Here is a 55409-nt window from a genome sequence, read left to right on the forward strand (position 1 = left end):
TGCGACGATGTCCGTGCTGTACTGCTCTCATCCAAAGACGTACCGTGCGGATGATTTTATGACACAGTAAGACTAAAACCGGGTCACGATCTCCGAAAGTGCCGGGCGAGGGCGGTCTTCGCTCGGCTTGGTCGGTCGGCCGATGTGGACGAGGCCGGCCAGCTTCTCGTCGGGCTTGAGCCCGAGCCCTTCCAGCACGTCGCGGTCGAAGGCAAACCAGCCGGTGAGCCAGCACGCGCCATAGCCGAGCGCAGTTGCGGCCGTGACGATGTTCATGACGCTGGCGCCGGCCGACAATTCCTGCTCCCAGGCCGGCACCTTGGGATGCGGCTTGGTGAAGCTGACGATCCCGATGACGAGCGGGGCGTCAGTCAGCCGCTTCCTTTCGACCTCGATCTCGGCCGCGGGTGCACCCGGATTCTTGCGCGCGAACACGCGCGCGATCACTTCGCCGGCGCGCATCCGGGCCTCGCCCTCGAAGACGATGAAGCGCCAAGGCGCAAGCTTGCCGTGATCCGGCACTCGCGCGCCGATGGTGAGGATCGTCTCGAGCTCGGACGGCGAGGGGCCAGGCCCCGCCATCTCGCGCGGCTTGACGGAGCGGCGGGTCTTCAGGAGGTCGATGGCGTCGGGCACGGAAGTTTCCTCTTCGGCTGGTCGTCGGGCATGCCTACCCGAGATAAGCATGCATGCCCGCAACCGAAAGCGAGTTTAGACCGATTTCAGCGATCAGGCCGCGCTGCGCGCCCGCTGGACGTCCGGTGGGGTTGCCTCATCGAGAAGCGCAGCCAGTGCCTCGGCCGTCGGCATCACCTTCTGGCCGTCGCTGCCGAGCCGACGGACGGAGACTGACTGCGTCTCGGCCTCCTTCTTGCCGACTACGAGCAGCGCCGGGATTTTCGCCAGGGAGTGCTCACGGACCTTGTAGTTGATCTTCTCGTTGCGCAGGTCGATCTCAACGCGCAAGCCGGCGCGGCGTGCCTGTTCCACCACCTGCTTGGCGTATTCGTCGGCTTCCGAGGTGATGGTGGTCACCACCACCTGCACCGGCGAGAGCCAGAGCGGGAAGTTGCCGGCATAGTGCTCGATCAGGATGCCGATGTACCGCTCCATCGAACCGCAGATCGCGCGGTGCACCATCACCGGCGGCTTCTTGCCGCCGTCATGATCGATATAGAACGCGCCGAACCGCTCCGGCAGGTTGAAGTCGACCTGCGTGGTGCCGCACTGCCAATCACGGCCGATGGCATCGCGCAGCACGTACTCGAACTTCGGCCCGTAGAACGCGCCTTCGCCCGGATTGATCTCGGTCTTGATGTGATTGTTCTGCGACTGGATCTCGCGCAGCACGGTCGCCATCACGCGCTCGGCATGATCCCACATCGCATCGGTGCCGACGCGCTTGTCGGGGCGGGTCGAAAGCTTCACGGTGAGGTCACCGGTGAAGCCGAAATCGGCATAGGTCGACAGGATCAGGTCGTTGATCTTGAGACACTCGTCGGCGAGCTGCTCCTCGGTGCAGAAGATGTGAGCATCGTCCTGGGTGAAGCCGCGCACGCGCATCAGGCCATGCATGGCGCCCGACGGCTCATAGCGATGCACCACGCCGAACTCGGCGAGCCGCATGGGCAGGTCGCGGTAGCTCTTCAGGCCATGCTTGAAGATCTGCACGTGGCCGGGGCAGTTCATCGGCTTCAGCGCAAACCAGCGCTTGTCCTCAGCCTCGTCGCCGGCGGACTGCGCCGCGAACATGTTTTCGCGATACCAGCCCCAATGGCCGGAGGTCTCCCACAGCACCTTGTCGAGGATCTGCGGGGCGTTGACCTCGCTATAGTCGCCGGTCAGGCGCCGGCGCATATAGGCGATGAGCTGCTGGAAGATAGTCCACCCCTTGGGGTGCCAGAACACGACGCCCGGACCTTCCTCCTGGAAGTGGAAGAGGTCGAGCTCGCGCCCGAGCTTGCGATGGTCGCGCTTCTCGGCTTCCTCGATCTGCTTGAGGTAAGCGTCGAGGTCCTCCTGCTTGGCAAAGGCGGTGCCGTAGATGCGGGTCAGCATCGGGTTGTTGGAATCGCCGCGCCAATAGGCGCCGGCCACCTTCATCAGTTTGAACGCGTTGCCGATCTTGCCGGTGGAGGTCATGTGCGGGCCGCGGCACAGATCGAACCAGTCGCCCTGGAAATAGATCTTGATCGGCTCATTGCCGGGAATGGCATCGACCAGCTCGACCTTGAAGGCCTCGCCCTTGTCGCGGAACACCTGTTTGGTCTTCTCGCGATCCCAGACTTCCTTCGTGAAGGGTTTGTCGCGCGCGATGATCTCGCGCATCTTTTTCTCGATCGCGGCAAAATCTTCCGGGGTGAACGGTTCGTTGCGGAAGAAGTCGTAATAGAAGCCGTTCTCGATCACCGGGCCGATGGTGACCTGAGTGCCCGGCCACAGAGCTTGCACGGCTTCCGCCAGCACGTGTGCGGCGTCATGCCGGATCAACTCCAGCGCGCGGGGATCGTCGCGACCCACGAACTCGATCTTGGCATCGGCCTCGATGGGATCGTTGAGATCGGCGAGCGCGCCGTCGAGCGCCATCGCCACCGTGCGCTTGGCGAGCGACGGCGAGATGTCCTTGGCGATGTCGAGGCCGGTAATGCTCTTGTCGAATTGGCGCTTGGCGCCGTCGGGGAAGGTGAGGGTAATCTTCGCGGCCGGGGTCACGGGCTTCAAATTGCTGAGGCTGTACTGGAAACCGGATTCGGACTTGTGGTCGTCGGACATGGTATTTCTCCTGAAGCTCACTCCTGCGAACGAGCGCAGGTAAGCGGGAACGAGCGGTATATCAGGCGATTCGGCCTGTGCAATCGGGCAAAACGAGGAAATTGCCTGCGAATATCCCGTTTCGATACCCGACGCCAGACGCGATCTTGACGTTGCATGCCTCCACAGGTTGTTATTTCATGGGGCGTATCGGAGATGCCCGTGGTTTTGGGGTTGAACACGGCCGGTGCGCGCGGCGACATCGTGGATCCGGCGAAATAGATGGTCGGCCCTTCCATGCCCGGCCGGTGTTGCCTACATGCAGCTGCATGAAAGTCGATTCCGCCGCCCGCCGCTTTGCACCAACCGCCCTGATGCTTGGAAATGTCGTCACCGGCTGCTCGGTGTTGGCGCCGGCCGGGATGCTCCCGGAATTGTCGTCGGAGCTCGACATCAGCATCCGCACCGCGGGCCTTCTGATCACCTTCGGCGCCATCACGCTCTGCATCGGCTCGCCGCTGACGGCATGGCTGACCAGCCGGATCGAGCGGCGCATGCTGCTCACCATAACGCTCGCGCTGCTTGCCGTCGGCAATGTCGGTTCGGCCCTCGCACCTGACTATATGAGTCTGCTCGCCATTCGCCTGGTGATGCTCGCGATTGGCGCGCTCTATACGCCGCAGGCCGCAGGCACTGCGGCGATCATCGTACCGGTCGAAAAGCGTGGCAGCACGATCGCCTATGTGTTTCTCGGATGGTCGATTGCCGCGGCCGTCGGACTGCCGCTGATCACCTTCATCGCCAGCCGCTATGGTTGGCGGGCATCCTACGGCGCGATTGGCGGGCTCGGCTGCCTCAGCTTCCTCCTGTTGCTATGGCGCCTGCCGGCGGGACTGAAGGGCACGCCGGTCGACTTGCAGACCTGGGGCGAAGTCGGACGCAATCGCACCATCGTGCTGCTGCTTGCGATCACCATGTTGCAGATGTCCGGGCAGTTCGTGATCTTCACCTTCATGGGGCCGCTCTTGAATAAACTGACGGATGCCAGTCCCGATGCGATCGGTCTGGCCTTCGGCGTCTACGGCGTCTGCGGCTTCTTGGGCCTCCTCTTTGCCACGCGCATCGTCGATAGCTGGGGGCCCTACAGGACCTCGGTTCTGTTCACGAGCCTGCTGCTCGCGGGCGTCGCCGGATGGGCGCTGGGCGCCGGCAATTTTGCACTGATGGTCCTCTCGGTCGCGGTCTGGGGGCTGGGCTTTGCCTCGACCAACTCGATGCAGCAGGTGCGCCTGGTGGCAGCGGCGCCGTCGCTGGCGCCGGCCACCGTCTCGCTCAATACGTCCGTGCTCTATATCGGGCAGGCCGTGGGATCGGCAGCAGGCGGGGCCTTGTTCGCGCGCGATCTCTTGCACACCATCGGCTTCGTGGCGGCCGGCTTCGTCGTTCTCGCGCTCGCCGTCGTCGGGCTGACCCGGCCCCGGCAGGCCGTGGCGACGGTCGCGGCATAGTGCAAAGTCCCTCACATCCGGCTTTTCCCCTCAGCGGACGCTTGGCAAACCGCGCAGGAGGGCGCTAGAAGGCGAGGGGTGGGGGACCAACGAGAGCTGACTAAGATGAGGATGATTCTGGCGCTTGTCGCGGTGCTTTATTCGGCCGCCGCTTTTGCGCAAACCGACACGCCGATGGTTGGCGACAAGCCGCTGGTGCAGGTCAAGCCCAAGGGTGCCAGCAAGGGCACCAAGGAGGCGGCGGCCAAGGGCAAAACCGAGGCGGCTGCGCCCAAGGGCAAGCCGCAGTCCACCGCGGTCAGGCTGCAGGCCTGTCTCGATCTCGACGACGGCACCAAGGACCGGCTCAACTGCTACGACGAGGTGATCCCGCCGGCGCCGAAGCCGAAGCCCGCAAAAGCGAAGGGCGTTGCCGACTGCCGCTTCTTCAAGGAAGAGGACGAGCGCCTGGCCTGCTTCAACGGCTTTGCGGAAAGCATTCCGAAGCTGCCCAAGAATTAATTGCGCCCGATTAGGAGAGCGTGCTGATCCACAGCTAGTCGCTGATCCGGGTCAGCACCGCGCGGAAGGCGACACCTGGAAGCTGCAGCGCGCTGCCCTCGAACTCCGCCATCTCGCCGTCTTCACGGCCGCTGAGCGTGAGCGTGATCCTGTCGGTTCCGAACAGCGGGCGGAAGGTCGGATCGTCGTTATAGCGCTCGGTCGAGATCTTGACCTTGATGCTCTCGCCCTCGCCGGTGTAGGTGCCGACGAAGGCGAAAGCCGAATTGCCGCCGCGCAGCTTGCCGCCGGTCACATAGAGCACCCCGCACCCGGTGCCGTGCACGGTGTGAAAGTTCGCCTTGTAGAGTCCCTCACGCAACCTCGGTCCCTCAGAGAATCCCCAGTCCACGTTATGGGCATCGTCAGGGGAAACAATCCCGGGCATTCCGGGAGGCTCCGGCCATCAACATCACATTTTGATCAGCAAGCGAGATTCTTGAAGTCCGGGCATCCGCATGTCGGTACGCGCGGAAAACGCTAGCGACTTGAAGCCGACGAAGTGCTCGCAGCGACGCGCGTGAGTGCCAGCGACGGTGTCGCCGACATCTTGACCAGCACGTCCTTGAGTGGATTTTGCGTCCAGGCGCGGGTCACGTAGTCGCGATGCCTGATGCCGTCGCCGGTCTCGACGAACACCACGCTGCCGGGACGCAAGGGGCCGTCCATGTCCTCCGAGACGCTGATGCCCTTTTGCCGGAGCATGCTCATCAGCTCGCGATCGCGCTGCGCGGTGTAATGGGTATAGGAGCTGACGAAAAAGCCGGAGCGGTGCCGCTCGATCCATGAGGCGAACTTGTCGAGTTCGCCATAGACCGCGTCGAGCAGCACGACGCCGCGAACACGGTCGCTGATGCCGCCCACCTCGAGGCTCCAGGCGGTCGGCAGGAAACCGCCGCTATAGCCGACGACGACGATCGGCATGTTGGCGAAGGCGCGCGCGCTATCGGGATCGCCATAGAGGCGGGCGAGATGCTGGCTCGATTCCTCCATGAAGCGCTTGAGCCCGCCGGGCTGCCAGAACTTGCCGGCGCTGGAATCGGCGGCATCGACCGCCATCTGCGGTGCGAGCAGCACGGCGTTGGCGCCGGAGTCGGAGATCTGCTGCGGCACCAATTGCCGGTCGCGCACGTCGCGCTCCAGCGTCGCGCCGTTGCCGTGGAAGAACACCACGATCACGCCGGGCTTACGCACGTCGAAATGCTCGGGCACGTGCACGAGCACGCGGCTGTCATTGTAGGTTTCGTCCTGCCAGAACACGCGTCCCGAATAGCTGCGGTGGCCGCGGCGATCGCCCTTGGAGATGTTGAGGAAGGGAGCGTCGGAGGCGGGATTGTTGCCGAAATAGGGGAAGGCGGACGATTTCATGCTGATGAGCGTCGTCAGGTCGTCGCGTTGCGGACGTCGATAGGGCACCTGCGGCTCGAGCGAGGCGATCTTGTAGGGAGCGGGAGCCGGCTCCTGCACCGCGCGCTTCGGCGAGAAGTCCGACATCTGCCGTTGCAGGAAGCTTTCGCTTGCCGAGGGGAAGCGCTCCTTGAACTGCGGGGCCGGAAAACGATCCTCGAACGTGTCGCCGCTTGCGACTTGCGTGCTGGTCTTGGCAACGATCTGGGTATTGGATTGGGAGGTTGCCTGGGAGTTCGCCGCCAGCATCGCCGGGTTGGGCGCCTTGCCGCATTGAACCAGTGTCAGCGAGAGCGGCACCAAGACGGCGGCGAGGCCGATCCGCCAGGCAAGTCGAAACGCGCGACGATGCATGCCGGTCGATCTCGCCCGGTCAGCATTCATGGCTGTCTCGACTCTCGGATCGGCCCCGACCATCCACCCACTAACCCCAAGGCAATCGGCAATTCTTGAGCTAATTGAGCCGACTGTTGTTTAGGCGACGTTAAGCTTCCGGAGAAAACTCCCCACATCCGGACGCTCAAAATGACCACGCAATCGTGTCGCGATTGTGGGGAGGGGGAGCCGACTTTCGGCGCGCGACAGCAGGTTTATTGCTCGGGAAGGTGCATGTGTGGTGCTAAAATACCGCTTGCGCTTGCCTCATTTAGCCCTTGTTAACCCTGCTTGAATTGACTGGACCAATCTGCACGATGCTCGGGAGAGGCGAGAGGCCTCAGCTAAGGACGGCGATGACGGCATCAGATGCTGGAAGCGCGGCGTGGACGGGCCGACGTTTCGGAAGCGGGTCCGGCGTTTCCGTCCTCGTGGCGACCGCGATCGTCGTTGCCGACATGGTTGGCGTCGGTGTGTTCACGAGCCTCGGCTTCCAGGTCAAGGACATTCCGTCCGGCTTCTCGATCCTGCTGTTGTGGACGGTCGGCGGCATCGTCGCGCTGTGCGGCGTGTTCTCCTATAGCGAGCTCGGGGCGATGTTCCCGCGCTCGAGCGGCGAGTACAATTTTCTCGGGCGTGCCTATCATCCAGCATTCGGTTTTCTCGCCGGCTGGGTCTCGGCGACCGTCGGCTTTGCCGCGCCGGTTGCGCTCGCGGCGATGGCGTTCGGCCAATATGCGAAGTCGGTCATTCCGACGTTGCCGCCGATCCCGCTTGCCATCGGCGTGGTGTGGCTGGTGTCGATCGTTCAACTCACCGGCGTCAAGCACTCCTCGACCTTCCAGCTCGTCTCGACGGTTCTGAAAGTCATTCTGATCGTGGCTTTCCTGGTTGCGGGCTTTGTGATCGGGATGCAGCAACCGGTGTCATTCATGCCTGCGTCGGGCGACTTCGGCCACATTACCAGTGCGCCTTTCGCGATCGGGCTCGTCTTCGTGATGTACTCGTTCTCCGGCTGGAACGCGGCGACCTACATCATCGGCGAGCTGCACATGCCGCAGCAGAGCCTGCCGCGCGCGCTGCTCGGGGGCACGCTGATCGTGATGGTGCTCTATGTGGCGCTGAACGCGGTCTTTCTCTACGCAACCCCGATCGACAAGCTCGCCGGCCAGCTCGAGGTCGCGAGCATTGCCGGCACCGCTATCTTCGGCGATATCGGCGGCCGCATCGTCGGCACCATGATCTGCGTCGGCCTGATCTCCTCCATCAGCGCGATGATGTGGATCGGTCCGCGCGTCATGATGACCATGGGCGAGGACATTCCGGCGCTGCGCGTGTTCTCCCGAAGATCGGCGAGCGGCGCGCCGGCCTATGCGATCCTGTTTCAGCTCGCAGTCGCCAACCTCCTGCTCTTCACGCGCAGCTTCGAGGCGGTGCTCGACTTCATCCAGTTCGCATTGTTGTTCTGCTCGTTCTTCACCGTGCTGGGGGTGATCAAGCTGCGCTTCACGGATCCCGCCCTGCCGCGGCCCTATCGCGCCTGGGGGTACCCGGTCACGCCAGTGGTTTTCCTGCTCGTGACCGCGTTCATGATGTACTATTTGTTGACCGAGCGGCCGGTTCAGTCGCTGTCGAGCATGCTGATCATGCTCGCGGGCCTGTTGATCTACGCCATTTTCCGCAGGCGGCCGGATGCCGCTGCATCCTCACACCATCGCGAATAGACATGTTTCGACCCATGAAGATTGCGGCCGTCGCCTTCACCTTGTTCGCGGTCGTGGCCCCCGCATGTGCGGCCGGCACCGTCACCGCCGACGACACGGCGCGCTTCCTCGCGGGCATGCAGCCATCCGCGGAGTCACCGCTCGTGGCGCTGACCAGGGATCCGTCCTGGCAGCGCCACGCCAAGTTCTTTGATGGCGCCTTCGCCCAGCTCGAGCAGCGGCAGCTTTCCAGGATACGCGCCTGGTCGGAGGTCAATCTGGCCGCGCCCCGGCCGACCATGTTCTACATGTTCTCCGGGCCGGATTTCCTCTACGCCGACGCGTTCTATTCCAAGGCAAGCACCTACGTGCTTGGCGCGCTCGAGCCGGTCGGCAACGTTCCCGACCTGACGCGCGTACCGCGTGGGGCGATCGCGCCCGCGCTCTACAATGTCGAGCGCTCGCTCGGCTCGATCCTCAGCTTCAGCTTCTTCATCACCAAGCACATGAAGGTCGACTTGCACGCCAATGAGGTCAACGGCACCCTGCCGATCCTCTACGTTTTCCTGGCGCGTTCGGGGAAGACCATCCGCAACGTCGAGATGGTCTCGATCGACGACAAGGGCGGTCTGCATGCCGCAGGCGACAACGCAGGCCCGAACGCCACCCACGGTGTGCGCATCACATTCGTCGGCAGCGATGGCGAGGCGCGGACGCTCTATTACTTCTCGACCGATCTCTCCAATTCCGGCGCGCGCGCGGCCGGCTTCCTGAAGTTCTGCGAGACGCTCGGACCTGGCAACAGCCTGCTCAAGAGCGCCTCGTATCTCCTGCATGCCGGTAACTTCACGACGGTGCGCGACTGGCTGCTCGCCAACAGCGCCACCATCATCCAGGACGATTCCGGCATTCCGCTTGCGAGCTACAATGCGCGGCAATGGCGGTTTTTCCCATTCGGGCGCTATCTCGGCCCGATTGCGGAATTTCCCGGCCGGTATCAGGAACGCTATGCCGAGCTCTTCTCGCGGGCCCAGCCGATCGATTTCGGCATCGGCTATCGCTGGCGCATGAACGAATCGAACCTGCTGCTGTCGGTGAAGGTGCCGGGAAGCGAGATCGTGCCGGTCGAGACCACCTCGTCGGCCGAACCGCCGCCAAAGCCGGTGCGTCCGAAGCGGCCGCGTCCGCCTGAGCCAATCCCGCCGCCGCCCGGACGCTTTTTCTGGTTTCGCTAAAGCGCGACGAGATCGCGTTTTAGGTTATGGTTTTGAGCATGATCTTTTCGGAAAACCGCTTCACACTTTTCCGGATCATGCTCTGACTACCAGTGCACGCTCTGGCTCGGAACGATGAAGGCCGTCGTGCTTGGCGGAGTTGCGAAACTTGTTGCCAGATACCAGCCGGAGCCGAGGACGAGGGTGAGCAGCGCGATGATGGCGAGCAGGTCGATGGTCCTGCTGTCGTGACCGTGGGGGCTGATTTTCCAGCGCATTGTTGTTTCCTCCCGATGGGAGCATCACAACAACGCGATCGTAGTATCCGCGGTTCCCTGCACGTCAGAGCTGCATGGTACGCTTGGAAGCGGCGCAGCGAAATCAGGGCGCATTGACGCCGCGCCAACGTCCATAGCGCCAGGGCAGATACCAGCGTGCGCCTTGCGGGGCAGTCAGCGGCACGTTGTCGATGCCTGACGTTCCGAATGGGTGGCAGCGCAACAGCCGTGCGAGTGTCATCCAGCCACCGGCCCAGAGTCCGAAACGCTCGATCGCCTCATCGCCATAGACCGAGCAGGTCGGCAGGTGACGGCAGTTGTAGCCGACCAGCGGAGACAGCATGTGTCGGTACAGCCAGATCAGCGCGCGTCCGACGACGCGAGGCAGCCGCAGCAGCGAGGCGACGATGGTGCGACCTGATTCTGACGCTGAATGCTTCATGTGCGCCTTGCTGCGAAGCTATGCGAGGTGTTGCGCGGTTCCAGCGCAGGGAACAGCAAGCCGTTGCGCTGATGCCATATTTTGCATGCTTTTAGGGGGCAGTGCAGCAAGTAGCTATGGACGATCTGTATTCCCCCGGATACATTTTTTGTGACGCCTGTGTGATACAGAGTCGAACGTTGCATGGGGCTTGCCTGATCGCTTTTGAGGCTTGGGGAAGGAACCACGTTGAGACTTCTGAAGTCGCTTGACCTTCGCGGCTGGTTACTTGTGGGAACCGCTGCATGTTGTGTTGCGCTGACGGGCGCAGTCGCGACTTTCAGCTCTTCCGCACACGCTGGCGGTACGCTCGAAGAGCGCAAGTTGCCGATGAAATTTAGCTGGGTCGCATGCGAGCAGAACTGCCGCGGCTGGGTCAGCGCCGTCGGCATCATCACAGCCGATACGCCGAAAGACTTTGAGGATTTTGCCCGCGGCCGTCAGCTTGGCGGGGCGACCGTGGTGCTCGACTCCAGCGGTGGTTCCGTCAACGACGCCATCACGCTCGGACGGCGCTTCCGTAACCTCGGCCTTTTGACCACCGTCGGCATCAGCTTGCAGAATCGCGGCGGGCAGGGCGCGCGTCCAGCTATCGCGCCCGAGGCGTATTGCGAGTCGATGTGCGTATTCCTGCTGTTGGCCGGCAAGACACGCTACGTGCCGGAAGCAGCCCATGTTCGGGTGCATCAGATCTGGATGGGCGATCGCGCCGACGACGCGCGGGCCGCAAGCTACAGCGCGCAGGACCTGATGATCGTCGAGCGCGACATCGGCCGGCTCGCCAAGTACACTTTCGATATGGGCGGCGCCGGCGACTTGCTGTCGCTCGCGCTGAATGTGCCGCCATGGGAAGACCTGCACGAATTGGACGCGGCCGAGCTCAAGCTCACCAATGTAGTGACGACGGACGCAGCTTCCGACGTGCTGCCGCACATCGATGTCTCGGCCCCCGCGATGGCTGATGCTGCGCCGAAGGCGCAGGACCGCTTTGCGGCGGAACCGGAGCAGCCGGCCAGGTCGACCAAGACGGCGGAAGCGTTGGTCGCGACCGGCGGTGCGTCGGCGCCTGGTCCGGCGTCGCAGAAGTAAAACCGGACAATCGATCTGGTTTAGTCCTGCGCCGCAGCCGGCTGTTTCGTCTTCGCTTCGATCTGGCCGATAGCGTCGACGACGGCATCGAAGGTCAGCAGAGTCGAAGCGTGGCGCGCCTTGTAGTCACGGACCGGTTCGAGGAACTTGATCTCGGCCCATTTTCCGTCCGGCGGGTCGCCGTTTTCCTTCAGCATCTTGCGAACGGTTTCGCGTAACTCACGGAGTTCGCTGGCGGTCGAGCCAACCACGTGACTTGCCATGATGGATGAAGACGCCTGTCCGAGCGCGCAGGCCTTCACGTCGTGGGCGAAGTCGGTGACAGTGTCGCCACTCATCTTGAGATCGACCTTCACGGTCGATCCGCAGAGCTTGGAATGGGCTGTGGCGCTGGCGTCGGGATCGGAGAGGCGGCCCAGACGGGGGATATTCCCGGCCAGTTCGATGATCCGCTTGTTATAGATGTCGTTCAGCATGTGATGGAGTCCGAGACCTTCCGGGCGGCTTCCGGCTGGATCGGCCTTGGCGGCCGCCGTCCTCGGTCTTATATAGGGTTGGAACTGGCGGAAAAACAGCCCGGTAGCCTTGTCGGCGGTGGTCGAGCACCTCGTATCCGACGTCGAGGCGGGGGGCGGTTGATCGCCAAACTTGGTTGTTCTCTCTCAGGCGTCCGGCGGCTCGACCGCCCCGTCTGCCGGTGACACTCCGGCCGCAAGGCCGTCGAACGGAGTTGACATGGACGCGTTGATCAAATCCATCCGCCCCAGCAAGCCTTCCGACAAGCAGGTCGATCGCCCTGCCGAGCTTGATCCTGCTGAATTTCTCGCGGCCGCCGTCCGCGCCGACCAGCCGCGCCCGGCGCGCGCCGAGGCCGAGCAGGCGGTGAAGACGCTGCTTGCCTATATCGGCGAGAACACGGATCGCGAGGGGCTGCTCGACACGCCGCGTCGCGTGGTCGAGGCCTTCGACGAGCTCTATCAGGGTTACCACCAGTGTCCGGCCGAGGTGCTGGACCGCACCTTTGGCGAGACCGCCGGCTACGACGACTTCGTGCTGGTGCGCGACATCGAGTTCACCTCGCAGTGCGAGCACCACATGATGCCGTTCTACGGCAAGGCACACATCGCCTATACGCCGGTCGAGCGCGTCGTTGGCCTCTCCAAGCTCGCGCGGCTGACCGACATTTTCGCCCGCAGGCTCCAGACCCAGGAGCATCTGACCGCGCAGATCGCGGCCGCGATCGACGAGATCCTAAAGCCCCGTGGCGTTGCGGTGCTGGTCGAGGCCGAGCATACCTGCATGTCGGTGCGCGGCGTCGCCAAGCATGGCGCGATGACGTTCACCAGCCGCTTCACTGGCATGTTCCGCGACAATCCGGCGGAGCAGGCCCGCTTCCTGTCCCTGGTGCGAGGCTCACCGCGCTGACCCTCGTTGAGCCAAAGCGCGATGATGTCAGACTGGCTGACATCATCGCGCTTTGATTTATTTTTTGAGCATGATCTTCTCGGAGAACCGCTGCACACTTTTCCAGATCATGCGCCAGCGAGGGGTCTCGTGTCCACGCACTCCCACGACATCGAGGAAGGGCTGAGCTTCCAGCCCAAATTCGACGCGGCCGGCCTCGTCACGTGCGTGGCGACGGATGCTGCGACCGGCGACGTGCTGATGGTCGCCCATATGAATGATGAGGCGTTGCGCAAAACGATTGCGACGGGTGAAGCCTGGTACTTCAGCCGCTCGCGCAATGCGTTATGGCGAAAGGGTGAGACGTCAGGTCAAACCCAGCACGTCGTCGAGATTCGCACGGATTGCGACCAGGACGCCGTCTGGATCCGGGTCGAGCAGGTCGGCGCAGCCTGCCACACCGGCCGCAGGTCCTGCTTCTACCGCAAGGTGGAAGCCGATGGTGGGAGCGCGAGGCTCGTCTTCGTCGAGGCTGAGCGGCTGTTCGATCCCGACGCGGTCTATAAGAAGTAATCTGATCGCGCCCCCCGGAAGCGCCGGGGGGCGTATTAACCCGGCATTAACCATACCTGTCCCACCGTGAGACGACATGGCGCCGAATTGCCGGCGTCACCAACGCCGCGCGGAGCGGGGCTGCCCAATATGTCGGTCGACAATTCTAGTGCCACGACGACGGCGGGGATCGACCCGTCGCGGGCGCGTGTGACCGGCGCGATCAAGCAGGCCTCCAATCTCACCGGCGTCAGCTTCGAATACATGCTGACCACCGCGAAGATGGAATCGGATTTCAATCCGACCGCGGGTGCATCGACCTCGTCTGCGCACGGGCTCTATCAGTTCATCGACCAGACCTGGCTCGGTACCGTGAAGGAGGCGGGCACACAGCTCGGCTACGGCAGTTATGCCGATGCCATCACCAAGACCTCCTCCGGCAGCTACACCGTCACCGACCCGACCATGCGGAGCTCGATCATGAAGCTGCGCGACGACCCCGAGGCCGCATCGAGCATGGCCGCGGTGCTGACGCAGTCGAATAGCTTCAAGCTGACCGGCCTGCTCGGCCGGCGTCCGAGCGACAGCGAACTCTACATGGCGCACTTCATGGGCGTCGGCGGCGCGGCCAAGCTGATCGCCAACGCGGAGGACAATCCGCAAGCCGTCGGTGCGCGGCTATTCCCTAATGCCGCCGCAGCCAACCGTTCGATCTTCTATGCCAAGGACGGCCGGGCGCGCAGCGTCTCGGAAGTCTATTCGGTGCTGGACTCGCGCTACGCCAGCGCCGCGAATTCGAAATCGACGCGGAGCGCGATCGCCATGTACGGCGACACTCCGTCGACGACGCAGGTCGCGAGCGCGAACGGTGTACAGCCAACGTCGCTGATCAACAACGCTGCCTATCTTCAGACCTTCCCGGATACGCGCGTGGCGACGCCAGTCAGCGTGACCTCGGCAACCACGGTGGCGGATAATTCGCCGAGTGCGCCGGCGTTTCGCTCGATCTATCAGCCCGGCGACAGCACGCAGCCGGTTTCGGCCACCGTGCAGAAATTGTGGGGCAATAACGCCTCACTCACCTCGGTTACGAATGCGACGCCCGACGTTCGCGCGCCGCAGCCGCTCGACCTCTTCAGCGATCGCAGCGGCACCTTCTCGGGCTAGGCTCGCGCTGCAAAATTTGCAGCCCTTAACAAAACGTCAATAAAACCAGTTGGTTATGGTGAACGCTTTGTTAAGCGTCGTGGTTTATTTTGTCTTGCGGGTGACGGGTGTCACCGTTTCGTTTGGTTGCGTAGGCCGGAAGCACCATGATCGTTCGGCAGTTTATCAATTGGATCAGGACTGCGTCCGCCGGTGAGCGGGCAGAGGCAACACGGGCGTTGGCCCGTGCCTGGTTGATTTCAGACCTTTCTCACGACGATCGCGTCGCCGCCGAAGGCGCGCTGTTGATGCTGCTCGACGATCCGTCGCCGCTGGTACGCCAGGCCATGGCGGAAGCCTTCGCGCGCTCGACCGAGGCCCCGGCGGCAATCGTCCAGGCGCTGTCGACCGACCAGCCGTCGGTCGCGCTTCCCGTGCTCGAACATTCACCGCTCCTGATCGATGCCGACCTCGTCGACATCGTCGCGACCGGCAATTGCGAGGTGCAATGCGCCATCGCCCGCCGCATCGCGCTGCCTGCGTCGGTCTGTGCCGCGATCGCCGAAGTCGGTTGCGCGGCAGCGGCGCTCGAGCTGATCGAAAATCCCTACGCCGAGCTCGCGCCGTTCTCCTGGGACCGTATCGTCGAGCGTCACGGCCATCTCGCCGCGATCCGCGAGGCGTTGCTGGTGCTCGAGGACCTGCCGGCGGCCACGCGCGCTGCGCTGGTCGCAAAGCTCTCCGAGACGCTGGCGCAGTTCGTGATCGCCCGCAACTGGCTGAGTGCCGATCGTGCCGAGCGTATCGCGACCGAGGCCCGCGACCGCTCTACCGTCAACATCGCGGCGCGCTCGCGCGGCGAGGACATGCAAGGCCTCGTGCGTCACCTGCGCGCGACCGGCCAGCTCACTGCAGGCCTGATCCTGCGCGCGCTATTGTCAGGCAATCTCGAATTGTTCAATGCGGCGCTTGCGGAATTGTCTGAGATGCCGCCGGCGCGCGTCGCGGCGCTGCTGCACGATCGCGGCGGAGCCAGCCTGCATGCGCTTCTGCGCCGGGCGGGCTTTCCGGAATCGACCTTCGCCGCGTTCCAGGTTGCGCTCGAGGCGTGCCACGAGAGCGGCTTTGTCGACACCTACGATGGCACCGCGCGGCTGCGCCGGCGCATGGTCGAGCGCGTGCTCACCCATTGCGAGACCGATCGCGGCGCGACCGAGCCGCTGCTCATCCTGCTGCGCCGCTTCGCGACGGAATCTGCGCGCGAGGAAGCGCGCCTGTTCTGCGACGAGCTCGTCGCGGAGGAGGCGCTCCAGGACGACCTGATCGCTGCGTAAGCTGAACCTCGAAGTGGTAGGGTGGGCAAAGCGAAGCGTGCCCACCGCTTCTGTTGAGAGTCGGGGCAAGATGGTGGGCACAGCGCAAGAGCGCCTCTGCCCGCCCTACGGCACCTTCAACGCGGAAAGTTATTCCCCCGGCACGATGCTCGGCGCCAGAATCGCTTCGAGATGCTCAGGGCGGTCGCGGTTGACGTGGGCGAGATAGTCGTCGGCAACCCTGCGCAAGCGACGACTGAGCTCGCCCGAGACGCTCAGGCTGTCGAGCTTGGTGTTCTCGTGCACGATGGCGTGGATGGCGTTGATGTGGTGCGAGAAGAGCTCGCCCGGCACCTTGGCAAGATCCGGCGCATGCTCGATGACACGGCACAGGCTTTCGGCGATGACCGCGGCGGACGGATAACCGAACGTCGCGGCATCGCCCTTGATGTCGTGGGCTGCACGAAACAGCTCGTCGCGCGCCTCCTTGGTAAAGCCGTCCTTCTGCACGACCGCGTAGGCCGCAGCCAGCCGTCCCGCTTCGATCGCCATCCAGTCCTTGAATTCCCCGGAGAGTCCGGCGAGCGCCTGCTCGGCGCGGCCGACCGGGTCGTCCATGTCCTTTTCCTCGACCCGGCGCAGCACCTTGCGCAGCGGATTGGGCTGCGTGATCACGTGATGGGTGGCGAAGGCCCTGACCTCGATGTCTCTGGGGCTGTTCCTGGCCATGATGCCTGCCTCGATGGTTGAGGGTTTCAGCTAGATGGAGGACCGCGCTTTGTCGAGCAGCGAGGGCTGCTGCAGCACCTCGTGCTTTTCGCCGACGCGGCGCTCGGGGCCCATATAGGCGGAGCTGGTGTTGCGGCGGCGATCGGGCCCGAAATAGGTCTTGGTCTTGATGAAGGGCCGGGGATTGGCGACCACGTTCAGGATGCGCTGGTAGAGTCCCTTGGCCGAGATCGGCTTGGCTAGAAACTCGGTGACGCCGGCATCGCGCGCCACGGTGACGCGGCGTTTTTCGGAGTGACCTGTCAGCATGATGATCGGCGCGTAGGGGTTACCCTTGGATTCCGGCTGCCGGATCATCTGCGCCAGCTCGAGCCCGTCGAAGATCGGCATCGCCCAGTCTGTGATAACGATGTCGGGCACGTAGTGGCTGTACATTTCGAGTGCCGTGGCGCCGTCCTCGGCCTCGTAGACCTCGCGCGCGCCGAAGGAATGCAACAGCGTCCGCAGAATGCGGCGCATATGCGGATTGTCGTCGCAGACGAGGAAGCGCAGCTTGTTGAAATCGATGCGGAACATGACGCCCAGGCCGAAGCGGTCAAACTTCGTTAACCATATCGCGTCTGAGGTTAACGAAGCGTTGCCCTCCCGCGGCCTGCGAGCAGGTTCTGATACAGCTCTAGTAGCCGAACTGCTCGCGCAGAATCCGCTCTTCCAGGCTGTGGCCAGGGTCGAACAGCATCCGCATCGAGATGGTCTTGTCGGACAGCACCTCGACGCGGCGGACGTCGCGTACCTCGTCATGGTCGGCGACCGCTGCGACCGGACGCTTCTCGCAATCGAGCACCTCGAACACGACATAGGCGGTGTTGGGGAGGAGGGCGCCGCGCCAGCGGCGCGGACGAAAGGGGCTGATCGGTGTGAGCGCGAGCAGGGCGGCATTGATCGGCAGGATGGGCCCCTGGGCGGAGAGATTGTACGCGGTCGAGCCAGCAGGCGTCGCCACCATGATGCCGTCGGCCATCAGCTCGGACATGCGCTCATGCTCGTCGACCACGATCTTCAGCCGCGCCACCTGATAGGTCTGACGAAACAGGGCGACCTCGTTGATCGCGTGATGAATGTGCACCGCGCCCTGCACGTCGGTGGCGCGCATCAGCAGCGGATGGATCACGGACACATGGGCGGCCTCGAGGCGCACGCGCAGGTCGACCGTCGAGTATTCGTTCATCAGGAAGCCGACGGTGCCGCGGTGCATGCCGTAGATCGGCTTTCCCGTGCGCATGTTCTGGTGCAGCGTTTGCAGCATAAGTCCGTCGCCGCCGAGCGCCACGACGACGTCCGCTTCATCGGGCACGCAATTGCCGTACAACCCGGTCAGCTGCGTATAGGCTTCCTGGGCCTCAGTGCCCGCGCTGGCGACGAAGGCGATCCGATCATATCGCTTGGGCTTTGTCATGAAATTGCGAGGCTCGAAAGGGTCTGGCCGGCTCGAAAAAGTGTGCCGAGGTCGTCCTATACGACCTCGGCCGTTGTTGTCGAGCGCGACCCCGCGCCATGGCAAACGGTCAATAGGCCGTGATGCCGTGCCATTGTCGCAATCTTGTGCTACAGCCTGTAGCGGATAACAAGGAGTGACCAGCGTGACCATCACATCGGCGGCGCTTCGCCGCGGGGGGCTTTTGCTGGCGCTCCTCGCCTTTGCCACGCTCGGGCCGGCCCACGCGGACGACCCGCCGCAGCGTCCCGATGCCGCGACGCCCGCCGGACAGAAGGGTGGTCCCGGCGGGCGCGGCGGCCAGACGCCGAGCACGCCGTCCACCGCCGAGCAGCATCGCCTGCCACCGGACTCCACCACCCGGCAGACGGTCGAGCTGCCCGGGCGGACGCTCGCCTTCGCCGCCACAGCAGGCTCCATCCGCGTGTTCGACGACAAGGGCGAGCCGCAGGCCGAGATCGCCTATACCTCGTATCAGCTCGACGGCACCGACCGCGCCACGCGTCCTGTGACGTTCTTCTTCAACGGAGGGCCAGGCGCATCGTCGGCCTGGCTGCAGCTCGGCAATGCCGGTCCCTGGCGGCTGCCGATCAACGCCGACGAAGTCACGCCATCGACCTCTCCGGAGGTGAAGCCCAATGCGGAGACCTGGCTCGATTTCACCGACCTCGTCTTCATAGATCCGGTCGGGACCGGCTATAGCCGCTTCGTGGCGACAGGCGAGGATGTCCGCAGGCGGTTCTATTCCGTCGACGGCGATGTCAGCGCACTCGCGCTGGTCATCCGCCGCTGGCTCGAGAAGCACGACCGGCTGCTGTCGCCAAAATATGTCGCGGGCGAAAGCTATGGCGGCATTCGCGGGCCGAAGGTCGTGCGCCAGTTGCAGATGCAGCAGGGCGTCGGCGTCAACGGTCTGATCATGATCTCGCCGCTGTTCGACTTCCGCGAGTTCACCGGCACGAGCCTCCTGCAATATGTCGCAACGCTGCCGAGCTATGTCGCGACCGTGCGCGAAGCCAAGGGGCCGGTGAAACGGGCCGATCTCGCCGACATCGAAGCCTACGCGCGCGGCGAGTTCCTGGCCGATCTCGTCAAAGGCGAGGCGGACAGGGAGGCGGCCACACGGCTGTCCGACAAGGTCGCCACGCTGACGGGAATCGACCAGGCGGTGAGCCGCAGGCTCGCGGGCCGCTTCGACGTCGGCGAATTCCGCCGCGAGCTCGACCGCAAGAACGGCAAGGTGACCGGCCGCTACGATGCCTCCGTGCGCGGCTTTGATCCCTATCCGGATTCCAGCAGCTTCCGTTTCGGCGATCCCTCTGGCGACACGCTTCAGGCGCCGCTGACCAGCGCCGCCGTCGATCTCCTCACGCGCAAGCTGAACTGGCGGCCGGACGGCTCGTATGAGGTGCTCAATGGCGCGGTCGAACGGGCCTGGGATTTCGGCCACGGCATCAATCCCGCGCAGTCGGTGTCGGAGCTGCGCCAGATCCTGGCAACAGACGCGAAGATGACGGTGTTGGTTGGACACGGCCTGTTCGATCTGGCCACACCTTATTTCGGCTCGCAGATCGTGCTCGACCAGTTGCCCGCCTTTGCCTCAGCGCCGCGCGTCAAGCTCGTGGTCTATCCCGGCGGCCACATGTTCTACTCGCGCGATGGCTCGCGGCAGGCGTTTCGCGCCGAGGTCGAGGCGATGATCAAACAGTAGGCCGGCGTTTCCGCGGCGTATATTTGCGCGCGATCTCGTTGGCGACAACGCTCTCCGGCTTGACGTTGATGCCGCCGAGCCAGATGCCGCGGACCTTGCCGCGCGTGTTGCGGATGCGGCGCACCGGCTCGCCATGGCTGGCGTAGCCGGCGGCTGCGGCGAAGGTGCCGGAATCGCGGCCGGTGACTTCGATCTCGGCAGCATCCATGAACGGATTGTTGAAGTGCGGATTGGCGACCACGACGCGGTTGCCCATCGGCACGAGATCGACCGCGCCCCAGATCGTCCACCAGCGGCCGGTCCAGTCGCGCACACGCCGGTTAGGCGTCCCACGGTTCTGGAACGCGCGCAGGATCTGCATCGCGCCGTCCATCCAGATCGGCGCGGCGCCGTCGATGCAGTTGCTGAGCATCGTGATCGCGAGCTCGCAGGCCGGAATGGAGCACGTCCTTGAGACGTAGCCCTGGAAGCCACCGCTATGACCGAACCAGTCCCAGCCGTCGTCTCTGCTGGCGTTGACGCCGAGGCCGTAATAGCACTCGAAACCCTGCGGAATACGCCAATGATGCCGCGTCATTTCCCGCCGGCTCGCGACCGACAGCACGCTCTTCCTTGCATTGGGTGCGAGCTGCGCGAAGAAGCGCGCCGTGTCGGCGGCGGTTGCGACGAAGCCGGCGGCCGCCGTCATCGCGTGGGTGAGGTTATCGCCCGGAATCACGCAGCGCTCGCCGAGCGGTAGCCTGCGCGTGTGGCCGCGGGCGAACGGTGCGCCCTTGGCAGGCGGCGCGCTCGGCTCGGTTTCGCGTAGGCCGGCGGCTGCTATGATCTCGCGCTTGATCCAGGCGGGGTAGGGCTCTTTCGTGACGGCTTCGATCACGAGCCCGATCAGGCCAAAGCCGTGATTGGAGTATTTGAAGCGCGTGCCGGGTTCGATCGCGGTGGGCATTTGCAGCTCCGCCAACAGCTCCTTCTCGTCGAGATAGGGACGGCTGTCGATGAACTGGCCGGAGTCGGCGCCGTCGCGCGTCAGGCCGGCACTATGGGAGAGCAACTGGGCGATCGTCGTCTCGGCAACCCGCGGATGCAGGCTGCCGACATATTGGCCCACCGGGTCGTCGAGCCGCAGCTTGCGCTGCTCGCGCAGTTTCAGGATGCCAGCGGCGGTGAAGCTCTTGGAATGGGAGGCGATGCGAAAGCGGTGCCGCGGCGTCAGCTTCTCGCCGGTGTCGAGATTCGCAAGGCCGAACGCATGCTCAGCGACGACTTCGCCGCGATGGGCGATCGCGATGATGAGGCCTGGCTGCTGAGATCCGATCAGTTGAAATTCGATCCATGAGCCGATGTAGTCGATCGCGGCTCGTAACCACGCATCCATTGCCCACCATACGCGAAGGAGAAGCCCTTTTGCGAAGGCTAGCCGACAAAACAGAGCCGGCGCAACCCCCGAGGGTTGCACCGGCTCATCGGTCTCTAAAGTGGAGCAGCCCTCAGTAGACGAGCGTCGCGCCCGTCGGCTTGTCGAGCGCCGCGGCAAGCGAGCGATATTCCTCGCTGCCGGTGCCGACGAGCGAGGCAATCTTGTTCAGGTGATACTGCGCCTGTTCGCGGTTGCCCTGTTCGAGCTGCCAGAGCCCGTAATACTGCCAGGTGCGCACGTGGTTCGCATCGTCCTTGAGGGCCAGCTCGTAATAGGCCTGCGACTGCTTGTAGTCGCCGAGCTTGCGGTAGGAGTAGCCGATCAGGTTGGCGACGTCGGCGACGTCGTCGCGCTTGAGCGTCTTGAGCTGGTCGATCGCGCTCGCATAGTCGTGGCGATCATAGATTGTGGTGTAGGCCGTGCGATAGGCGGCGAGGAATTTGGGATCGCTGACAGAGGAGCTCTTCTTCTTTTTCTTGGTCGGCGTCGTATCTGATGACCCGGAGCCGGAGGGGCTATCGCTGCCGTTGGCATAGGCGCTCTGAATTGCCGGCACGGCGACCAGCGTCATGCAGAGGAGTGCCGGAACCAGAAGCTTTGCAACTTTGCTCATCTATCTCTCCCGTATGGAATGCGGCGATCCTACACGATTGCCTCAAGACGGGAACACCCGCGGCGCAAAAACATTCCCGGCCGTTCGGCTTATTCACGGAACAGAGGTGACCCGGCCGCCGGCCGGAAACATGACAAAGATGTCATCGAGATGAATGGAAGCCATTCGCGTGCTTCAGAATGGGTTCAGTGCGCCCCGCCTAACGTCTGTCCCATGATCGAAGGGTCGGCGAGAGGGCGCCGCCTCAAGATCCTTCAAAGAGGAGACAACACCATGTTGAAGACCATTTCCGCAGCCTTCCTTGCAGCTTCCGTCATCGCCGCTCCGGCCTTCGCCGCGGAGTCCGGCAAGACCGCCACGCAGGCCCCGGTGATCAAGTCGGAGCAGGGCGTCAAGGCTGACGCCAAGACCAGCGTCAAGACCGACGCGAAGACTGGTGCCAAACTCGACACCAAGACGAAGGCGATGAACGCGAACGCCGCCATCGCTCCGAGCGAGCACAAGTCGGTCCACAAGCATCGTCATCATCACAAGATGCTTTCGGCCAAGAAGCAGCCGAAGGCCCAGCCCGACGTCTCCAAGCCGGGCGCGCCGGTGACGACCGAGAAGCGCAGCTAGCAACTGGTCCCGCGCGGTGGCGACCCACATTGCCCCGCCACCGCGCGCAGGGTTCAGGCCGGCCCGACTGCCATCGGCCTCGCGAAAGCGTGAACGATGGAGGCGGGCCGGTTAAGCCGTTTTGGAAGCGAGAAGCGAATTCCCTCGGCCCGACCTTGCCGCTAGAACGAACGTTGCGTCGGGTCGAGAGGGAGTCGTGGGGGAATTGGCAAAACGCGTGAGCGTCCTGGTGCTGCCGCTGGTACTTGCGGCCTGCTTCGGTAGCGACGGAGGCCGGCCGTCCATGGTGGACGATGCGGGAAATCCAGCGCAGCAGCCCTTTCCGGACAATTTCCGCAGCGAAGCGCTCGCCATCATGCGCAGCTATCTGAACGACCCGGTCGGCGTGCGCGACGCCGCCATGGCGGATCCGGTGCTGCGCACGGTCGGTGGCCGGCCATTCTATGTGAGCTGTCTGCACTTCACCCCGCGCGAGAGCGATGGCAGCTACAGGGCGATGCGCGAGCGGGCGATCATCTACGTCAATGGACGCGCCGACCGTGTCACCGAGCGGGCCGGCGAGATGTGCGCGGGTGCGGTTTACGCACCCTTTCCAGAACTGGAAAAGATGACGCGGTAGCGCAAAGCACGTCTTCACCTGTGCCTGCTAGGACAGGAGCGGCTGGAAGCCTCTGATCACATTTCGGGGAGCCTTGAACGGGGTTGTTTGTTCTTGCGACAAATAGTTACGGCAGTGTGCGCGCGAGCGAAAAAATCTGTCGTGACGAGGGAACGCTGGGGAACAAAAAGCCGTTGTTGCGGGCCTCATTAGACACCGAACGATCAAGGCTCCGGCATCGCCGCGAAGCAACCAAATTCAGGCCACGTTGTTTGCTGAGGGTGAATTCGAGATAACGGGGATCATCCATGAAGACGTTCTTGCTTGGCGCAGCCACTGTGCTCGCGCTGGCAGCGCCAGCCGCCGCAGCCGACATTCCGGCGCGTCCTTACACCAAGGCCCCGGAGTATACGCCGCCGCAGGTGATCTATAACTGGACCGGTTTCTACATCGGTGGCCATGTCGGCGGTGCGTTCGCCGGCGACAACACCTTCCAGTCGACCGACGCCCGCTTCCTCGGTGGCGTGCAGGGCGGCTTCGACTATCAGTTCGCGCCCAATTGGGTCGTGGGTCTCGAGGCCCAGTACTCGTGGCTGCCGTCCAACAATAATGGCGTCCTGTTTCCGGCCGGCACGCTCGTGACCTCCAACACCGACCAGCTCGGCTCGGTCACCGGCCGCATCGGTTACACCTGGGGCCCGGCGCTGGTCTACGCCAAGGGCGGCTATGCCTGGCGCAACAACAATTTCGGCGCCAGCGTCGGCGGCGTACCCACCGCGGTCAGCACCACCGGCAACAACAAGGACGGTTACACCGTGGGTGCCGGGCTCGAATACATGTTCGCGCCGAACTGGTCGGCCAAGGCCGAGTACCAGTATTATAATTTCGGCAGCACCACCGTCACCGCCGGCCCGGCCGACGTCGTCGGCGTCCGCGGCAAGGAGGACGAGCATACCGTCAAGGTCGGCGTGAACTACCGCTTCGGCTGGGGCGGTCCGGCGGCCACGCGCTACTGATCCTCAGGCAGCAAACGACACACTGCAAAGGCCGGCTCCGCCGGCCTTTGTTTTTTCGGAAGCTCGTCTCACCAGCACGGTCTCACCAGCGTCATGGGCATGCGGTAAAGCAAAAATAATTTTTGCCTCTTAGGGAACACGCTGCCGGAACGCGTTATTATTGATTGCCGGGCTGGGTGGGATGACGAACATGCGTATCTTGGCGTCGGTGGTGATCTCGTTATTCGTCACGCTGCCGTGCTCGGCACAGACGATCCTCAAATCCGAACCGCTGGTATTGGCGCCCTATGAGGTGGCCTTCGTGCAGGATTTCTCCTGCGGACTGGGCCGGGTGCTGAAGGTCACGGGCGCGATCCGCGGCCTGCATCGGCGCAAGGCGTGCGTGGTGTTGTCGGGCGAGCAGGCATCGCTAGCGGTCGCAACGCCCTGATGCGCATCTTCACGAATTGAACTGCAGCTCCAATCGGGATTGCCGCTCGGCGTCTGACTTGTTCTTGGCCGGATCCTCATCGGGACCAATGCGGCACGGCTTGATTTCGTAGTCATTGTCCAGGACGCGGCGCGGCCCCGGCCTGTCCTCGTCGGTGGCGACGTCCACGACCAGACCACTCTGCTGCGCGAATTTCCAGACATCGGCCTCGCTTGGGTAGGCCTTGCTGAGTTGGGCGTCGTTGCAAAACAGCGCGTACGGCATCGGTCCTGCCTCCCGCAACGGCCTTAACGCTTGAGCGGATTGAGGGTTTCAGCCTGGCTTTATTGGACGGCGAGTGATCACGGATCCGTGAATGGGACGTCCGGGCGTGAGTCGTAAACGAGTCCTGAATCCCAGGAAAAAGAATCCTTGGGACTCCTCGGCTGGAATCAGCGGATGTTTCTGGCCATGACGACTGGCCTGAAAACCTCCTGCGAGCACATGCTCCTGCCGCTCATACTGGCGCTGTTCGGCGCCTGTGCGGCCAATCTGCTGCTGGTCTGGTCCTGGCTCTAGTGGCCTGAGGCCGGCGGCCGAGGCGGGGGAGTGCTGATGGCGTCCCTGACCTTGGCGAGGGTCGACTGGCAAAACTCCTCGCGCTCGCGCTCGAAACGCTCCTGATGCTTGCGGAAGTTGGCAACCCGCGCCTGCACTTCGCTGCGGAAATCGCCCGATCTCCTGGGCGGCGCGACTTGGAAGGCCTGGGGCGGCGGCTCCGCCTGCGGCGGCTGCTCGACCTCACGGGTCTCTTCGACCGCCATCACGGAAGCGACCTCCACGGCCGTCGGAGGGGGCACGGAATCAGGCCCCGTCGGGAGCTGCTCCTCCTTCCGACCGGTCACGGATTGAACAAAGGCCAATGTCTGCGCGATCAGCGCATCGCGTTCCCTGATCCACTTCATGGTCCACCTCTGCCCGCCCTATTCCAGCAAACCGGCTGCTCCGAATCAAGGCATGCTTGCAGGGATTGCATATTTTTCCCGATCGCACGAAACTGTGGCAATGAAACCGAAGGACGAATGGCTGGAAGAGGCCGAGGGCCTGCGCCTAGTGCGCGCATTTCTGTTGCTGCCGCCCGACAAGCGGCGGCTCGTGCTCCAGTTCGCCGATGATCTGGCGCGCGCGCAGGACCGCCACGAGGAGAGGACGGAAGCGTCCCCGACCTGAGCAACGACGGCGCCCTCGCTCAGGCTGTAGCTGTATCTACGCACAGCTTGCGCGTTCGTGCGGCCTCGGTTCTTATTTGGCGCCATGACCGAGATAGAAACGGCCGAGATAGAGACCTCCATCGTCAACCCCGACACGCCTGATATCGATATCTGCGCGCGCTGGCGCGCGGAGACGTTTGCGGTGCTCGAGGCGACCGTCGAGCAGGAGCGACGCACGCTCAATCGGTTCGCGGCGGACCAGACGCGGCAGGTAGCCTTGATCGCCAAGCGCGGGACGGTGCCGGTCGGCACCTGCCTGCTGGTGCCTTCCGAAATCGAGCCCAATCACCAGGTCTCGCCGTGGCTTGCAGGATTGTTCGTGGCGCCCGAGCATCGGCGGCATGGGGCAGGCGCCGCTCTGGTGCGCGCGATCGAGGCGCAGGCCTGCCTGCGCGGCTTTGCACGGATCTTCCTCTACACGACCAGCGCCGCGGGGTTTTATCAGCGGCTCGGCTGGGACCTTGTCGAGCACACCGACTGGAAGGGCTTTGGACGTACCGCTTTCATGTCGCGTGCGATCCAGCCGATGTCGCCACAGACATAGAAAAATTACACGAAGCTTACAAAGCCCGCACCAAAAGCCATCTTCCCGTAATTTTACGCGCGGCATTTTGTATCAAATCTTAACGTCCGTCGGTTCCATTGGGTTCCGCGCCGGGAACGCTGTGGATGCTCCAAATCGGATGAATTGTGATGCGCTTTTTGAATAATCTGAAAATTGTCTTGAAAGTCGGTCTGATCGTTACGGTGCTGGGCTGTGCGCTCCTGGGCGTTGCGGCATTCAGCGCCGTCCAGCTTTCCTCGACGGTGGACAATTTCGCGGAGCTGTCGGACGCACAGTCGGCGGCGCTAAGCCTCACCCGCGCGCAGCGCCGAATGGAGACCTATCACGCTGCCCTTTATGCCGTGATGACCGAGACTTCCGAGGAGGGGAACGCCAGGCGGCTGAAAATCGCTAGCGAAAATCGCGGCTCGATTCCCGGCTTTCTCGAAGCCGCGATCAAGGAGGATGCAGGCCGTGCCGGCGAAATCCGCGCCATCGGCGACAAGCTGAAGGGCGTGTTTGCCGCGTGCGATCCGGTGCTGGAGGCTGGCGCCAAGGCAAGCACACCGGAAGAGAATGCCAGGGTCGCCGATCGCGCCCACAAGGAATGCGATCCGGCGCTGGACGTTGCGCTTGCCGACATCGCGAAGTTCGCAGCCGAGACCGCCGAGCGCGTCATCAAGCGCAAGGAAGAGATCGGCCTTCAGGCCCACGCTTCCACTACGACCGTGATCGGTGTCAGCGCCGCCGGTCTGCTCCTCGGCGTCGTCATCGCGCTCTTCATCGGCCTCAAGGCGATGTCGCAGCCGATTGCCCGGCTCAAGCTTGCGATGGAAGGATTGGCCCGGAACGATCTTTCAACCGAGGTGCCCGAGAAGGACCGTCGCGACGAGATCGGCGAGATGGCGAAGACGGTCGAGATTTTCAAGACCAATGCGCTCGAGGTCGAGCGCCTCAAGAAGGCCCAGGAGGACACCGAGCGGCAGGCCGCCGCGCAGCGCCGGCGCGATATGGTCGATCTTGCCGACGGATTCGAGCGCGCAGTCGGCGAGATCATCGACACTGTCGGCTCCGCCTCCACCGAGCTCGAAGCGTCCTCCTCGACGCTCGCGACCACGGCGCAGCGTGCGCAGCAACTCACCCTCGGTCGTCGCGGTGGCCTCCGGCGAAGCCACCGGCAACGTTCAGTCGGTCGCCACCGCGACCGAGGAGCTGTCGTCCTCGGTCAACGAGATCAGCCGCCAGGTACAGGAATCCGCGCGGATGGCGATCGATGCGGTGGGCCAGGCGCGCTCGACCACCGAGCGGGTCAGCCAGCTCTCGACCGCGGCCACACGGATCGGCGACGTGGTCGAGTTGATCAACACGATTGCCGGCCAGACCAATCTGCTTGCGCTGAACGCCACCATCGAGGCAGCGCGGGCCGGTGAGGCCGGCCGCGGCTTTGCGGTCGTCGCCTCCGAGGTCAAATCGTTGGCCGAGCAGACCGCGAAGGCGACCGGCGAGATCAGTCAGCAGATTTCCGGCATACAGACCGCCACCCAGGATTCGGTGACGGCGATCCGCGAGATCTCGGCGACCATCGAGCGGCTGTCGGAGGTGTCCTCGACGATTGCCGCGGCGGTCGAAGAGCAGGGCGCCGCGACGCAGGAGATCGCACGCAACGTTCAGCAGGCCGCCCACGGCACCCACCAGGTGTCCTCGAATATCAATGACGTGCAGCGCGGCGCCGCCGAGACCGGCTCGGCGTCCTCGCAGGTGCTCTCGACCGCGAAGATGCTGGCGACCGACAGCAACCGGCTGAAGCTCGAAGTCGGCAAATTCCTCTCGACGGTGCGCGCCGGCTAAATCCGGCAGCGCAAATGACCCGGCGGCCCTTGCGCCGCCGGGTGCGCCGCACAGCTTATGGCGGAGTCATCAAAAGAGCCAACACGACCGCGAACAGCATGCCCGTCGCAACGACGGCGGCGACCGCACCAGCGGTGATCTTGGCTCTCTCTCGGGCGGTGACAGGGCGCATGCGGCACGCAAATTAGCTCATGTTGAACTTCGATCCAACGTGTGGTTAATGGCCGTCCCCGCGAAGCAGCGGTCAACATCCATTCCTCAAGGACATCCATGAGCGACGATGTCAGCGACGGCTGGGCAGCTTCTGCTTCCGCATGGATCGTGGAGCAGGGGGACGACGGGGACTACGGCCGCCGCTTCGTGCTGGACGCGCCGATGCGGGCGCGGATCGAGGGACGCGGCTTCCATCGTGCGCTGGATGTCGGCTGCGGAGAGGGGCGCTTCTGCCGCATCATGCAGCGTGCCGGCATCGCAACCACCGGCATCGATCCGACCGAGGCGCTGCTCGCGCGCGCCAGAGAGTTGGACCCGCATGGCGACTATCGGCTCGGCCGCGCCGAAACGATGGATGTCGATGCGTCCTTCGACCTGGTTGTCAGCTATCTCAGCCTGATCGATATACCGGATCTCGGCACGGGAATCGCGAAGATGGTGGCGGCGCTGCGGCCGGGCGGCATGCTCCTGATCGCGAATTTGACGAGCTTCAACACCGCCGGCCCGCCGGAAGGATGGATCCGCGATGGCGGGGGTACCTTGCGATTCCCGATCGATCACTACATGGACGAGCGGGCGAACTGGATTGCCTGGCGCGGCATCCGGATCCAGAACTGGCACCGTCCGCTGAGCACCTACATGACGCTGCTGCTCGATCATGGTCTGCAGTTGCGCCTGTTCAGCGAGCCTCAGCCCACGGGCGGGGATCCCGAAAGGAACGCGTTGCATCGCCGCGTACCCTATTTCCACATTATGGAGTGGCAGAAGCCGGCTTGAGGGGCTTGCGTGATTCAGCCCGCGAGCCTTGCCTGAAAGAACCGGCTGATGCGGTCGATCGCATCCGCGGTCATCGGATCGGTGTCGGAGAAGTCAAAGCCGTGCGGCTTGCCGGGATAGGGCACGAACTCGGCTTCCGCCCCGACGGATTTCGCGAGCTCGATCAATTTCTTTCCGTTCGCGATCGGCACGTTCTGGTCGGCCTCGCCGTGCAGCTCGATCATCGGCGGCAGGTGCTTGACCTTGCCGGCCATCGCATCGGGCATGCCGCCATAGAGCACGGCGAGCGCGGCGATGCGCTCGTCGCGCGCGGCCGTGTTGGCGGCGATGAAGCCGCCGAGCGAAAAGCCCAAGAGGCCGACACGCCCCGAGCTGTCGGGCTGCCCCAGGATGGTTGTCACGGTGGCGGAGACCGTGTCCGACCAGCCGTCGAACCGCGTCGCCTCGAAAGTCTCGCGGCTCGCCTTCGTGCTGGTCTTGGAGATGAGCGTCGCGGTGTCGCGCTCGGTCATGTAGCGGAGCAAATAGGCATCGATGCCCTTGGCCGAAAGCGCGTCGGCGTACCGCTCATAGGCGCGACGCCTGAGCTCGATGCCGCGCGAGCCGTGGAGCAGAATCACTGCGGGGCGTTTTCCGGAAACTTCCGCGGCATAGCGCGTCAAGGTGTCGTTACCGGGCTCGGCGCGTGCCGCAGGCGACAGCGAGAGCAAGGCCAGACCTGCAAGGGTGGTTCGTCGCGTGATCATCACTCGGCTCTCTTCAAGAAGGATTCCGATCGGGAAGCGCCGCCTGTATAATGCGCCTGCGACGGAAATTTGACTTGCCGTACATCTTTCTCGAGGCCTTGCCCGATGATCCCGGATCGTCCGCCCGTGCTCGCCCATCAGCGCTTCGTTGCCGATCGCGAGAACTTTGCCGGTCTCGATCTTGCCGGACGGTTCGAGCGCATCGTCCGTACCAATCTGTGGGGCGCTCCGACCTCGGTCTCGGGGCTCGGCTCCGAAGACCCGGCCACAGCCGCGATCAAGGGAGCGCTGCCGCCTTTGCTGCGACGGCTCGGCGTGCGCTCGCTGCTCGATGCGCCGTGCGGGGATGCCGGCTGGATCGGCAGATGCGGGCTCGATGTCGACTACATCGGAGTCGATATCGTGCCGTCACTGATCGAAGCCAACCGCAGGCAGGTTGCGCAGGGCGAACTCCTGGGTCGTTTCATTAGCGCTGACATCACGCGAGACGAGCTGCCTCAGGCCGACGTCATTCTGTGCCGGGATTGTTTGGTGCACCTGAGCTTTCAGAACATCTCCCGCGCCCTGGGACGTTTCCGCGCCAGTGGTGCGCGTTTCCTGCTGGCCACCACTTTTCCGGCGTGGCAGGACAACCTCGACTGCGAGGATGGCGACTGGCGCGCATTGAATCTCGAGCGAGCGCCGTTCGGCTGGCCTGCGCCGCTGGAGGTGATCAACGAACGCTGCGAGGAGGGCGGAGGCGGCTGGCGAGACAAGAGCCTCGGGCTGTGGCGGCTCGCCGATCTGTCCGGTGAGACAGGAGACACTGGAAGGGCCGTTTGACCGATGTCGCCACGACGTCGGTTGCGCTCGTCGATGCCTTCGCACTACACTTCCTCTTGCGTGATGGAATTTCGCCTCGCTGCTCCTGCCCGGGGGGAACGATGAAGCTGGACGCGATCGTGGCCTTGTTGCTGATCTCCTGTGGCGCTCCTGCGATCGCGCAGGATGGCGCCGCGCTTTACGCCACACATTGCGCGCAGTGCCACGACGGCAGCGACGCACAGAGCCGGGTGCCGCCTCGCAGCGCGATGCAGGCGATGTCGTTCGAGCATGTGCTGGCAGCGCTCAGCACCGGCAGCATGGCCGCGATGGCGCAGGGGCGCAGCGATGACGAGCGCAAGGCGATCGCATCCTTTGTCACCGGCAAGCTGGCCGTTAGCGGCGGGGCCGCGGCGGCCGACGCGTCCGGCCGCTGCACGCAAGCCGTCACCGCCTTTCCGCAAAGCATCGACGGGCCGCGCTGGAATGGCTGGGGCGCCGATCTCAACAACAGCCGCTTCCAGCCGGCGGGAATGGCCGGGCTGACGGCGGAGCAGGTGCCGCATCTGACGTTGAAATGGGTGTATGCATTTCCCGGCGCGACACTCGCCTTCGCGCAGCCGACGGTCGCCGGCGGGCTGCTGTTCGTTGGCGGCGCCGATCGCAAGGTGCGGGCGCTGGATGCGAAGCGCGGCTGCACGGTGTGGACATTTGCACCGGACCTCGCGGTCCGCGCGGCGATCAGCTTCGGGCAGGTCCCGGGCACGGATCAGTTCGCGGTATTTTTCGGCGATGGCCGCGCCAGCGCCTATGCCGTCAATGCGCTGACCGGCGCACTGATCTGGAAAGTGAACGTCGAAGAGCATCCGGCCGCCCGGATCACCGGCGCTCCGGTGCTTTATTCCGGCGTGCTTTACGTGCCGGTCTCTTCGATCGAGGAGGTAGCCGGATCGCAGCCGAACTACGAATGCTGCACCTTCCGCGGCAGCCTCGTCGCGCTGGAGGCGGCGACCGGCAAGCTGATCTGGAAGGCCTACACGATCCCCGAGGTGCCGCAGCCGACGACGAGGAATGCGCGCGGCACGCAGCTCTATGGTCCGTCCGGCGCCGCTATCTGGTCGGCGCCGACGATCGACATCGAGCGGAACGCGATCTATGTCGCGACCAGCAATTCCTATTCGGACCCGCCGGCCGCAACCAGCGATGCGGTGCTTGCGTTCGAGCTCGCAAGCGGACGGCTGCTTTGGAAGCAGCAGGCGACGCCGAAGGATGCCTTTGTCGTGGCCTGCTTCGCCGCAGACCAGACCAATTGTCCTGACGCTCACGGTCCGGATCATGATTTCGGCCAGTCGCCGATCCTGGTGAAGATGCGCGACGGCAAGCGCGTCCTCGTCATCGGCCAGAAATCGGGCGTCGTGCACGCGCTCGATCCGGATAGCGAGGGCAAGATCCTCTGGCAGACGCGGATCGGGAAGGGTGGTCCGCTGGGTGGCACCGAGTGGGGCTCGGCCGCGGACCAGGACCGCATCTATGTCGCGATCTCCGACGTGCGTTTCCTGCGCGATGGCACGCGGCGGCTCGACTCCACGCAGGGCGGCGGGCTGTTCGCACTCGATCTTGCGAGCGGTAAAGTCTCGATGGAGGTGGCACCGGTGCCTTGCGGCGAGCGCCCGCAATGCAGCCCCGCGCTGTCGGCTGCCATCAGCATCATTCCCGGCGTCGTGTTCTCCGGCGGCGTCAGCGGCTACCTACGCGCCTATGCGACCGCGGATGCAAAACTGCTTTGGGAGTTCGACACCTCGCGGGACTACAAGGCCATCAACGGCGTTGCGGCGTCCGGCGGCGCGATCGACGGCCCGGGTCCGGTGATCGTCGACGGCATGCTTTACAGCAACTCCGGCTACGGCCAATGGAGCGGCGTCGCCGGCAACGTGTTGCTGGCGTTCGAGGTGGGGAAGTGAAATTGGGTAAGGCCTGCGACGTATCAGCGGGCGCAGCCGGATTCACATAGGCAAGTGCGGGAACCGGCGAAGCAGAGCACCCTTCTCGACGTGCCGCTTCAACACCGGCGCGGACGTGCGGCCTCAGCATTAAGCCTCCACCAGGGCCCCCAGATGCTGAGGCCGTTCTTTATGCTCGTCTCCAGACTGTGCTGCTTCGGGACGAACGCCAGTCGGCATTATTTACAAGCTGTGAACCATGAAAAATGATCGGAAAATTTTAGCGAAACGATCTGCGGGCCCTTTGCGTCAGTCTGCTGGAGGGTGCAGCGATGGACACAGATGCAGGTTTCGACGAGCGTGAAAGCGAGATCGCCCGCTACAGGATTTTGGCGCAGGAGGTGACGGACCCGCTCGCCGCGCGTCTGTTGCACCACATCGTCATTGATCTCGAAGCCGACCTGCTGCGCGAGCGCGCAGCGAGGGCAGTCAAGTCGGATGGATGAGGTGGTACGAGAAACGATGAACCGCGGGTTCGGCGAAGACACTGAATGGGCCGCGCAGGTATCGCTGAGACAGCTTGCGAATGCGCCTTTCAGTGCGGCTTCCGAAACCGGCGGTAGCTCTGTTGACGTGGTGAAGCTAGCGAGAGGTCTTCATCGCCAAGGATGACAGGAACGAGTTCGTCTCGCACAACGCGCTCCATCAGTATTTGAACGAGCTTGGTACGCGAAACCCCACGCCGCTTCGCTGCGTCTTGTAGATACTCGACTTCCAAGGAAACTACGACGTTCTTAATTGTCATTCGCCATCCCCCAAAGGTTCTTGTTCTAGGTACCCTTGCGACGAAATGCGGTGAGAATTGGCTTCTACTGGGGCCTAGTAAGATCCAACATGAGGCAGTTTATGGCCGGCCTGAAGCGTGCCCCGTACCAATTGAGGCGGCGATGCACCTTCTTAGCAGGCTGCCGGAGGTCGTCGGCAGTGTCCCCTAAAGCACCTCAGCGCGAACTTGGGCCACTCCGCGATCCGTGATCCCAAGGATGCGCGCGGCGGCAGTCGAGAGATCGAGCACGCGGCCACGAACGAACGGGCCACGGTCATTAATGGTGACGATGACGCTACTTCCGCCATGGGTCACGCGGACCTTGGTGCCGAACGGAAGGCTGCGATGCGCTGCGGTTAGAAGATTCTGATTGAAGGAAGAGCCGCTCGCTGTCTTTCCTTTTGAATACGAATAGTAGGAGGCTTTCCCGGAGAAGCCTCGGTTGGAAGGTCGAGCGTGTAAGCGAGCCTCCGGCTCTCGTGTCGCCTCCTGTTCAGTCGATGTTTGTACTTGCCGCTGATCCTGCTTTGTCTCGGCAGGAGCTGGCTCTGCGTGTGCCTTTGGAATGAGGGACCATCTATCATCGAAGGTCTGTGCTGCAGCAGGGCTCGCGAGTATCCCCACCCAAGCCGGGACTGTCGCAATAGCGACCATTCCAAAAAGCAGGTGCATGATCGGACCTCTCAAAAAATCGAAATGCAAAGGCCCAATGCAAACTCATCGAGGTGTGTTCCTGACACGCAGGAATTCGCTTGCCGAGAGGTGAATGCTTACCGCCAGCTCGCAGGATGTCAGAAGGCTATCGACAACCTCACAGGAGCGGTCGAGAAAGGACTGTTCGAAGCTGAGGAGATAGCGTCGGTTGGAGCACGCGCCGAGAAGGCCCGGCTAGAGGGCGAGTTGGCAGCCACCGACGAAACATTGTTTCCGTCGACCTTCACCCGCTATGGGGGGGGGAACCGGTCTGTAGGTAAGGCCGCATTGTCGGCTAGACCGATGGTGCCGGCTGAGGGGATTGAACCCCCGACCTTCGGTTTACAAAACCGCTGCTCTACCGCTGAGCTAAGCCGGCCACTTTCCGGGAAAATGCCACCGGCATGGCGCCGGCGGGTCCGCTTGGGTGCGGTCGCAATATCAGACTTGTCTGAAAAGAGCCAGAACCCGCCGACGCTGTCTCAAGGGAGCCGCAGCTCGATCGAAAAAAAGGCGGCCCGAGGGCCGCCTGTATCATTCGGGCTGAAAAGAAAGGCGTTATTGGCAGAGGTGCCGGCGGCCGTCATCGCCCTTGACCCAGGTGCCGGGCCTGCAAACGATGCCGTTACGGGCCGCATAGGTGTTCCAGTCGCCGTGCCAGGCGGGACCACCTTGGTCATAAGAGGCGTAGGAATTGTTCCAACCTCCGAACGGTGCTGTTGCGATAGCGCCTGCGGTGCCAACGGCCGCGCCAGTGACGGCGGCCGCGGTGCCGACGGCAGCGCCGGCGGCAGCGCCTGCCGCATCGGCCGGCCAGAAGCCGGTCTGATCATTCGGATTTGCCTGACGATAGGCGGCATGGCGGTGACGATAGTGCCGGTCAGTCGCCGTGCCAGGCGTCATGGCCTGGCAGGCGGGATCTTGGAAGAGACCCGCGCAGCGCGGGTTGTCGGTCATGGTTTGCGCGAAGGTGGGTGTCGCCAGCGCGGACGCGAGAAGGGCCGCCGCGCCAAGAAGTTTGAGGCTCGTCATGGCATTTGCTCCATGTGGTTGAGACCTTGGGTAAGTACGACGTCCGGCCGTGGTTCCGCGGATTGTCGCATGTGGGGTCACATCGACGTGAACCCGCGCAGGATGTTTGTTTGCTGCTACGCAACCGCACTGCAATGGATCATGCGATGGGCGCCTCGGATGGCTGCCGTTAACGCTTCGATAGCGCCGACGAGCGCATTTGACCGCCCGCCCATCCTTACGCGTTAGGCTTACCGGAATTTCAGCGGCAGGCCTTAACACTCTAACCGTGGTGATCGGATAGGTTCTCGGCCGATTAACCCGGGACCTTCTTATGCGCGCTGTCGCGCTGCTTGCGCTTTTGGTCGGACTGCCCGCGACGGCGCTTGCCGGCGAGGGTTTCGATATCGTGATTCCAGGCCGTCCCGGCGTGCCCATCATCATCAATGGCATCGATGCCTCCTATACCGTCGTTGAAGGCGAATGGGGGCTGGCGAAGAACGTGCAGGTGCAGCCCACCATCTATGGCGGGCGCTACGTCGGCGAACGGCAGCCGAGCGATGTCGGCCATTATTATCCAAGCATGGGCTTGCAGCCCGGCTATGGCCGCCTCGAGGTCGAGCCGCCCGCGAACCGCAAGGTGCCGCAACCAGCAGAGAGCTACTACCGGAGCTGGGGCGTGCAATCGGCGCCGCTGCCGCCTCAGGTGGATGTGCCGGCCAATCCGCCGCCGGTGATCCTTGCACCGCAGATCGACGTCGATCCGCATCGTCGTGTTCGCCCGTCGCCTCACGCGCAGGTGCCCGGCAATCATGAGCTGCACAGGTAAGTCCAGGCAGATCAACACCCAAGCAAAATCCAACAAACGGAAAATCTACAGGAGAGAGTAATGCGTCAGATGATTTCAGGATTGGTCGCGGCGGCGGCCGTGATGGTGATGGGGGCGGCGCCTGCCATGGCCTGCGGCTGGAGCCCCTGTGCGGCGCCGGTTGCACCGGTCTATTCGGGCTGCAACACCGGCTGCGGCGGCTGGGGCTTTGATCGCCTCGCCGACCCGGCCACGCAGTATTACTACGTCAACCAGGGCCCGACCTACACCGGCCCAGGCGCCTTCGCGCCGTATCCGACCTATCAGGAAGACGCAGTCGTGAACTACGGCCCGCGGTCTTACGGCTATGGCGCAACCGTCGCAGCGCGCGCCTATCCCTACTATCACCGCCGGCCGTATTACCGTCCGTATCGCTACGGCTACGGTCCGCGCTACGGCTATCTGCCGCGCGTGCACTATGGCTACGGCCCGCGCTATGGCTATCGTTACGCGCCGTACCACTACCACGGCCAGCGCGTGCTGCGCCGCTATTACTGATCCCTGATCAGTTGAGCTGAATCACGACACGCCCGTTCGCAACATGCGAACGGGCGTTTTGCTTTGTCTTGAATTCAGCGCTTCATCAGCCCGAGCCGACTCGCGCCGACGTACAACGACAGCGCGGCGGCGTTGGAGACGTTGAGGCTCTTGATCTCGCCGGGCATGTCGAGCCTCGCCACCACGCTACATGTCTCGCGCGTCAATTGCCTGAGGCCCTTGCCTTCGGCGCCGAGCACCAGCGCAAGCGGCTCGCGCAGAGCGACCTCGGAGAGATCCTCGCTGCCTTGGCTGTCGAGCCCGACGGTCTGGAAGCCGCGCTCATTGAGCGCGGTCAGGGCGCGGGCGAGATTTTGCACGGTCACGATCGGCACGAGCTCGAGCGCGCCGGAAGCGGCTTTCGCCAGCACGCCAGTCGCCTCGGGGCTGTGGCGCGCGGTGGTGACGATCGCCTTCACCGCGAAGGCCGCGGCGGAGCGCAGGATCGCGCCGACATTGTGGGGATCTGTGATCTGATCGAGCACCAGCACCATGCCTTCCTGCTCCAGGGCCTCGATGTCAGGCGAGGGCAGGGGATCGGCCTCTGCGAGCAGGCCCTGGTGCACGGCATCCGGCGAGAGCAGCCGGTCGATCTCCTGGGGACGGACGATCTCGGGGGCGATGCGGGTTTCAATGTTCTCTTCAGCGAGGCGTCTCGCCGCATTCTCGGTCAGGGTGAGCTTGCGGATCCGCCGTTCGGGGTTTTGCAGCGCCATCGTGACCGTGTGCCAACCATAGAGGATGACCGGTCCGTCGGAGTGCGAATCGCGGTCGCGCCAGGTGGGCCGGGACGCGGATTTTGCGCCTTTGTTGAAGGGCTTAGCCCCGCCGCGCCGAGGTCTTTGAGCAAACTTGCGATCGTTCATGGGCTCGCTTGTCTCACGGGTTCCGAAAGTTAGCAATTTGGGTGTCCAAAGAGGCGATTTTAGCTGCTTAGCTCGGTTGACTTTGCCCCATCGCTTCGCCCATAAACGCGCCCGGCCGCGCCCCGTGTCCCTTCGGGCAGTTGCGGTTTTCACGTCTCCATGGCCGTTTCGGTCCGCCGGCAAGGTCCGGTCCGATTGTGCTGCCGTCGAGCGGGGGAGTGTCCCGAGTGGCAAAGGGAGCTGACTGTAAATCAGCCGCCTCATGGCTTCGCAGGTTCGAGTCCTGCCTCCCCCACCATGTTGATTCTATTTCGTAAATTTACTTTCCTGGCCTGCTGAGCGGTAAGGAAGCTACGCGACCTTTTGCCTGTGGGTCACATTGTGCAGCAGGTCAACCGATCGTCTCAGCAGAGGGTACGGTTAGTTTTTTGCGCTCGGCGGCTCCATGCTTCTCTGCAGGAGCAACCGCACCTAGGTCCCCGATTCCAGATTTGCAGCCTGGTGCGCCCATACTGGAGCAACGGCAACAGCGAACGGGCGTGGCGCTTGCCGGCTTCCTCGCCGTGTCCCGGACTTTGCACATGATGGGAGCCAACTACGAACCCACTGGGCTGCGATAGTCTTCCGCATCCTCGGATGTCGGGTTGAAGCTTTCTCACGGGCGCACCGGTGCTGCCGTCGCCGAGCCGCTCACTGCGCCGTCGCTTAAAGTTCCATGGACTGGTTTCTCGATCGTCGCGTTTCGCGCTGATCGAGCAATGGAGGGCTGCTAACGTGTTTGGACCCCATGAGTTAGTTTCAACTCCTTTGCAATCCACCTGGTAAACGTACGGACCGATCGCCTGTGCTTGGCCTGCGGCGGGCACACGAGGTAGTGGCCGACATAGGTGACGTCGCGAGCGCGCCCGGCGAGCGGTGCGACCAGCTGGCCGGTCGCGAGCTCGCGTTCGGCTAGCCGCGTCGATTCCAGGGTGACCCCGAGCCCGTCGGTGGCCGCGGCGATAGCCATGAAGCTGCGGTCGAACCGAAATCCGCCGGGGCTCGGTGCGGACAGGCCGTTTGTGGCGAACCAGGCGTTCCAGCGAACGCGCTTCTGCTCGCTTTCGATGAGCACCAGTTTCAAGAGGTCGGCAGGCTCACGGATCGCGCCGGCGAGAGACGGTGCGCACATAGGACGGATCGTCTCTTCGCCAAGAGGCAATACGGACAAGCCCTCCTGCCGCGGCGGCCCATAGCAGATATCGACGTCGAACTCGTCGTTGCGAAAGTGGGGATAGTCGACGCCAGCGGCGAGGCGCACCTCGAGTTCGGGATGGCCTTCAATCAGGCTTCGCAGGCGCGGCATCAGCCATTGCGCCGCCATGCTCGGCGCGCAGTGGATTCGCAACAGGTTTGACGAGCGCGCGCTTGCGACCTCGAGGCCGTGTCGCAGCTCGTCGAATCCACTCGAGACGCGACGCAACAGCTCATCGCCCGCCAGGTTGAGCCGCACTTTGCGGCCGTCGCGCTCGAACAGCGTTGTTCCGATCTGGTCCTCGAAGGCACGGATCGCGTGGCTGACCGCGCTCGGCGTCAGGCCCAATTCGCTTGCTGCCGCGCGGAATGATCTGGTGCGGGCGGCCGCCTCGAACACTCGCAATGCGCTGAGCGGAAGCTTGGACATGCCATAGGTGAACACAATTCACCTATTGATGCAAATTCCATGTATTTTCCAGCCTCTCCCTCCCAAACATAGTCAGCGGCAATCGAAACAAGATCTCACGGAGGGAACATGCTTTTGGCAGGCAAAACTGCGATCATTTCTGGAGCCGCCGGCCTGCGCGGGATCGGCTTCGCAACTGCAAAAACATTCGCAAAGAACGGCGCGCGCGTCGCAATCCTCGACATCGATGCCAAGAGTGCGGCAGGTGCCGCGGCCGAGCTCGGCAAGGACCACATCGGGTTGGCCTGCGACGTGACGAACAAAGCCGACTGTGAGCGCGCTGTCTCCGACGTGCTCAAGGCCTTCGGCCAGATCGACATCCTGATCAACAACGCCGGCATCACCCAACCGGTCAAGGTCTGGGACATTTCGTCCGAGGACTGGGATCGCATCCAGGACGTCAATCTGCGCGGCGTGCTCTTTCTCTCGCAGGCGGTCATGCCGCATATGCGCGATCGCAAATCCGGTGCGATCGCCTGTATGTCGTCGGTTTCGGCTCAGCGCGGCGGTGGCATTCTTGGCGGCGCGCATTATTCGGCGGCGAAGGCCGGCGTGCTCGGTCTTGCCAAGGCGATGGCGCGCGAACTGGGTCCCGACGGCATCCGCGTCAATTGCGTGACGCCCGGTCTGATCCAGACCGACATCAACGCCGGCAAGATATCCGAGGAGAAGCGCAAGGAGATTATTGACGGCATTCCGCTCGGCCGGCTCGGCGTGCCGCAGGACGTCGCCAACATCTATCTGTTCCTGGCTTCCGACCTCTCTGCCTACACGACGGGCGCCGTCATCGACGTCAACGGCGGCATGCTCATCCACTGAACGAGGGGACGGTCATGGCTGAAGCCGCAATGCGTACCAACGAGCCCGACATTGCCGAACGTGCCTACCGCATCCGGCGCAATGCGCTTCGGATGGGTGAGGTTCAAGGGCAGGGCTATATCGCCCAGGCACTCGATATCGCCGACGTGCTGGCCGTCGCCTACTTCCACGCGATGCGCTACCGACCTGAAGATCCCGCTTGGGAGGGGCGTGACCGCTTCCTGCTTTCGAATGGCCATTACGCCATTGCGCTCTATGCGGCGCTGATCGAGGCCGGAATTGTTCCGGATGCGGAGCTCGAGACGTACGGTTTTGACGACAGTCGGCTGCCGATGTCGGGCATGGCCAGCTACACGCCTGGCATGGAGATGTCCGGCGGTTCACTCGGACTTGGCCTCAGCATCGCGGTCGGCATGTGCCTCGGCCTCAAGCGCAAGGGTTCTGACAGCCGCGTCTACACGCTGTTCTCCGACGGCGAGCTCGACGAGGGCTCGAAGTGGGAGGCCATGATGTCGGCAGCCCACTACAAGCTCGATAACCTCATCGCCGTCGTCGACGTCAACAATCAGCAGGCCGATGGCCCCTCGGGGCAGATGATGGGCTTCGAGCCGCTGGCTGACAAGATCCGCGCGTTCGGCTGGTTCGTGCAACGGGTCGACGGCAACGATCTCAACGCCGTCGTTGCCGCCTTCGATGCAGCCAAGGCGCATGATGGCGCAAGGCCACGCATGATCATCGCCGACACGCTTATGGGCAAGGGTGTTCCTTTCCTGGAAGCGCGCGAGCGCAATCACTTCATGCGGGTGGATCAGCACGAATGGCAGCTAGCGCTGCAAGCTCTGGACGCAGGGAGGCAAGCATGAAGCCGGCCACAACGACAGCTGCGGCGGCAGCCAAGGACAAGCCGCGGCTTACCACCTCGGCCATGATTGCCTCGATTGCCGGCGAAGGACAGGCGACGAAGCCGGCTCCGTTCGGCCATGCGCTGGTCGAGCTTGCGCGCCAGCGAGCCGACATCGTCGGCATGACCGCCGATCTCGGCAAGTACACCGACCTTCACGTGTTCGCGAAGGAATTTCCGCACCGCTACTACCAGATGGGCATGGCCGAGCAGCTCCTGTTCGGTGCTGCATCCGGTCTCGCTGCGGAAGGGTTCACGCCGTTCGTCACGACCTACGCCGTTTTCGCCTCTCGCCGCGCCTATGATTTCATCCACCAGACGATCGCGGAGGAGGATCGCAACGTCAAGATTGCTTGCGCGTTGCCAGGCCTGACCTCCGGTTACGGGCCAAGTCACCAGGCCGCCGAGGATCTGGCACTGTTCCGCGCGATGCCGAACATGACCGTCATCGATCCCTGCGACGCCCACGAGATCGAGCAGGTGGTGCCGGCGATCGCGGCGCATCAAGGCCCGGTCTACATGCGGTTGTTGCGCGGGCAGGTGCCGCTCGTGCTCGAAGAATACGGCTACAGATTCGAGCTCGGCAAGGCCAAGCATTTGCGCGACGGCACCGACGTGCTCATCATCTCCTCGGGCCTGCTCACGATGCGGGCTCTGGAAGCCGCCAAGCAGCTCGAATCCGACCGCGTCGACGTGGCCGTGCTGCACGTGCCAACCATCAAGCCGCTCGACACAGAAACGATCGTGGAGGCGTGCCGCAAGCCGGGTCGTATCGTCGTGGTCGCCGAGAACCACACCGTGATCGGTGGATTGGGCGAGGCGGTGGCGGCGGCCCTGATGCGGGCGCGCGTCCATCCTGCTTTCCACCAGATCGGCTTGCCCGACGAATTCCTCGCCGCAGGCGCGCTGCCGACGTTGCATGATCGCTACGGCATTTCGACGGAGGCGATATGCGCCTCCATCAAAAGCTGGAGATGAAGGACACAACCTTCACGACAGACCAATAATCAAACAAACAGGGAGAAGGAAATGACCAAGGAAGCGAAGAGGGGCTTGACGCGTCGTGCTGCGTTGGCCATGGGCGCCGCCATACCCCTTGTCTCCATCATCTCGCGGCGCGGCGACGCCGCCGAATTCACCCTCAAATTCGCGACCGGTCAGGACCCCTCGCATCCCGTGAACAAGCGGGCGCGCGAAGCCATCGACCGGATCAAGCAGGCGACCGGCGGCCGCGTCGAGATCAACCTGTTTCCGGCCAATCAGCTCGGCTCCGATACCGATCTTCTCGGTCAAATCCGCAACGGCGCCGTCGACTATCTGAACATCGGCGCTTCGGTTCTCGCCACGCTGGTGCCAGGCGTCGGCATCGTCAACACCGGCTTCGCCTTCAGCTCCTACGATGCCGTGTGGAAGGCGATGGACGGCGATCTCGGAAATTTCGTCAAGGGCGAGATCGAGAAGCTGGGCGTTCTTCAGGTCTGCAAGTCCTGGGACAACGGATTCCGCCAGCTCACGTCCTCCACCCGCGAGATCAAGACCCCGGATGACCTCAAGGGCTTCAAGATGCGCGTCCCCGCGGCGCCGATCCTGACCAGCCTGTTCCAAGCGCTCGGCGCAGGTCCGACGCCGATCAATTTCAACGAGGTGTACTCCGCGCTGCAAACCAAGGTGGTCGAAGGGCAGGAGAATCCGCTGGCGATCATTTCGACGGCCAAGCTCTACGAGGTGCAGAAATATTGCTGCCTCACGAGCCACGTATGGGATGCCTATCTCATCCTGGGCAACCGCCGCTCGTTCTCGCGCCTGCCGTCCGACGCGCAGGAGATCGTGACGCGCGAATTGAACAAGGCGGCCGATGACGAGCGTGCCGACATCGCCGCGCTGTCGAAGTCGCTGCGCGACGAACTGGCGGCCAAGGGTCTCAACTTCGTCGAGGTCGACAAGGGCGCCTTCCGCACGACGCTCGGCAAGACCAGCTTCTACAAGGATTGGCGCGAAAAGTTTGGTGAGAAGGGCTGGACGCTGCTCGAGCAGGCAGTAGGCAAATTGGGATGAGCGCCATCCACGCCGACGACCCCGTGGCCGGAAGCATGAGCTCCGGCCTGGTGGTCAAGCTCGACCGGCTGCTCGCTTTGGTCACCGAGCCGCTCGCGGCGTTCGCCGTTGCGGCCGAGATCGTCATCCTGCTCACGGGCGTGATCGCGCGATTCGTCTTCAATCATCCCCTGACATGGTCGGATGAGCTCGCGTCGATCACATTCCTCTGGCTGGCCATGCTGGGTTCGGCCATTGCGTTGCGACGCGGCCAGCACATGCGCATGACCGCGCTGGTGGAGCGCACCGCCGGCGCGAGGCGGGAGTTGCTGGAGGCGCTGGCGACCATGGCGCCCGCGCTGTTCCTGCTCTTCATTCTTTCGCCATCCTTCGATTTTGCGGAGGACCAGGCTTTCGTTCACACCCCAGCGCTTGGTCTGAACGACGCCTTGCGCGCCGCGGCGGTGCCTGTGGGTGTCGTGCTCATGCTCGCCGGTACACTTGTTCGGAGCCTTCGCCTCGGAGCCTTGCAGCTTGCTCTGGCGGTTGCGATTCTCGCTGCTTTCGCGGCGGGACTCTATCTCCTCACGCCCTGGATCGTCGCGATCGGCAACTGGAACCTGTTGCTGTTCTTCACGCTGCTGCTCGGCCTCTGCGTGCTCGCAGGCGTGCCGATTGCCTTCTGCTTCGGCCTGTCGACGGTCGCCTATCTCGTGGTCGCGACCACGACGCCGTTGCAGGTCATCCCTGGCCGCATCGATGAGGGCGTGAGCTCGCTCATCCTGCTCGCCGTGCCGTTGTTCATCCTGCTCGGCTACCTGATCGTGATGACGCGCATGGCGTCATCCATGGTGAAGTTCCTGGCAGCGCTGGTCGGTCACGTCGAAGGTGGCCTGGCCTACGTGCTGCTCGGTGCAATGCTGCTCGTCTCCGGCATTTCGGGCGCCAAGACCGCGGACATGGCTGCTGTGGCACCCGTGCTGTTCCCGGACATGAAGCGACGAGGCATTCACGAGGGCGAGCTCGTGTCGCTGCTAGCGGCATCCGGCGCGATGGCCGAAACGATTCCGCCGTCGATCGTGCTCATCATCATCGGATCGGTGACGGGCGTCTCCATTGCGGCCCTGTTCACCGGCGGCATTCTTCCCGGCGTCGTTCTGGCGTTGGCCTTGGCCTTTGTTGCGCGGCGGCGGATGTCCGAGGGCACTGGTGCGGACCGCGGCGTGACGACGGCGCGCGAAATCGGGCGCACATTCCTCGTCGCTGCGCCCGCGCTGATGCTTCCCGTGCTGATCCGCGTCGCGGTCAGCGAAGGCGTGGCGACGGCGACGGAAGTGGCGACCATCGGCATCGCCTATGCCTTCGTCGTGGGAATCATCGTCTACCGTTCGTTCGACTGGCGCCAGCTTTATCCGGCCCTGGTCGGCACAGCGGCACTTTCGGGAACCATCCTGTTCATCATTGGCGCGGCGACCTGCATGTCCTGGGCGTTGACGCAATCGAACTTCTCCCATGCGCTCGCGGGCGCGCTGGCGCAGGCTCCTGGCGGACGGTACGGCTTCCTTCTCTGCTCGATCGTGCTCTTCGTCGTGCTTGGCAGCGTGCTCGAGGGAATCCCGGCAATGGTGCTGTTCGGTCCGTTGCTGTTTCCCGTCGCCAAGCAACTGGGCGTGCACGAGGTGCACTATGCCATGGTGGTGATCCTGGCGATGGGCATCGGATTGTTCGCGCCGCCCTTCGGCCTCGGCTACTACGCGGCCTGCTCGATTGGACAGGTCGATCCGAACTCCGGCCTCAAGCGCATCTGGAGCTATCTCGCTGCGCTCGTTGTCGGTCTCGTGGTCGTCGCCTTCGTTCCCTGGATCTCGACGGGATTTCTTCCCTGATGCGCTGAACGCGCACTTAACCCAGGCGACGCCGGTCTCACCGGTGCCGCCCGCAACAGGTGTCATCGCCAATGTCGATCAGTCCTTCGATCACCTCAGACACGTCGCGCGCTCCCGCTGACCTGCACAAGCGCATGGCCGACGCGATCCGCTTCTTGTCGCTCGATGCGGTCGAGCGCGCAGCGGATGGCCATCCCGGCGCTCCGCTCGGTTGCGCGGAGATCGCAACCGCGCTGTTCACGCGTCACATCAAGTGCAATCCGGCCGATCCGCTTTGGCCGGATCGCGACCGGTTCGTTCTGTCGAACGGCCATGGCTCGATGCTGATCTATTCGCTGCTGCACCTGTCCGGCTATGCCGGCTTTCCGATCGAACAGATCAAGCAGTTTCGCGAGCTCGGCTCGCACACCCACGGCCATCCCGAGCGGGCGCCCGATCTCGGCATCGAGGTCACGACCGGCCCGCTCGGACAGGGCATCGCCAACGCGGTCGGCATGGCCGTGGCGGAAGCCTGGCTGAGTGCGACCTTCGGCGAGGAAATCGTCAATCATCGCACCTACGCCATCGTCGGCGACGGTTGCCTTCAAGAAGGCATCGCTCACGAGGTCATTTCGCTCGCCGGTCATCTGCGCCTGGGGAAGCTTTGCTTTCTGTGGGACGACAATCGCATGACCGATGACGGTCACACGGATTTCGCGATCTCCGAGGACGTGCGCGGGCGTTTCCGCATCGCCGGTTGGCAGGTCATCGATGCCGACGGTCATGATGTGGATCAGGTCTCGGCGGCACTGCTATTGGCCGCATGCGACCCGCGCCCGACCATGATCGCCTGCCGCACCACCATCGGCAAGGGATTGCCGCGGCTCGAGGGCAAGCGCGGCGCGCATGGCGGGCGCGTGTTCGCCAAGGATCTGGAAGAGGCGCGCGCGGCCGCGGGCTGGACGGAAGGACCGTTCGAGATTCCCCGCGACGTCACGGAAGCCTGGAAGAACGGCGTCACCGATCGCAACCGGCCCGCCTACGAGTCGTGGCGCGCCCGTGTGGCCGCCATGCAGCCGGAGAAGCGCGCCATGTTTGAGCGCGCGATGGCCGGCGAGCTTCCGGAGGGATGGAGCGATGCGCTGGCCGCGTGGCGCCGCAAGATGGCGGCCGAAGGTCCGATCCGCTCCACCAACGAGGCGACCGCCGATATCGTTGCGCTGCTCGCCGAGACGATCCCCGAGCTGATTTCCGGCGCCCCCGACCTCGAAGGCCCGACCAATTGCAAGCGTACCTTGCAGGCATTCACGTCCGCAGATCCCGCCGGCCGTTACGTGCACTACGGCATCCGCGAGCACGCCATGGGTGCGATGATGAACGGCATGGCCGCGCATGGCGGCGTGTTGCCTCTCGGCGCCACCTATCTGGTTTTCTCTGACTACATGCGGCCGGCGCTGCGGATGGCCGCGCTGATGGAATTGCCGGTCGTTACGGTCTACAGCCACGATTCCATCGGCATCGGCAAGAACGGGCCGACCCACCAGCCGGTCGAATTCCTGGCCTCGCTGCGCGCGATGCCGAACATGGCGGTGTTCCGCCCCGCCGATCATGTGGAAGCCGCCGAATGCTGGGAGCTCGCGTTGCGCCGCAGGCTCGGCCCGTCGTCGATGATCTGCTCGCGGCAGGGCCTGCCGCCGGTTCGCACTGGGGATAGCTCCGCCAATCTTTGCTCGCGTGGAGCCTATGTGCTTGTCGAGGCCGATGGCGCGCGATGCGCCACGCTGCTGGCAACGGGCTCGGAGGTCCAGATCGCGCTTGCGGCGCGGCTTGTCCTGCAGGCGCAGGGGGTACCCACCGCGGTGGTCTCCATGCCGTGCTGGGAACTGTTCGAGGAGCAGGATGAAGCTTATCGGGCAGGCGTTCTCGGCAAGGGCGTGCGGGTCGCGGTCGAGGCGGCGGTGCGGCTCGGTTGGGACCACTGGATCGGAGACCGGGGCGGATTTGTCGGCATGTCCTCTTTCGGCGCGTCAGGCCCGGCCGATGCATTGTTCGTCCATTTCGGCATTACCGCCGAGAAGGTTGCGGGAATGGCATTGGGATTGCTTCGCGATAAGCTGACCGCTGCCTTGGACAACTGACCGCGAGAGCAAGATGGCCAACCTATCGGAACCAGTCCGTATCGTATTTCTTGACCGGGACACGATGCCGCCGGAGATTCGACTTCGGCCGCCGTCGTTTCGGCACGAAGTTCAGGAGTACGCAACGACCGCGCCGCAGGACATCGCGAGCCGGATAGCGGACGCCCACATCGTGATTACCAACAAGGTGCCTGTTCGACGCGCGGAATTGCGGGCGGCGCCGCAATTGCGCTTGATCGCGGTTGCGGCCACGGGATACGACGTCGTCGATATCCATGCCTGCGAAGAGCGCGGCGTTGCCGTCTCGAACATTCGCGGCTATGCGGTCAATACGGTCCCGGAGCACACTTTCGCACTGATATTCGCGCTTCGTCGCAGCCTGACTGCTTATCGTGATTCAGTCCGCAACGGCCGATGGCTCGAATCCGGCCAGTTCTGCTATTTCGACTTTCCCATTCGCGATCTGGCCGGCTCGACGCTCGGCATCATCGGTGACGGCGCACTCGGTCGTTCCGTTGCGGATATCGGCCGCGCGCTCGGAATGCGCGTGCTGTTTTCCACCTATAAGGGCGTGGAGGGGATGGGTCCCCTCTACACACCCTTTGAGGAGGTGCTGCGTACGTCGGACGTCATCACCTTGCACGCGCCATTGATGCCGGCGACACGTAACATGATCGCTGCGGGCGAATTCGCCGTGATGGAACGGCGCCCGCTTCTGATCAATACCGCGCGCGGCGGCCTCGTCGACGAGACCGCGCTCGGCGATGCCCTTCGCTCCGGCAAGATCTCCGGGGCAGGTTTCGACGTCGCGACTGTCGAACCGCCCTCAGCCGATCATCCGCTGATGCAATTGGTCGGATTGCCGAACTTCATTCTGACCCCGCACGTGGCCTGGGCGAGCCACGAGGCCGTGCAGGCTCTCGCCGACCAGCTCGTCGACAACATCGAGGCCTTCTGGAACGGCGCTCCGCGCAATCTTGTCACAGCAGCATAACGTCGAACAAGCGACGAAGAGCGAGCTACGCCTCCATCCCCTCCAGTGCACGCCGCAGCGCCTCGACCAGATCGAGCGCCACCGGTGAGGGGCTGCGCTGCGCGGGAAAGACGGCGGAGAATTCGAAGTCGATGCGCGGCAGGAAGCGACGCACGATGACGCCGCGGGTCGAAAATTCCTGCGCGGTGAAGGGATCGCAGATCGCAACCCCGAGTCCCGACGACACCATTCCGCACATGATCTCCGACAGCGTGGTCTCGACGCGCAGCACGCGGCTGACGTCGTTGCGGTGGAAGACCTGGTCGACGAGATGCCGGCTCGCAGATCCCGCCGAGAGCGATATGAAGGTCTCGCCCTCGAAATCGCGCGGCTCCAATACGTCCTTTTCTGCCAGGCGATGTCCGGCCGGCAGCACCGCGACGCGCGCCAGCGCCGGCAGCCGCAGGCCCGGCAGACCGGCAGCGATCGGCACTTCGGCAAAACCGATATCACACTGATTGTTCAGCACCCAGTCCACCACGATCGGCGAGATCACGCCGAAGAAGGCGAGGTTGAGGTTGGGCCGCTCTTTCAGGAAATGCCCGGCGAGCCGCGGCAGGTAGCCGTTCGCGAGCGCCGGCAGCGCGGCGATCCGCAATGAGCCGGTGCGACGGCCGCGAATCTCCTCGGCGGCGGCAGCGATACGCTCGAGGCCCACGAAGGACCGCTCCACTTCGGTGTAGAGCGCCGTTGCGGCTGCGGTCGGCACGAGCCCGGTGCCACGGCGCTCGAACAGCTCCATCTTCAAGAGGGCCTGGAGGTCGCGGAGCAACCGGCTGACCGCCGGCTGCGTCACGACCATCAACCTCGCGGCCTCGGTCACGCTGCCGGTCAGCATCATCGCGCGGAAGGCTTCCACTTGCCGCGAATTGATCCGCGCCATTCCGGCCTCTCTTCATAACATTTCGGCATGCAGAAGGTGCCATTATTCATTGGACGATGGAAGTGTAGCTCTGCGATCTTTTTCATCAGCGCTGAAGTCAGCCCGCTTTTTCGGCAGATCGGGGCCTAAAGCCCGCCGATCGCATCAAAACCCGTGAGCAGGGGCCGGAGCCCTGGTCGGATCGGGATTTTGCGCCGAAGGGAACGCGGGCGCGCTTCGGTCGTCTGATCGTCGACACGTCACCTCATCCCGGTCTTGGAGATTGGTCCTTATGAAGACACTCAGCCTTCTCACAGCGGTCACCATCGCGGCGCTCGCCGCGGCCCCGTCGGTCGTCTCGGCACAGCAGAAGACGCTCTATGTCGCCGGTTATGGCGGCTCGTTCGAGAAGACGATCCGCGACGAGGTGATCCCGAATTTCGAGAAGGAGAACGGCGTCAAGGTCGAATACGTCGCCGGCAACTCCACGGATACGCTCGCCAAGCTTCAGGCGCAGAAGGGCAATCAGCAGATTGATGTCGCGATCGTCGACGACGGCCCGATGTACCAGGCGATCCAGCTCGGCTTTTGCGGCAAGCTCGACGGCCTGCCGTCCGACCTCTATGACGCCGCGCGCTTCAAGGACGATAGTGCAGTCGCGATCGGTCTCGTCGCGACTGGGTTGATGTACAACACCAAGGTGTTTGCGGAGAAGGGCTGGGCGCCGCCGACCTCGTGGAACGATCTGAAGGATCCGAAATACGCCAAGCAGCTCGTCATCCCGCCGATCAACAACACCTACGGCCTGGAGGCGCTGGTGATGCTCGCCAAGATGAACGGCGGCGGCGAGTCGAACGTCGATGCGGGCTTCAAGATCTTCAAGAACGACATCAATCCGAATGTGCTCGCCTATGAACCGTCGCCGGGCAAGATGACCGAGCTGTTCCAGTCCGGCCAGGCCGTCATCGCGGTGTGGGGCACGGGACGTGTGCAGAGCTTTGCCAATACCGGCTTCCCTGTCGACTTCGTCTATCCGAAGGAGGGCGCTGCAACGCTCCTGACGACCGCCTGTCCGATCGCCAAGTCCACTGCTTCGCCGCTCGCGGCGAGCTTCATCAAGATGCTGCTCGATCCCAAAATCCAGCTCGTTATGCTGAAGGACTATGGCTACGGCCCGGTGCTGAAATCGCTCGTCGTCCCGCCGGAGCTCGGCAAGATGGCGCCGATCGGCGAGCGCGCGGCCAAGCTCTATAATCCTGACTGGACCGTCATCAACGAGAAGCGCGAGGAATGGACCAAGCGGTGGAACCGCGAGGTCGAGCGCTAACGCGATGGCCTTCCTCGAGCTCGATCGCGTCGGCAAGCAGTTCGGCTCGCAAACCGTTGTCGACGATTTCAGCCTTGCGGTGGAGAGGGGTGAGTTCATCTCGTTCCTCGGTCCCTCCGGCTGCGGCAAGACCACGACGCTCCAGATGATCGCGGGCTTCCTGGAGCCGTCGCGCGGTGCGATCCGGCTGGAGGGGCGCGATCTGACCAGGGTGCATCCAGCGAAACGTGGCCTCGGCATCGTGTTCCAGAGCTACGCGCTGTTTCCGCACATGACCGCCGCCGAGAACGTCGCCTTTGGTCTGGAGATGCGTGGCGTGCCGAGGGACAAACGCACGGAGCGCGTTCGCGCGGCGCTGGGGATGGTCGGGCTTGCCGGTTTTGAGGAGCGCTATCCGCGGCGCATGTCGGGCGGCCAGCAGCAGCGCGTGGCGCTGGCGCGGGCGCTGGTGATCCAGCCGAGCGTATTGCTGCTCGACGAGCCGCTATCGAACCTTGATGCCAAGCTGCGCGAGGAGATGCAGATCGAGCTGCGCCAGATCCAGCGCACCATCGGCACCACCACGATCCTCGTCACCCACGACCAGAACGAGGCGATGTCGTTGTCCGACCGCATCGTCGTGATGAGCCAGGGCAAGATCGAGCAGATCGGCACGCCGCAACAGACCTATGAGCGGCCGGCATCGGCCTTCGTGTCGCAGTTCCTCGGCAAGACCAACGATTTCGCCGCGACCGTCGATCGGACGGCTCAGCCTGCGCGGCTGGTCGCCGGCTCCTGGCAGGCGCCGGCCCCGGCAGGCGCGAGCGGCGTGGTGACGATCAGCCTTCGCCCCGAGCGGATCAGCTTTGCTGATGTTGGCCTTGCGGCAAAGATCGTCACGCGGATTTTCCAGGGCAATCACTGGCTGTTCCAGTGCGAGACCGAGTGCGGACCGGCGATCGTGATCCGGCAGAATGATGGGACGCCGCAGCCGGGCGAAGGCGAGGCGGTCCATCTCACATGGCGCGTGGAAGACATGAGCCTGCGCGGAAGCGGAGGCGCCGTATGACCGCCGCCGGCACGTCAACGCAATCTGCCGAGACGCGCGCGTCCTGGGCGCTGACGTTGCCCGCGCTGATGCTGTTCGTCGGCGTGCTGGTGATCCCGCTTCTCATGACCGTGATGCTCTCGTTCCACGACTGGGGCCAGTACAAGGGCATCGAGCCGGTCTTCATCCTGAAGAACTGGCAGGAGATCGCGAGCGATCCCTATTACGCCGAGATGTTCTGGCGGACGTTCCGCATCGCGCTGCTGGCAACGCTGATCACCGCCGTGCTCGGCGCGCCAGAGGCCTATATCCTCAACCGTATGAGCGGACGCTGGAAAGGCATCTTCCTGCTCCTGATTCTCGGGCCCCTTCTGATTTCGGTAGTGGCGCGCACGCTCGGCTGGGCGCTGCTATTCGGCGGCAATAATGGCCTCGTCAACAAGCTCCTGATGTCTCTCGGTCTGATCCGCGCGCCGCTGCCCTTCATGTTCACCGAGACCGGCATGGTCGTAGCGCTCGCGCATGTGATGATGCCATTCATGGTGCTCTCGGTCTGGGCAGCGCTCCAGCGCGTCGACCCGCAGATCGAGAACGCCGCGATGTCGCTCGGGGCCGGCGCCTTCACCATCATCCGCCGCATCATCCTGCCGCAGATCATGCCCGGTGTGCTCTCGGGCGCGATCATCGTGTTCTCGCTGTCGGCGAGCGCGTTCGCAACGCCGGCGATCATCGGCGGTCGTAGGCTGAAGGTCGCGGCAACGCTCGCCTATGACGAGTTCCTCAACACGTTGAACTGGCCGCTCGGTGCGGCGGTCGCGGTGCTGCTGCTGCTCGCGCTGGTGCTGATCGTCGTCGGCAGCAATGCGCTGATCGAGCGCCGCTATGCCGAGGTGTTCCGATGAGGACGAACGGCCCGCTCGCGCTCACCTTTCACACGCTCTTCGTCGTCTTCATGCTGGCGCCGATCGTGGTGGTCTGCCTCGTCGCCTTCACGCCCGAGGGGTTCCTCTCGCTGCCGACCAACGGCTTCTCGCTGCGCTGGTTCAGGACGATCGCGAGCTATCCGGAATTCGTGCACGCGTTCTGGGTCAGCCTCGGGCTCGGGATGGTGTCCTCCTTCGTTGCGCTGATGTTTGCCGTGCCGGCGGCACTGGCGATTGCGCGCTACAGATTTGTAGGCCGCGATGCGCTGGCAGCGCTGTTCCTGTCGCCACTGATGATCCCGCACGTGGTGCTCGGCATCGCCTTCCTGCGCTTCTTCACCTCGCTCGGGCTCGGTGGCACCTTTGCGGCGCTGCTGATCGCCCATGTCATCGTGGTGTTTCCCTTCGCACTCCGCCTGACGCTGGCGGCGGCGACCGGCATGGATCGCTCGGTCGAGATGGCTGCGGTCTCGCTTGGTGCCGGCGGCTTTACGCTGTTTCGCCGCGTGACACTGCCGCTGATCCTGCCCGGCGTGATCAGCGGGTGGGCACTCGCCTTCATCCAGTCCTTCGACGATCTGACGATGACCGTCTTCCTGGCGGCGCCAGGCACTGAAACATTGCCGGTCAGGATGTTCCTCTATATCCAGGACAACATCGATCCGCTCGTGACATCCGTCTCAGCGAGCGTCATCGCAGTCACCATGACTGCCCTCATCCTGCTCGACCGCTTCTACGGGCTCGACCGCGTGCTCGCAGGCAAGAGCGATCCCGGGCGATAGGAGAACGCATGCACAGGGAATATGACGTCGCCGTCGTTGGCGGCGGACTGCTCGGCTCCGCCATTGCCTGGGGGCTCGGCCGGCTCGGCAAGAGCGTCGCCGTGCTCGACGAGGGCGACATCGCCAAGCGCGCCTCGCGCGCGAACTTTGCGCTGGTGTGGGTGCAGAGCAAAGGGCTCGGCATGCCCGCCTATACCGTGTGGACGGTGCGCGCGGCGCGGGCCTGGCCAATGCTTGCCGCCGAATTGAAGGATCAGACCGGCCTTGACGTCTGCCTCCAACAGTATGGCGGCTTTCATCTGACGCTCGGCGAGGACGAGTACGAGCAGCGCACCCAGCTCGTCACGCGCATGCACAACCAGGTTGGCGCGGCCGATTACAGGATGGAGATGCTGCCGGCCTCAGAGGTGAAGAAGATGCTGCCGCTGATCGGCCCGGAGGTGTCGGGCGGCAGCTTCTGTCCGTTCGACGGTCACGTCAATTCGCTCCGTACTTTTCGCGCGTTCCATACCGGCTTCAAGGCGTTCGGTATCGACTATTTTCCGGAGCGCCCGGTCTCGGCGATCACGAAGAGCGGCGGCGAATTCGGCCTGACAACGCCGCAAGGCGAAATCCGCGCCCACAAGATCGTGCTTGCCGCGGGCAATGCCAACCAGACGCTGGCGCCGATGGTCGGCCTCTTCGCGCCGATGGGGCCGACGCGCGGCCAGATCGTGGTGACCGAGCGCACCGTGCCGTTCCTGCCGCATCCGCTGACGACCATCCGCCAGACAGACGAGGGCACTGTCATGATCGGCGACAGCAAGGAAGACGAGCTCGACGATCGCGCGCTGAGACATTCGATCAGCTCCGTGATGGCGGACCGCGCGCAGCGGATGTTCCCGCATCTGGCGCGGCTCAACGTCGTCAGGAGCTGGGCCGGCATCCGAGTCATGCCGCAGGACGGCTTTCCAATCTACGACCAGTCGGAAACTCATCCCGGCGCGTTCGTCGCCTGCTGTCATTCCGGCGTGACGCTCGCCTCCAACCACGCCTTCGAGCTTGCCCGCATGGTCGCAGGCGGCGCGCTCGAGCCGGAGCTGGTCGGCGCGTTCTCAGCGTGCCGCTTCGGAGGCGAGGGCGCAACGAACGACAGTGGCTACTAGCGACTTCAGAGAAGGAGCCAAGAGGCATCCAATGTTCAGACGATCCGATCAGGACAAGCGTCCATCGTTGCAGATCTTCGTCGACGGCGTTGCCGTCGAGGCGCGCGAGGGCGATACCGTATCCGCCGCGCTGCTCGTCTCGGGGCGTGACGTGCGCCGCGCGACCGCGGTGAGCGGTGCGCCGCGGCTGCCCTATTGCATGATGGGCGTGTGCTTCGACTGCCTCGTCACCATCGATGGCGTCGGCAATCGCCAGGGCTGCCTGGTGCCGGTCGCCGCCGGCATGCAGATCGAAATTCAGAAGGGCAAAAGGGAGGTCGGCCGATGAACACGACGCCTCAGCGCGACGCTTACGATGTCGTCGTCATCGGGGCAGGGCCGGCCGGTCTTGCTGCGACCGCGACCGCGTCGGCAGCAGGCCTGTCGACGCTGCTACTCGACGAGAACCCGGGCCCTGGCGGCCAGGTCTGGCGCGCCATCGCGTCGACGCCCGTGACAGCGCGCGACCAGCTCGGCGCCGATTATTGGGCAGGTGCCGAACTCGTTGGCGAGGTGCGGTCCAGCAAGGCCGAGATTATCCATCGCGCAACCGTGTGGAGTCTCGATCGTCATCGCGAGATCGGGATTTCTGTCGGCGGCGCATCCACCTTCGTCAAGGCGCGGCGCGTCATCCTTGCGACCGGCGCGCTGGAGCGGCCGTTTCCGATTCCGGGCTGGACACTGCCGGGCGTGATGACCGCGGGCGCCGCACAGACCATGCTGAAGTCGTCGGCGCTGGTGCCTGATTGCCGCACGGTGATCGCGGGGCAGGGGCCACTGCTGTGGTTGCTCGCAGCGCAGATCCTGCGCCTTGGCGGTCGTATCGATCGCATTCTCGATACGACCGAACGCAAGAACTACCTGGCCGCGCTGCCTCACGCCTTCAGCTTCCTGACGTCGCCTTACTTTGCGAAGGGCCTTGCGATGATGCGCGAGGTGAAGGCCGAGGTACAGGTGGTGACTGGGGTCACCGAGCTTGCCGCGGCCGGCGAGGGTCGGCTTGCCAGCGTAAGCCATGTCGCAGGCAGCCGTCGCGAGACGATCCCAGCGGACCTTCTTCTCCTGCATCAGGGCGTCGTGCCCAACGTCAATCTCGCGATGGCGGCGGGCGTTGAACATCGCTGGGATGACCTGCAACTCTGCTGGTCGCCGATGCTCGATGCCAATGGCGGCACCTCGATCGAAGGCATCGCGATCGCCGGTGACGGCGCCGGTATTGGCGGCGCAAACGCCGCGGTGGTTCGCGGCCGCATCGCTGCACGGGCTGCAGTCGAGGCGCTTGCGCCTGCAGCCGCCGCGAAGCTCTCGTCGATGGCCGCGCTGCGTGCCGATCTGGCCAAAGCCGAGCGCGGTCGCGTCTTCCTCGACACGCTGTTCCGTCCCGCGCGGCAATTCCGCATTCCCGCAGGCGACACCATCGTCTGCCGCTGCGAGGAGGTGACCGCCAAGGACATCGTCGATGCCGTCGCGATCGGCGCGACGGGGCCGAACCAGCTCAAGGCCT

Annotated in this window: 55 protein-coding genes, 2 tRNA genes and 2 pseudogenes (1 of these 59 running past the window's edge); 38 read left to right on the plus strand and 21 right to left on the minus strand. The window is 63.9% G+C overall.

Annotated features, from left to right (window positions below; genetic code table 11):
- Positions 1-72: 72 nt before the first annotated feature.
- Positions 73-636, minus strand: coding sequence for a nitroreductase family protein (locus SO140_RS30020; RefSeq protein WP_449381184.1), 564 nt, complete (start codon positions 634-636; stop codon positions 73-75).
- Between the two features lie 93 nt (positions 637-729).
- The gene (thrS, locus tag SO140_RS30025) at positions 730-2772 is read right to left on the minus strand and encodes a threonine--tRNA ligase (protein ID WP_449381185.1); all 2043 of its coding nucleotides are present in this window, start codon (positions 2770-2772) and stop codon (positions 730-732) included.
- A gap of 308 nt (positions 2773-3080) precedes the next feature.
- On the opposite strand from thrS, the gene SO140_RS30030 reads away from it, so the two are divergent.
- Both SO140_RS30030 and SO140_RS30035 read left to right on the plus strand, forming a co-directional pair.
- Entirely contained in the window at positions 3081-4259 is a 1179-nt protein-coding gene (locus SO140_RS30030; protein ID WP_449381186.1) for an MFS transporter, read from the plus strand.
- 105 nt (positions 4260-4364) lie between these two features.
- Positions 4365-4760 (plus strand): hypothetical protein, encoded by a 396-nt coding sequence (locus tag SO140_RS30035; RefSeq protein ID WP_449381187.1) that lies wholly within the window; start codon positions 4365-4367, stop codon positions 4758-4760.
- A 34-nt stretch (positions 4761-4794) separates the two neighbouring features.
- Here the strand turns inward: SO140_RS30035 and SO140_RS30040 are convergent, their stop codons facing one another.
- Together SO140_RS30040 and SO140_RS30045 are read right to left on the minus strand one after the other, a co-directional pair.
- Complete coding sequence (locus SO140_RS30040) at positions 4795-5187, minus strand: hypothetical protein (protein ID WP_449381188.1); 393 nt, start codon at positions 5185-5187, stop codon at positions 4795-4797.
- 92 nt (positions 5188-5279) lie between these two features.
- Positions 5280-6590, minus strand: coding sequence for an alpha/beta hydrolase (locus SO140_RS30045; protein WP_449381189.1), 1311 nt, complete (start codon positions 6588-6590; stop codon positions 5280-5282).
- 347 nt (positions 6591-6937) lie between these two features.
- Here SO140_RS30045 and SO140_RS30050 point away from each other — a divergent pair, with 347 nt between their 5' ends.
- Together SO140_RS30050 and SO140_RS30055 are read left to right on the plus strand one after the other, a co-directional pair.
- Complete coding sequence (locus SO140_RS30050; protein WP_449381190.1) at positions 6938-8305, plus strand: APC family permease; 1368 nt, start codon at positions 6938-6940, stop codon at positions 8303-8305.
- 2 nt (positions 8306-8307) lie between these two features.
- Positions 8308-9519 carry a hypothetical protein gene (locus tag SO140_RS30055; protein ID WP_449381191.1) on the plus strand — a complete coding sequence of 404 codons (1212 nt, stop codon included), beginning with the start codon at positions 8308-8310 and terminating at the stop codon, positions 9517-9519.
- 86 nt (positions 9520-9605) lie between these two features.
- On the opposite strand, the gene SO140_RS30060 is transcribed toward SO140_RS30055, so the two are convergent.
- Both SO140_RS30060 and yidD read right to left on the minus strand, forming a co-directional pair.
- Positions 9606-9776, minus strand: coding sequence for a hypothetical protein (locus SO140_RS30060; RefSeq protein ID WP_449381192.1), 171 nt, complete (start codon positions 9774-9776; stop codon positions 9606-9608).
- 103 nt (positions 9777-9879) lie between these two features.
- Complete coding sequence (gene yidD, locus SO140_RS30065; RefSeq protein WP_449381193.1) at positions 9880-10218, minus strand: membrane protein insertion efficiency factor YidD; 339 nt, start codon at positions 10216-10218, stop codon at positions 9880-9882.
- A 228-nt stretch (positions 10219-10446) separates the two neighbouring features.
- On the opposite strand from yidD, the gene SO140_RS30070 reads away from it, so the two are divergent.
- Positions 10447-11346 carry a COG3904 family protein gene (locus tag SO140_RS30070; protein WP_449381194.1) on the plus strand — a complete coding sequence of 300 codons (900 nt, stop codon included), beginning with the start codon at positions 10447-10449 and terminating at the stop codon, positions 11344-11346.
- Positions 11347-11366: 20 nt separating this feature from the next.
- Here the strand turns inward: SO140_RS30070 and SO140_RS30075 are convergent, their stop codons facing one another.
- Complete coding sequence (locus SO140_RS30075; protein WP_449381195.1) at positions 11367-11822, minus strand: iron-sulfur cluster assembly scaffold protein; 456 nt, start codon at positions 11820-11822, stop codon at positions 11367-11369.
- Between the two features lie 259 nt (positions 11823-12081).
- Between SO140_RS30075 and folE the strand changes: the two genes are divergently transcribed.
- The 4 genes from folE to SO140_RS30095 all read left to right on the plus strand — a co-directional run bounded on the left by folE (position 12082) and on the right by SO140_RS30095 (position 15782).
- Positions 12082-12771: a GTP cyclohydrolase I FolE gene (gene folE, locus SO140_RS30080; RefSeq protein WP_449381196.1), complete on the plus strand. Its 690-nt coding sequence runs from the start codon at positions 12082-12084 to the stop codon at positions 12769-12771.
- Positions 12772-12900: 129 nt separating this feature from the next.
- Positions 12901-13323 carry a phosphoribosyl-AMP cyclohydrolase gene (gene hisI / locus SO140_RS30085; RefSeq protein ID WP_449381197.1) on the plus strand — a complete coding sequence of 141 codons (423 nt, stop codon included), beginning with the start codon at positions 12901-12903 and terminating at the stop codon, positions 13321-13323.
- A gap of 129 nt (positions 13324-13452) precedes the next feature.
- Positions 13453-14469, plus strand: coding sequence for a lysozyme family protein (locus SO140_RS30090; RefSeq protein ID WP_449381198.1), 1017 nt, complete (start codon positions 13453-13455; stop codon positions 14467-14469).
- Positions 14470-14615: 146 nt separating this feature from the next.
- Positions 14616-15782 carry a DUF2336 domain-containing protein gene (locus SO140_RS30095; RefSeq protein ID WP_449381199.1) on the plus strand — a complete coding sequence of 389 codons (1167 nt, stop codon included), beginning with the start codon at positions 14616-14618 and terminating at the stop codon, positions 15780-15782.
- 129 nt (positions 15783-15911) lie between these two features.
- On the opposite strand, the gene SO140_RS30100 is transcribed toward SO140_RS30095, so the two are convergent.
- From SO140_RS30100 to SO140_RS30110, 3 genes are all read right to left on the minus strand, one after another.
- The gene (locus SO140_RS30100; RefSeq protein WP_449381200.1) at positions 15912-16490 is read right to left on the minus strand and encodes an Hpt domain-containing protein; all 579 of its coding nucleotides are present in this window, start codon (positions 16488-16490) and stop codon (positions 15912-15914) included.
- 30 nt (positions 16491-16520) lie between these two features.
- A complete protein-coding gene (locus tag SO140_RS30105; protein ID WP_027525630.1) occupies positions 16521-17066 on the minus strand; it encodes a response regulator in 546 nt (181 codons plus the stop codon).
- A gap of 100 nt (positions 17067-17166) precedes the next feature.
- The gene (locus tag SO140_RS30110; RefSeq protein ID WP_498543523.1) at positions 17167-17946 is read right to left on the minus strand and encodes an NAD kinase; all 780 of its coding nucleotides are present in this window, start codon (positions 17944-17946) and stop codon (positions 17167-17169) included.
- 184 nt (positions 17947-18130) lie between these two features.
- On the opposite strand from SO140_RS30110, the gene SO140_RS30115 reads away from it, so the two are divergent.
- A complete protein-coding gene (locus tag SO140_RS30115; protein WP_449381202.1) occupies positions 18131-19696 on the plus strand; it encodes a S10 family peptidase in 1566 nt (521 codons plus the stop codon).
- Here the strand turns inward: SO140_RS30115 and SO140_RS30120 are convergent.
- Positions 19686-21071 carry a serine hydrolase domain-containing protein gene (locus SO140_RS30120; RefSeq protein WP_449381203.1) on the minus strand — a complete coding sequence of 462 codons (1386 nt, stop codon included), beginning with the start codon at positions 21069-21071 and terminating at the stop codon, positions 19686-19688. The two genes, SO140_RS30115 and SO140_RS30120, sit on opposite strands and share 11 nt — an antisense overlap.
- Before the next feature lie 112 nt (positions 21072-21183).
- Complete coding sequence (locus SO140_RS30125) at positions 21184-21726, minus strand: tetratricopeptide repeat protein (RefSeq protein WP_449381204.1); 543 nt, start codon at positions 21724-21726, stop codon at positions 21184-21186.
- Between the two features lie 273 nt (positions 21727-21999).
- Between SO140_RS30125 and SO140_RS30130 the strand changes: the two genes are divergently transcribed.
- The 4 genes from SO140_RS30130 to SO140_RS30145 all read left to right on the plus strand — a co-directional run bounded on the left by SO140_RS30130 (position 22000) and on the right by SO140_RS30145 (position 24388).
- Positions 22000-22344, plus strand: coding sequence for a His-rich protein BRANT (locus tag SO140_RS30130; RefSeq protein WP_449381205.1), 345 nt, complete (start codon positions 22000-22002; stop codon positions 22342-22344).
- Positions 22345-22540: 196 nt separating this feature from the next.
- Positions 22541-22963 carry a hypothetical protein gene (locus SO140_RS30135; protein WP_449381206.1) on the plus strand — a complete coding sequence of 141 codons (423 nt, stop codon included), beginning with the start codon at positions 22541-22543 and terminating at the stop codon, positions 22961-22963.
- Positions 22964-23250: 287 nt separating this feature from the next.
- On the plus strand, positions 23251-23958 hold the full coding sequence (locus SO140_RS30140) for an outer membrane protein (RefSeq protein WP_449381207.1): 708 nt from the start codon (positions 23251-23253) through the stop codon (positions 23956-23958).
- 190 nt (positions 23959-24148) lie between these two features.
- The gene (locus SO140_RS30145; RefSeq protein ID WP_449381208.1) at positions 24149-24388 is read left to right on the plus strand and encodes a hypothetical protein; all 240 of its coding nucleotides are present in this window, start codon (positions 24149-24151) and stop codon (positions 24386-24388) included.
- Between the two features lie 9 nt (positions 24389-24397).
- On the opposite strand, the gene SO140_RS30150 is transcribed toward SO140_RS30145, so the two are convergent.
- Both SO140_RS30150 and SO140_RS30155 read right to left on the minus strand, forming a co-directional pair.
- Positions 24398-24652, minus strand: coding sequence for a hypothetical protein (locus tag SO140_RS30150; protein WP_449381209.1), 255 nt, complete (start codon positions 24650-24652; stop codon positions 24398-24400).
- Positions 24653-24942: 290 nt separating this feature from the next.
- Positions 24943-25332: a hypothetical protein gene (locus SO140_RS30155; protein WP_449381210.1), complete on the minus strand. Its 390-nt coding sequence runs from the start codon at positions 25330-25332 to the stop codon at positions 24943-24945.
- A 100-nt stretch (positions 25333-25432) separates the two neighbouring features.
- On the opposite strand from SO140_RS30155, the gene SO140_RS30160 reads away from it, so the two are divergent.
- The 4 genes and pseudogenes from SO140_RS30160 (at position 25433) to SO140_RS30175 (ending at position 29020) form a co-directional block, all read left to right on the plus strand.
- Positions 25433-25597, plus strand: a complete 165-nt coding sequence (locus SO140_RS30160; protein WP_449381211.1) for a hypothetical protein — start codon at positions 25433-25435, stop codon at positions 25595-25597.
- 84 nt (positions 25598-25681) lie between these two features.
- Entirely contained in the window at positions 25682-26182 is a 501-nt protein-coding gene (locus SO140_RS30165; RefSeq protein ID WP_449381212.1) for a GNAT family N-acetyltransferase, read from the plus strand.
- 149 nt (positions 26183-26331) lie between these two features.
- A pseudogene (locus tag SO140_RS30170) lies at positions 26332-28030 on the plus strand (methyl-accepting chemotaxis protein).
- A gap of 270 nt (positions 28031-28300) precedes the next feature.
- A complete protein-coding gene (locus tag SO140_RS30175) occupies positions 28301-29020 on the plus strand; it encodes a class I SAM-dependent methyltransferase (RefSeq protein WP_449381213.1) in 720 nt (239 codons plus the stop codon).
- A gap of 14 nt (positions 29021-29034) precedes the next feature.
- On the opposite strand, the gene SO140_RS30180 is transcribed toward SO140_RS30175, so the two are convergent.
- Complete coding sequence (locus SO140_RS30180) at positions 29035-29766, minus strand: dienelactone hydrolase family protein (RefSeq protein WP_449381214.1); 732 nt, start codon at positions 29764-29766, stop codon at positions 29035-29037.
- A gap of 105 nt (positions 29767-29871) precedes the next feature.
- Between SO140_RS30180 and SO140_RS30185 the strand changes: the two genes are divergently transcribed.
- The 3 genes from SO140_RS30185 (at position 29872) to SO140_RS30195 (ending at position 33013) form a co-directional block, all read left to right on the plus strand.
- A complete protein-coding gene (locus SO140_RS30185; RefSeq protein WP_449381215.1) occupies positions 29872-30588 on the plus strand; it encodes a class I SAM-dependent methyltransferase in 717 nt (238 codons plus the stop codon).
- A gap of 101 nt (positions 30589-30689) precedes the next feature.
- Positions 30690-32528: an outer membrane protein assembly factor BamB family protein gene (locus SO140_RS30190; RefSeq protein ID WP_498543524.1), complete on the plus strand. Its 1839-nt coding sequence runs from the start codon at positions 30690-30692 to the stop codon at positions 32526-32528.
- 311 nt (positions 32529-32839) lie between these two features.
- Entirely contained in the window at positions 32840-33013 is a 174-nt protein-coding gene (locus tag SO140_RS30195; RefSeq protein WP_449381217.1) for a hypothetical protein, read from the plus strand.
- A gap of 485 nt (positions 33014-33498) precedes the next feature.
- Here SO140_RS30195 and SO140_RS30200 read toward each other — a convergent pair.
- The 3 genes and pseudogenes from SO140_RS30200 to SO140_RS30210 form a co-directional block, all read right to left on the minus strand.
- Positions 33499-33774, minus strand: a pseudogene (locus SO140_RS30200) (septal ring lytic transglycosylase RlpA family protein); the annotation flags it as partial.
- Between the two features lie 556 nt (positions 33775-34330).
- Positions 34331-34405: transfer RNA gene (locus SO140_RS30205), tRNA-Thr, on the minus strand.
- A gap of 179 nt (positions 34406-34584) precedes the next feature.
- Positions 34585-35058, minus strand: coding sequence for a hypothetical protein (locus SO140_RS30210; protein ID WP_449381218.1), 474 nt, complete (start codon positions 35056-35058; stop codon positions 34585-34587).
- 313 nt (positions 35059-35371) lie between these two features.
- On the opposite strand from SO140_RS30210, the gene SO140_RS30215 reads away from it, so the two are divergent.
- Together SO140_RS30215 and SO140_RS30220 are read left to right on the plus strand one after the other, a co-directional pair.
- Entirely contained in the window at positions 35372-35866 is a 495-nt protein-coding gene (locus SO140_RS30215; RefSeq protein WP_449381219.1) for a hypothetical protein, read from the plus strand.
- Positions 35867-35926: 60 nt separating this feature from the next.
- Positions 35927-36403, plus strand: coding sequence for a hypothetical protein (locus SO140_RS30220; RefSeq protein ID WP_449381220.1), 477 nt, complete (start codon positions 35927-35929; stop codon positions 36401-36403).
- Positions 36404-36477: 74 nt separating this feature from the next.
- On the opposite strand, the gene rlmB is transcribed toward SO140_RS30220, so the two are convergent.
- Complete coding sequence (gene rlmB / locus SO140_RS30225) at positions 36478-37308, minus strand: 23S rRNA (guanosine(2251)-2'-O)-methyltransferase RlmB (protein ID WP_449381221.1); 831 nt, start codon at positions 37306-37308, stop codon at positions 36478-36480.
- Positions 37309-37520: 212 nt separating this feature from the next.
- Here rlmB and SO140_RS30230 point away from each other — a divergent pair.
- Positions 37521-37606: transfer RNA gene (locus SO140_RS30230), tRNA-Tyr, on the plus strand.
- A gap of 471 nt (positions 37607-38077) precedes the next feature.
- On the opposite strand, the gene SO140_RS30235 is transcribed toward SO140_RS30230, so the two are convergent.
- Positions 38078-38971 (minus strand): LysR substrate-binding domain-containing protein, encoded by an 894-nt coding sequence (locus SO140_RS30235; RefSeq protein WP_449381222.1) that lies wholly within the window; start codon positions 38969-38971, stop codon positions 38078-38080.
- A gap of 108 nt (positions 38972-39079) precedes the next feature.
- Between SO140_RS30235 and SO140_RS30240 the strand changes: the two genes are divergently transcribed.
- The 7 genes from SO140_RS30240 (at position 39080) to SO140_RS30270 (ending at position 47761) form a co-directional block, all read left to right on the plus strand.
- Positions 39080-39829, plus strand: a complete 750-nt coding sequence (locus SO140_RS30240; protein ID WP_449381223.1) for an SDR family NAD(P)-dependent oxidoreductase — start codon at positions 39080-39082, stop codon at positions 39827-39829.
- Between the two features lie 14 nt (positions 39830-39843).
- Positions 39844-40692, plus strand: coding sequence for a transketolase (locus tag SO140_RS30245; RefSeq protein WP_449381224.1), 849 nt, complete (start codon positions 39844-39846; stop codon positions 40690-40692).
- Positions 40689-41708 (plus strand): transketolase family protein, encoded by a 1020-nt coding sequence (locus SO140_RS30250; protein ID WP_449381225.1) that lies wholly within the window; start codon positions 40689-40691, stop codon positions 41706-41708. The genes SO140_RS30245 and SO140_RS30250 overlap by 4 nt, the downstream gene beginning before the upstream one ends.
- Positions 41709-41759: 51 nt before the next feature.
- Entirely contained in the window at positions 41760-42785 is a 1026-nt protein-coding gene (locus tag SO140_RS30255) for a TRAP transporter substrate-binding protein (RefSeq protein WP_449381226.1), read from the plus strand.
- Positions 42782-44650, plus strand: a complete 1869-nt coding sequence (locus SO140_RS30260) for a TRAP transporter large permease (protein ID WP_449381227.1) — start codon at positions 42782-42784, stop codon at positions 44648-44650. Before SO140_RS30255 ends, SO140_RS30260 begins: the two co-directional genes overlap by 4 nt.
- Before the next feature lie 71 nt (positions 44651-44721).
- Positions 44722-46767 (plus strand): transketolase, encoded by a 2046-nt coding sequence (tkt, locus tag SO140_RS30265; protein ID WP_449381228.1) that lies wholly within the window; start codon positions 44722-44724, stop codon positions 46765-46767.
- 13 nt (positions 46768-46780) lie between these two features.
- A complete protein-coding gene (locus SO140_RS30270; RefSeq protein ID WP_449381229.1) occupies positions 46781-47761 on the plus strand; it encodes a D-2-hydroxyacid dehydrogenase in 981 nt (326 codons plus the stop codon).
- A 25-nt stretch (positions 47762-47786) separates the two neighbouring features.
- On the opposite strand, the gene SO140_RS30275 is transcribed toward SO140_RS30270, so the two are convergent.
- Positions 47787-48683, minus strand: coding sequence for a LysR substrate-binding domain-containing protein (locus SO140_RS30275; RefSeq protein ID WP_449381230.1), 897 nt, complete (start codon positions 48681-48683; stop codon positions 47787-47789).
- A gap of 271 nt (positions 48684-48954) precedes the next feature.
- Between SO140_RS30275 and SO140_RS30280 the strand changes: the two genes are divergently transcribed.
- The 7 genes in view from SO140_RS30280 to SO140_RS30310 are tightly spaced (at most 31 nt apart) and all read left to right on the plus strand, a layout consistent with a single transcriptional unit that may run on beyond the window.
- Positions 48955-49989 (plus strand): ABC transporter substrate-binding protein, encoded by a 1035-nt coding sequence (locus SO140_RS30280; protein ID WP_449381231.1) that lies wholly within the window; start codon positions 48955-48957, stop codon positions 49987-49989.
- Between the two features lie 4 nt (positions 49990-49993).
- The gene (locus SO140_RS30285; RefSeq protein ID WP_449381232.1) at positions 49994-51037 is read left to right on the plus strand and encodes an ABC transporter ATP-binding protein; all 1044 of its coding nucleotides are present in this window, start codon (positions 49994-49996) and stop codon (positions 51035-51037) included.
- The gene (locus SO140_RS30290) at positions 51034-51918 is read left to right on the plus strand and encodes an ABC transporter permease (RefSeq protein WP_449381233.1); all 885 of its coding nucleotides are present in this window, start codon (positions 51034-51036) and stop codon (positions 51916-51918) included. The genes SO140_RS30285 and SO140_RS30290 overlap by 4 nt, the downstream gene beginning before the upstream one ends.
- A complete protein-coding gene (locus SO140_RS30295) occupies positions 51915-52721 on the plus strand; it encodes an ABC transporter permease (protein WP_449381234.1) in 807 nt (268 codons plus the stop codon). Before SO140_RS30290 ends, SO140_RS30295 begins: the two co-directional genes overlap by 4 nt.
- A gap of 8 nt (positions 52722-52729) precedes the next feature.
- Positions 52730-53866 carry an NAD(P)/FAD-dependent oxidoreductase gene (locus SO140_RS30300; protein ID WP_449381235.1) on the plus strand — a complete coding sequence of 379 codons (1137 nt, stop codon included), beginning with the start codon at positions 52730-52732 and terminating at the stop codon, positions 53864-53866.
- Positions 53867-53897: 31 nt separating this feature from the next.
- Complete coding sequence (locus SO140_RS30305) at positions 53898-54194, plus strand: (2Fe-2S)-binding protein (protein WP_449381236.1); 297 nt, start codon at positions 53898-53900, stop codon at positions 54192-54194.
- A protein-coding gene (locus SO140_RS30310; RefSeq protein ID WP_449381237.1) for an FAD/NAD(P)-dependent oxidoreductase crosses the window boundary here: on the plus strand, positions 54191-55409 show its 5' portion. The gene runs 200 nt beyond the window's last position; 1219 of the gene's 1419 nt are visible here — the first part of the coding sequence; the start codon lies at positions 54191-54193; the stop codon falls past the right edge of the window. The genes SO140_RS30305 and SO140_RS30310 overlap by 4 nt, the downstream gene beginning before the upstream one ends.

The sequence above is a fragment of the Bradyrhizobium sp. UFLA05-108 genome, assembly GCF_059803455.1.

Coding starts and splice junctions, on each gene's coding strand:
- thrS (WP_449381185.1), bottom strand. CDS start 2,772: ATGTCCGACGACCACAAGTCCGAATCCGGTTTCCAGTACAGCCTCAGC.
- SO140_RS30030 (WP_449381186.1), top strand. CDS start 3,081: ATGAAAGTCGATTCCGCCGCCCGCCGCTTTGCACCAACCGCCCTGATG.
- SO140_RS30035 (WP_449381187.1), top strand. CDS start 4,365: ATGAGGATGATTCTGGCGCTTGTCGCGGTGCTTTATTCGGCCGCCGCT.
- SO140_RS30040 (WP_449381188.1), bottom strand. CDS start 5,187: ATGCCCGGGATTGTTTCCCCTGACGATGCCCATAACGTGGACTGGGGA.
- SO140_RS30045 (WP_449381189.1), bottom strand. CDS start 6,590: ATGAATGCTGACCGGGCGAGATCGACCGGCATGCATCGTCGCGCGTTT.
- SO140_RS30050 (WP_449381190.1), top strand. CDS start 6,938: ATGACGGCATCAGATGCTGGAAGCGCGGCGTGGACGGGCCGACGTTTC.
- SO140_RS30055 (WP_449381191.1), top strand. CDS start 8,308: ATGTTTCGACCCATGAAGATTGCGGCCGTCGCCTTCACCTTGTTCGCG.
- SO140_RS30060 (WP_449381192.1), bottom strand. CDS start 9,776: ATGCGCTGGAAAATCAGCCCCCACGGTCACGACAGCAGGACCATCGAC.
- yidD (WP_449381193.1), bottom strand. CDS start 10,218: ATGAAGCATTCAGCGTCAGAATCAGGTCGCACCATCGTCGCCTCGCTG.
- SO140_RS30075 (WP_449381195.1), bottom strand. CDS start 11,822: ATGCTGAACGACATCTATAACAAGCGGATCATCGAACTGGCCGGGAAT.
- folE (WP_449381196.1), top strand. CDS start 12,082: ATGGACGCGTTGATCAAATCCATCCGCCCCAGCAAGCCTTCCGACAAG.
- SO140_RS30090 (WP_449381198.1), top strand. CDS start 13,453: ATGTCGGTCGACAATTCTAGTGCCACGACGACGGCGGGGATCGACCCG.
- SO140_RS30095 (WP_449381199.1), top strand. CDS start 14,616: ATGATCGTTCGGCAGTTTATCAATTGGATCAGGACTGCGTCCGCCGGT.
- SO140_RS30100 (WP_449381200.1), bottom strand. CDS start 16,490: ATGGCCAGGAACAGCCCCAGAGACATCGAGGTCAGGGCCTTCGCCACC.
- SO140_RS30105 (WP_027525630.1), bottom strand. CDS start 17,066: ATGTTCCGCATCGATTTCAACAAGCTGCGCTTCCTCGTCTGCGACGAC.
- SO140_RS30110 (WP_498543523.1), bottom strand. CDS start 17,946: ATGACAAAGCCCAAGCGATATGATCGGATCGCCTTCGTCGCCAGCGCG.
- SO140_RS30120 (WP_449381203.1), bottom strand. CDS start 21,071: ATGGATGCGTGGTTACGAGCCGCGATCGACTACATCGGCTCATGGATC.
- SO140_RS30125 (WP_449381204.1), bottom strand. CDS start 21,726: ATGAGCAAAGTTGCAAAGCTTCTGGTTCCGGCACTCCTCTGCATGACG.
- SO140_RS30130 (WP_449381205.1), top strand. CDS start 22,000: ATGTTGAAGACCATTTCCGCAGCCTTCCTTGCAGCTTCCGTCATCGCC.
- SO140_RS30140 (WP_449381207.1), top strand. CDS start 23,251: ATGAAGACGTTCTTGCTTGGCGCAGCCACTGTGCTCGCGCTGGCAGCG.
- SO140_RS30145 (WP_449381208.1), top strand. CDS start 24,149: ATGCGTATCTTGGCGTCGGTGGTGATCTCGTTATTCGTCACGCTGCCG.
- SO140_RS30150 (WP_449381209.1), bottom strand. CDS start 24,652: ATGCCGTACGCGCTGTTTTGCAACGACGCCCAACTCAGCAAGGCCTAC.
- SO140_RS30155 (WP_449381210.1), bottom strand. CDS start 25,332: ATGAAGTGGATCAGGGAACGCGATGCGCTGATCGCGCAGACATTGGCC.
- SO140_RS30160 (WP_449381211.1), top strand. CDS start 25,433: ATGAAACCGAAGGACGAATGGCTGGAAGAGGCCGAGGGCCTGCGCCTA.
- SO140_RS30165 (WP_449381212.1), top strand. CDS start 25,682: ATGACCGAGATAGAAACGGCCGAGATAGAGACCTCCATCGTCAACCCC.
- SO140_RS30175 (WP_449381213.1), top strand. CDS start 28,301: ATGAGCGACGATGTCAGCGACGGCTGGGCAGCTTCTGCTTCCGCATGG.
- SO140_RS30180 (WP_449381214.1), bottom strand. CDS start 29,766: ATGATCACGCGACGAACCACCCTTGCAGGTCTGGCCTTGCTCTCGCTG.
- SO140_RS30185 (WP_449381215.1), top strand. CDS start 29,872: ATGATCCCGGATCGTCCGCCCGTGCTCGCCCATCAGCGCTTCGTTGCC.
- SO140_RS30190 (WP_498543524.1), top strand. CDS start 30,690: ATGAAGCTGGACGCGATCGTGGCCTTGTTGCTGATCTCCTGTGGCGCT.
- SO140_RS30195 (WP_449381217.1), top strand. CDS start 32,840: ATGGACACAGATGCAGGTTTCGACGAGCGTGAAAGCGAGATCGCCCGC.
- SO140_RS30210 (WP_449381218.1), bottom strand. CDS start 35,058: ATGACGAGCCTCAAACTTCTTGGCGCGGCGGCCCTTCTCGCGTCCGCG.
- SO140_RS30215 (WP_449381219.1), top strand. CDS start 35,372: ATGCGCGCTGTCGCGCTGCTTGCGCTTTTGGTCGGACTGCCCGCGACG.
- SO140_RS30220 (WP_449381220.1), top strand. CDS start 35,927: ATGCGTCAGATGATTTCAGGATTGGTCGCGGCGGCGGCCGTGATGGTG.
- rlmB (WP_449381221.1), bottom strand. CDS start 37,308: ATGAACGATCGCAAGTTTGCTCAAAGACCTCGGCGCGGCGGGGCTAAG.
- SO140_RS30235 (WP_449381222.1), bottom strand. CDS start 38,971: ATGTCCAAGCTTCCGCTCAGCGCATTGCGAGTGTTCGAGGCGGCCGCC.
- SO140_RS30240 (WP_449381223.1), top strand. CDS start 39,080: ATGCTTTTGGCAGGCAAAACTGCGATCATTTCTGGAGCCGCCGGCCTG.
- SO140_RS30245 (WP_449381224.1), top strand. CDS start 39,844: ATGGCTGAAGCCGCAATGCGTACCAACGAGCCCGACATTGCCGAACGT.
- SO140_RS30250 (WP_449381225.1), top strand. CDS start 40,689: ATGAAGCCGGCCACAACGACAGCTGCGGCGGCAGCCAAGGACAAGCCG.
- SO140_RS30255 (WP_449381226.1), top strand. CDS start 41,760: ATGACCAAGGAAGCGAAGAGGGGCTTGACGCGTCGTGCTGCGTTGGCC.
- SO140_RS30260 (WP_449381227.1), top strand. CDS start 42,782: ATGAGCGCCATCCACGCCGACGACCCCGTGGCCGGAAGCATGAGCTCC.
- tkt (WP_449381228.1), top strand. CDS start 44,722: ATGTCGATCAGTCCTTCGATCACCTCAGACACGTCGCGCGCTCCCGCT.
- SO140_RS30270 (WP_449381229.1), top strand. CDS start 46,781: ATGGCCAACCTATCGGAACCAGTCCGTATCGTATTTCTTGACCGGGAC.
- SO140_RS30275 (WP_449381230.1), bottom strand. CDS start 48,683: ATGGCGCGGATCAATTCGCGGCAAGTGGAAGCCTTCCGCGCGATGATG.
- SO140_RS30280 (WP_449381231.1), top strand. CDS start 48,955: ATGAAGACACTCAGCCTTCTCACAGCGGTCACCATCGCGGCGCTCGCC.
- SO140_RS30285 (WP_449381232.1), top strand. CDS start 49,994: ATGGCCTTCCTCGAGCTCGATCGCGTCGGCAAGCAGTTCGGCTCGCAA.
- SO140_RS30290 (WP_449381233.1), top strand. CDS start 51,034: ATGACCGCCGCCGGCACGTCAACGCAATCTGCCGAGACGCGCGCGTCC.
- SO140_RS30295 (WP_449381234.1), top strand. CDS start 51,915: ATGAGGACGAACGGCCCGCTCGCGCTCACCTTTCACACGCTCTTCGTC.
- SO140_RS30300 (WP_449381235.1), top strand. CDS start 52,730: ATGCACAGGGAATATGACGTCGCCGTCGTTGGCGGCGGACTGCTCGGC.
- SO140_RS30305 (WP_449381236.1), top strand. CDS start 53,898: ATGTTCAGACGATCCGATCAGGACAAGCGTCCATCGTTGCAGATCTTC.